Raw genomic sequence first — 46,326 nt, forward strand, 5'->3', positions numbered from 1 at the left:
TCATCTTCGAGAGACCTCGACCCCTATCCCGGCAACGACGCGCCGATGACCTCTACACCCTCAACTGCGAAGAGCCGGTTAACGGACTGCAAAAACTTGCCCTTGCGTTATCAACCAGTGGGCAACACCGGAATATGCGTGTATTGCTGGAGTCATTTGTCGTGGTAGCCGGCTATTGAATGCCCAGTTCGGCGAGTGTGATCTGGGTCATTGGTCCAGTAGTGAAATACAACCGACGGAGATTGGAAATCGCCGGTTTGTCTTGTGTTAACCAACTGGCCATGTACACGCCTGACCGTGAGAGGGTCGAACGCCGAGCGTCCGTCATTGCCGGGTGACTCATGTCCGGTGGACGCGGCAATCGCACCGAATGACTTGGAGGAAAACGGTGAAGTCTTCACGCACCTGGGTACGTCTGGTTGTCGCATCTGCTGCCGTCTTCGGCGCAGGGGCGATGTACCTGCCCACCGCTGCGGCCGACGATGAAGCCGGGCCGGTCGGCCCGATCGATGCCGGCGCCGGGGTGCAGTCGACGGGCGTGACGTCGTCGAACGCCGACCCGGCCGCGGTCGCCGCGTGCTCGCAGTTCGCGACCGCGCTCGACAGTGCGGCCTCGGGCTACGAGGGCTTCGCCGACAGCCTCGACGCCAACGACCCCTACGTCCACCAGAGCAATGTGGCCGGCCGGACCACTCTGCGGCAGTCCTCGGCGGTCGCGATGGATGCCGCGAACACCCCGGGCCTGAACCCGGCAATCGCCGACCCCATGCGGTCCTGGTCGTACGGCGCCGCCAAGCTGCTCGTGAAGATGGGCATCGGCATGACGGGCGGCAGCCTCGACGACACGGCAACCCAGGTCAACACCAACGCCGAGGCCGTCCAGCGCGAGTGCGCCGCGGCCGGTACCCACGCCTGAGCGCGCCGGTATATAAGGAATACGTGAAGCGACACGCCTTCGGCGTCGCCGTGCTGTGCCTGGCGCTGGCCGCCTGCGGTGGCAAGACCGGTACGCCGACACCCGCGACCCCGTCCGTCGTTGCCGAGTCCAGCATGGACAGCCTGCTGCTGACGCCGGACGAGATGAACAAGACGATGGGCACGACCGGGATGGTGGGCCGTCCGCCGAAAGACGGGATGGACGACCACCGCAACCTGCTGCCGAACCTGAACTGCCTCGGCGTCTGGCAGATCGACGAGTCCGTCATCTACTCCAAGGACGGCAAGGATCTCAAGAGCGGCCAGGACTGGAAGGCCGTGCGGCAGCAGACGTTGCAGGTCCCTGACAGTGACCAATGGGACTACCTGGCAGCGCAGTCGGTCGTCTACTACCCGACATCCGACGCGGCCCGAAACTTCTTCAACCTGTCGGCCGCGCGGTGGGCCAAGTGCACCAACCACCATGTCAACATCCGGCTCAACGACAAGCCGTTGCCGAAGTGGCTGTCGGGCGACCTGGAGCGCACCGACACCAAACTGGCGATGCCCATCACGCGTGGCACCGGGCCCGAAACCCGTTGGTGCCAACACGTTCTCCAGCGCGTCGAGAACCTGATCATCGATGTCGAAGCATGCACGCCCAAGGCGCCGGTGACGGCGGCCGCCGACATCGCCACGAAGATCCAGTCGAACATCCACTGACGGTCGTCCCGCTGGTTGCACCATCTGGTCACGGCGCGTGGTCCCGTGGTCTATGGTCGCGCCATGGCAGTCAGCGCGTCGCACGAAGTGACCATCGAGGCAACCCCTGAAGAGATCATGGATGTCATCGCAGATCTTGCGCAGACACCCGTGTGGTCGCCGCAGTACACCAAGGCCGAGGTCCTGGACACCTACGAGAACGGCCGGCCGAAGCAGGCCAAGATGACCATCAAGGCCGCCGGCATGGCCGACGACCAGATCCTCGAATACACCTGGACCGACCTGACGGGCAGCTGGGTGCTGATCAGGTCGTCGTCGCTGAAGAAGCAGGAAGCCAAGTACACGCTGACCCCGGCCGGCAACAAGACCAAGGTGAAGTTCGAGATCACCGTCGACCCGGTGGTGCCGATCCCCGGCTTCCTGCTCAAGCGCAGTGTCAGCGGTGGTGCCGAGACCGCCACCGAGGGGCTGAAAAAGTTCATGGCCAAGAACAAGAAGGGCTGACGCACACCGGGATTCAGCCGCGTCAACCCATGGGCTAACGTCGCGGGATGACGAATGCGGGGCCACTGGCCGGAGTCAAGGTGATCGAACTCGGCGGAATCGGCCCCGGGCCGCACACCGCCATGATGCTGGCGGACCTCGGCGCCGACGTGGTTCGGGTGCGTCGTCCCGGCGGGCTGACGATGCCCGCCGAGAACGTCGACCTGCTGCACCGCGGCAAGCGAATCGTCGACCTGGACGTCAAGTCCGACCCGGCAGCGCTGCTCGCGCTGGCCGCGAAAGCCGATGTGCTGCTTGACTGTTTCCGTCCCGGCACCTGCGAGCGCCTCGGCATCGGGCCGGCCGAGTGCGAGGCCGTCAACCCGCGGCTGATCTTCGCCCGGATCACCGGCTGGGGCCAGGACGGGCCGCTCGCCCAGACCGCGGGCCATGACATCAACTACCTGTCGCAGACCGGTGCGCTGTCGGCCATCGGCTACCGCGACCGGCCGCCGGTGGCGCCGCTGAACCTGGTCGCCGACTTCGGCGGCGGGTCGATGCTGACGCTCATCGGCATCGTCACCGCGCTGTACGAACGCGAACAGTCCGGCCGCGGCCAGGTGGTCGACGCGGCGATGGTCGACGGTGTCAGCATGCTCGCCCAGATGATGTGGACCATGAAGTCCACCGGCGTGATGAAGGACCAGCGCGAGTCGTTCCTCCTGGACGGCGGCGCCCCGTATTACCGCGTCTACGAGACCTCCGACGGCGGCTACATGGCGGTCGGCTCGATCGAACCGCAGTTCTTCGCTCAGCTACTTGTGGGCCTTGGCCTGGATCCTGCCGAGGTGCCCAACCAGTTCGACCTCGCGCGCTACGACGAGATGCGCGACATCTTTGCTGCCCGGTTCGCGAGCCGGACCCGTGCCGAGTGGACCGAGACGTTCGCCGGCACCGACGCCTGCGTCACTCCCGTGCTCACCTGGACCGAGGCCGCCGCGGGCGAACACCTCCGGGCCAGGTCGACGATCGTCACCGTCGACGGCGTCGACCAGGCGTCGCCCGCACCGCGCTTCTCACGGACCCCGTCGGGCCCCGTCGGCGCTCCGCCGCAGCAGACCACGCCGATCGAAGAAGTCGGTTGGTAGCGGGTTTTGAAAGTTAGCTGACGCATTCTCTACCCGAGGCCGGTAGAGAGGACTAAATTTGCCCTTATGGCAGTTATGGCGTCCCGAGAGCTGGTGATCGACGCCTCGCCCGAAGCCATCATGGATGCGCTGGCCGACATGGACGAGGCGTCGCAATGGCGCAGCTTGCACCGGGAATTACAGGTAGTGGATCGGTATCCCGACGGTCGTCCGCACCATGTCAAAGCGACCGTGAAGATCATGGGCATCACCGACAAGGAGCTCTTGGAGTACCACTGGGGTGATGACTGGATGGTGTGGGATGCGGCCGACACCTTCCAACAGCGTGGGCAACATGCCGAGTACAAACTGACTCGCGAGGGCGACCGGACCCGGGTGCGATTCGACATCATCGTGGACCTCGTCGCCCCCATTCCCGAGTTCCTGTTGCGCCGAGCCCGCAAACTGGTGCTCGATGCTGCGGTCGACCGGCTGCGGGCCCGGGTGACTCGTCTCTACGGCTAGTCCACACTCTGTCGATAGGGAGTTCGTATGACCGACCGCCCACCTTCTCCGCTGTTGGAGAAGCTGGTGGTGGTGCGGAACGGTGGGCCGCAGCAGACGGTGGTGACCGAGCTGCGCCGGGTGATCCTGCGCGGTGATGCGCCGCCCGGAACCCCGGTGCCGCTGACCGAGGTCGCCGAACTGTTCGGCGTGAGCCACATTCCCGTCCGCGAGGCACTCAAGACGCTCATCAGCGAGGGCTTGGTGACGCACCGGCCCAACTCCGGATACACCGTCGCCCGGATGACGAAGCAGGAACTGCACGAGATGTACCTCGTGCGCGCGGCGCTGGAGGGCGCGGCGCTCACGATCGCCGCGGAAAAGGCCACCGACTACGAGCGGGCCGTCGCGATCGAAGCCAATGAGCGGATGGCGCAGGCGATTCGGGACTCCGACGGTGCGGCGTTCCAGCGGGAGAGCCGTAATTTCCACATGGCGCTGGTGCGCCCGTCCGGCATGCATCGACTGCTGCACATCCTCGAAATGTCCTGGAACATGATCGAACCCGTGCAGGCCATGATGCACGTGACGCCGGACGACCGGGCCAAGCTCAACGGCGATCACGAGGAGATGCTCGAGGCCTTCCTGGCGCGGGATACCGAGCGGCTCAGTGCAATCGCGCAGCGCCACAACGACAGCGTCGACGTCGCGATCGGGACGCTGCCCACCGACACCGGGCTGCTCACGCAGGATTCCTAGGGATTTGTGCACGATTTTCCGCGGTGGGCGCGGAAAATCGTGCACAAATCACAGGGTGCGGAGCCGGCTGATCGCCTCGTCGAGGGTGTCGTCGCGCTTGCAGAAGGCGAACCGCACCAGGTGGTTCCAGCCGGCCGAGTCGGGGGAGTTCGGATCCAGGAACGCGGACATCGGGATGGCGGCGACGCCGACCCGCTCGGGCAGCCCGGCGCAGAACGCGGTGCTGTCGTCATATCCGAGCGGGCGGGGATCGGCGCACAGGAAGTAGGTGCCGAAGCTGTCGTGTACATCGAAGCCGATGTCGGTGAGGGCGCCGGCCAACCGGTCCCGCTTGCCGCGGTAGGACTTTCGCAGCGCCGCGACCCAGGCGTCCTCGTGGTCCAGCGCGTGGGCGACGGCCGGCTGGAACGGCGCGCCGCCGACGTACGTCAGGTACTGCTTGGCGGCGCGCACCCCGGCGATCAGGTCGGCCGGCCCACAGGCCCAGCCGATTTTCCAGCCGGTGCAGTTGAACATCTTCGCGGCGCTGGAGATGGTGACGGTGCGTTCGGCCATGCCGGGGTAACCGGCGAGCGGCCGGTGCTGGTGACCGTCGAACGTCAGCTGCTCGTAGACCTCGTCGGTGATGACCAGGAGGTCGTGCCCGACGGCGAGGGTGGCGATGGCCGTCAGCTCGTCGTGGCTGGCGACCATGCCGGTCGGGTTGTGCGGCGAGTTGAGGATCAGCGCACGGGTGGCCGGCGTGATCGCGGCACGGAGCCGGTCGATGTCGATGGCGAAACCGTGGTTGTCGGGTGCCAATGGGACGACGACGCGCCGGCAGCCGGCCATGGCGATCACCGGGGAGTAGGAGTCGTAGAACGGCGCGATGATCAGCACGTCACTGCCCGGCTCGACCAGCCCGATGACGGCCGCGGCGATGGCCTCGGTGCCGCCGACGGTGACGAGCACCTCGGTGTCCGGGTCGTAGTCGATGCCGTAGTGCCGCGTGCGCTGGGCCGCGATGGCCTGGCGCAGCGCGGGGATGCCCGGGCCGGGCGGGTACTGGTTCACGCCGTCCGCGATGGCCTGCTGCGCCACCGCCAGCATCGGTGCCGGGCCGTCCTCGTCGGGAAAGCCCTGGCCGAGGTTGACGGCGCCGACCCGTGCGGCCAGCGCCGACATCTCGGCGAAGATGGTGGAGGCGTAGGGCCGCAGGCGGGCGACCATCCCCGGTGGCGTCACCCCTGGATTGTCGCAGAACTCCTGCCGTGGTCGACGGCGCGCTCGTGCCGCTGCTGCCGCGCGACGACGGCGAAGTAGAACGCCAGCGCGAAGGCGCAGCTGGTGAACAGGCTGCTGACGAAGAACAGCCACGGGTGCCGGATGCCGCGTCGCAGCCCGTCGGCGATGCTGAACAGCGGCAGCAGGATGACGTTGATGATGGTGTAGTCCTGGCCGGCCGACGACGCCGCGGGGTTGACGAACATCAGGCGGATGTAGTCCGACCAGCTGCCCGGCCCGGTGATCGGGTTGCCGCCCGGCGGTTGGTAATCCATGACGAACTTGGTGTTGAAGTAGTAGCCCAGCGCTATCGAGGCGATGCCGATCACGTAGTACGCCGACTCGAGTGCCGAGAATGCGGGTCCGTCGGCCGGCTTGCGGAAGACGGCCGGATTGAGCTTGACGATGAACGCGATGGTGATCAGTCCAAGGAGCGCGTGGACGATGAGCGAGACCATGTCAGCGGAGTCTGCTCGCCGACGAATGTTTTGTCAATCATGACAAAACGTTCTGCGGTACCGTACTGGGATGCCCCGGCCGCCCCAGACTGTTCGAAGTGAGCGCACGCGTGAGGCGTTGCAACAGGCGGCGTTGGTCCGCTTTCTGGCACAGGGTGTCGAGGGCACAACGGCCGAGGAGATCGCCGCGGATGCCGGGGTTTCGCTGCGCACGTTCTACCGGCATTTCACGTCCAAGCACGAGCTGCTGTTCGCCGACTATGACGCCGGCCTGCACTGGTTTCGCACCGCGCTGGCCGGACGTCCGGCAGACGAACCGGTGCTGGCGGCGGTGCAGGCCGCGATCTTCGCCTTCCCGTACGACTTTGGCGCCGTCACCAAGATCGCCGCGTTGCGCGAACAGGAACTCGACGCCGACCGGATCGTCAGCCACATCCGGCAGGTGGAGGCTGATTTCGCCGAAGCCATCGCCGAACACCTGGCGCGGTGTGGCAGGTCCGATGACCGGCTGCGCATCGCGGTGAGCTCGCGGACCATCGCTGCCGCGGTGTTCGGCGCGATGGAGGTGTGGATGTCGGGCGCGGAACGGTCACTGGCTGATCTGGCGCGCATGTGCCACCAGGCACTCGACCAGCTGGCGGCCGGGCCGGTCTGACCATCGCCGACAAGTTTTGTCATTGTTGCCAAAACTTTGTACGAGTGCGACTCTGCGGACATGGCGCAATTCGACGCGATCGTGGTGGGAGCGGGGCACAACGGGCTGGCTTCGGCGGTGATGCTGCAGAAGGCGGGCCTGCGCACGCTGTGTCTGGAAGCCAAGCTCTACTCCGGCGGCATGGCCTCCACCGTCGAACTGTTCGACGGGTTCAAGTTCGAGATCGCCGGGTCCGAGCAGTTCCCGACGGCGCTCAAGGTGAGTCAGGAGCTGGGCCTCGACGAGGTGCCGAGCGTCGAGCAGGAAGTCATGTCGGTCAACATGCGGGGGATCGGCGACGAGCCGTTGCTCTTCTACTCGGACCCCATGAAGCTGCTCACCCACATGAACGAGGTGCACGGCGCCGAAGCCGTCAACGGCATGGCCGGGCTGATGGCCTGGAGCATGGCGCCGGCGCGGGCCCTCGGCCGGTTCGATGCCGGGCTGCCGCCCAAGACCTACGACGAGATGTATGCCTGCGCCACAAACGAATTCGAGCGGTCGGCCATCACCGACATGCTCTTCGGCTCGGTGACCGACGTCCTCGACCGCTACCTGCCGGACAAGGACAAGCACGGCGCCATCCGCGGCATGCTGTCGGTGCTGGCGTGCAACTCCACCTACCGCGGCCCCGCCACCCCGGGCAGCGCCGCCGCGCTGGCCTTCGGCCTCGCCGTCCCGACCGATGGGGCGTCGTTGATGCGAAAGCTCAAGGGCGGCATCGGCGCACTGGGCAAGCACCTCGAGGACACTTTCGTCGCTCATGGCGGTGAGGTCCGGTTGCGCAGTGCGGTCGCGGCCATCACGGTCGCCGACGGCCGGGTCACCGGCGTACGCCTGGACGACGGCACCGAAATCGCTGCACCCGTGGTGGTTTCGTCACTCGCACCGTCATTGACCGTGGACCGGCTGCTCGGCGCCGCCGTGCCCGACGACGTCCGGTCCCGCTACACCCGCGTCGACCACCGCGGCAGCTACCTGCAGATGCACTTCGCGCTCGACGGCACCCCGGAGTTCGCCGAACCCTACGAAATCCTGAACAACCCCGAATTACAGGGAACCATCGGTCTTTTCAGTACGCCCGAGGAATTGCAGCAGCAGTGGGAGGACAGCCGCCGGGGCATCGTGCCGGCCGATCCGTCCATCGCCTGGCAGATTCCGTCGGTGCTGGATCCCGAGCTGGCACCGCCCGGCAAGCACGCGTCGTCGGCGTTCGCGCTGTGGTTCCCGGTCGAAGGCGGCGGTGACTATGGCTCGATGAAACGCGAGATGGGACAACGCGTCATCGACAAGATCACCCGCGTGGCACCCAACTTCGAGAAGCTCATCCTGCGGCACACGACGTTCACGCCGCGGCACATGGACCGGATGTTCGGTGCTCCCGGCGGCGACTACTGCCACGGCCTGATCCACCCCGAGCAGATGGGGCCCAACCGGCCCGGCCCGCGCGGGTATCTCGACCAGGAGCTGCCGGTCGAAGGCGTCTACCTGGGCGGCGCCGGCTGCCACGGCGGCCCGGCCGTCAACTTCATCCCGGGCTACAACGCCGCCCACGCCGTGCTTAACACGTGATTCGCTAACCAGGCCGAAACGTCACCGAAACCGGTTCGGCAACAACGCCGACCTAGTGTGCGGATATGCGGCCCCACCGGCGTTCCGTCCTGCTCGGACAGCTGGTGGCGGATCGGGCCGCGCCGTCACAGCAAGGGGTGCTCAATGAACTGCGCCGTGCTGTCCTCGACGGCGGCGTGCCGCCCGGTACGCCGATCCCCTTGGCCGACGTGGCGGACGTGTTCGGCGTCAGCCAGATTCCGGTACGGGAGGCGCTGAAGACGCTCATCGGGGAGGGGCTGGTGGAGCACCGGCTCAACTTCGGTTACACCGTGGCCCTGCTGACGCCGCAGGAGCTCCGCGAAATGTACATCGTGCGTGAGGCTTTGGAGTCGGCGTCGCTGGGCGTCGCCGTGGCCAACGCCACCGATGCCGACCGCGCGGCCGCGGTCGCGGTCAATGTCAGGCTGCAGCAGGCGATTCGCGACGATGACGCGGGCGCTTACCACCGGCAGAGCCGGGAACTGCATGCCGCGCTCACCCGACCGTCGCGCATGTATCGGCTGCTGCACATGCTGGAGGCGGCGTGGAATGTCACCGAACCCGTGCAGTCGATGCTGCATGTCAGCCGTGACGACCGGGCGGACCTGCATGCGGATCATTGCGCGATGGTCGACGCGTTCGTCGCCGGTGACGCCGAGCGCCTGATCGCCGTCGCGGAAAACCATGCCGTCCGGCTCAACGCGGTGATCGCCAAACTGCCCACGGACACCGGGCTGCTGGCGTAGCGGCGAACATATATCTTTTCCGCAATTGCGGCATATCTCAGGGGAAACAGCAGGGAAACGTTGCTTTTTTAGCGTTTTCGAGCATGACTGACACCCTCGTTCCCAAGGACCTGACCCCACCGGGCGCGGTGATCGGCGCAGGTGACATCGTCGAGGCCGCCGGCCACCCCGTCGGCGGCGGCGTCATCAAACCGGATTACGACCCCAGACTGACCAATGAGGACCTGGCCCCGCTGGGCAAGCAGAGCTGGGGCTCGTACAACATCTTCGCGTTCTGGATGTCCGACGTGCACAGCGTCGGTGGCTATGTGACCGCGGGCAGCCTGTTCGCCCTCGGCCTGGCCAGTTGGCAGGTGCTTGTGGCACTGCTGATCGGCATCACCCTCGTCTACTTCCTGTGCAACCTGGTCGCCAAGCCCAGCCAGGTTGCCGGCGTGCCGTATCCGGTGATCTGTCGTACCGCATTCGGTGTGCTGGGGGCGAACATCCCGGCCGTCATCCGTGGACTGATCGCGGTGGCCTGGTACGGCATCCAGACCTACCTGGCGTCGGCCGCCCTGGATGTCGTGCTGCTCAAGCTGTTTCCGGGACTGGCCCCGTACGCCGACCTCGCCACCCACGGCTTCCTCGGTCTGCCGGTGCTGGGCTGGGCCAGCTTCCTGCTGCTGTGGGTGTTGCAGGCCTGCGTCTTCTGGCGCGGTATGGAGGCGATCCGCAGGTTCATCGACTTCTGCGGACCCGCCGTCTACGTCGTCATGTTCGTCCTGTGCGGTTACCTCATCTACAAAGCCGGCTGGGGCGCAATCGATCTCAACCTCGGCGAGGTCAAGTACACCGGCCTGGATTCGATTCCGGTGATGCTCGGCGCCATCGCGCTGGTGGTGTCCTACTTCTCCGGTCCGATGCTGAACTTCGGCGACTTCTCCCGCTACGGCAAGTCGTTCGCCGCGGTCAAGAAGGGCAACTTCCTCGGGCTGCCGGTCAACTTCCTGGTGTTCTCCGTGCTGGTGGTGGTCACCGCATCGCTGACGCTGCCGGTGTTCGGCGAACTGCTCACCGACCCCGTGCAGACCGTGGCCCGCATCGACAGCACCTTCGCAATAGTGCTGGGCGCGTTGACCTTCACCATCGCCACCATCGGCATCAACATCGTCGCCAACTTCATCAGCCCGGCGTTCGACTTCTCCAACGTCAGCCCGCAGCGCATCAGCTGGCGCGCCGGCGGCATGATCGCCGCGGTGGGCTCGGTTCTGATCACGCCGTGGAACCTCTACAACAACCCGGAGGTGATCCACTACACGCTGGAGACCCTGGGCGCCTTCATCGGACCGCTGTTCGGTGTGCTGCTCGCCGACTTCTACCTGGTGCGTAAGCAGAAGGTGGTCATCGACGACCTGTTCACCATGGCCGAGTCCGGAAAGTACTGGTACACCAAGGGCTACAACAAGGTCGCGGTCATCGCGACCGTGGCCGGCGCGGTGCTCGCGGCACTGCCGGTACTACTGGCGGGCAGTGTGTACGGCATGCACACCGCGGCCCAGTACAGCTGGTTCATCGGCTGTGGCGTCGCACTCGGTATCTACCGGTTACTGGCCGTCCGCGACCGGTTCGTCGCCGAGTCGGTGGCGTGACCGCACGGGAGTCCTTGGGATGAGCCAGATCTGGGTCATCAATCCCAACACCACAGAATCGATGACCGCTGGGATCGGCCGCTGCGCACAGGCAGTGGCCGGTCCCGGCGTCGATGTCGTCGCCGTGACGTCCGACTACGGCCCGCCCTCGATCGAAAGCCACTACGACGAGGCCATGAGCGTGCCGGGTCTGCTCGAGGCGATCCGGCGCGGCGAACAGGCCGGGGTCGACGGATATGTGATCGCGTGCTTCGGCGATCCGGGACTGGACGCGGCGCGGGAGGTCGCGGCCGGGCCCGTCATCGGCATCGCCGAGGCCGCCATGCAGACGGCCAGCCACCTCGGCCGGGGTTTCTCGGTGGTGACGACGTTGTCGCGCACCATGGGCCGCGCCGCCGATCTGGCGGAACGCTATGGGATGCAACGGTTCTGCCTGGGTATCCATGCCTGCGACATTCCGGTGCTCGACCTCGAGACAGACCCGACGGCACGCAAGGTGATCACCGAGGCATGCCGGGAGGCTTTGGAGTCCGACGGCTCCGATGCCATCGTCCTGGGGTGCGCGGGCATGGCCGAGATGTGCGCGGCGATCACCGCAGAACTCGGGGTGCCGGTGGTCGACGGGGTGAGCGCGGCGACGTTGACGGTGCAGGCGCTGGTGCAAATGGGTCTGCGCACCGGCAAACGCGGCGAGTTCGCGACGCCGCCCGCCAAGCAGTACACCGCGCGGCGCGACGGCTAACCGGCCGGGTGCACGGCGCGCCAATGCTCGGCGATGTCGATGCGCCGGGCCAGCCACACCCGGTCATGACGCTGCACGTGGTCGAGGAATCGTTCCAGCGCCGCACTGCGGGCGGGCCGGCCGACCAGGCGGCAGTGCAACCCGACCGAGAGCATCTTCGGGCTGCCGCCCAGACCCTCGGTGTAGAGCACGTCGAACGCGTCACGCAGATGGGCGAAGAACTCCTCGCCGTTGGAAAAGCCTGCGGGAGAAGCGAATCGCATGTCGTTGGTGTCGAGCGTGTACGGCACCACCAGATGGTCGGTGTCGGTCACCCGCACCCAGTACGGCAGATCGTCGGCGTAGGAGTCCGAGTCGTACACGAACCCGCCGTGCTCGACCACCAGCTCCCGCGTGTGCGGTGAGTCCCGGCCGGTGTACCAGCCCAGCGGCGGGGCGCCGGTGAGCTCGGTCAGGATGCGCACCGCCTCCGCCATGTGTGCACGTTCGGTGTCGCGGTCGATCAGCTGATAGGACTTCCACCGCAGCCCGTGACAGGCGATCTCGTGCCCGAGTTCACCGAACGCGGCCAGTGCCTCCGGGTTGCGCTGCAGTGCCCGCGCCACCGCGAAGATGGTCAGCGGGATACCTCGTCGCTCGAAAATCCGGAGTATCCGCCACAATCCGGCGCGCGAGCCGTACTCGTAGAGCGACTCCATGCTCATATGCCGGTTGGGGAACGCCTCGGCGGGCGTCATCTCGGACAGGAACGTCTCCGAGGCCGGATCCCCGTCGAGCACGTTGTTCTCACCGCCCTCTTCGTAATTGAGGACGAACTGCACGGCAATGGCTGCGCCGCCCGGCCACTGCGGGTCCGGCGGGGTGCGGCCATAACCCACCAGGTCGCGTGGGTAACTCACGCGAGGTCCCCGAACAGCCGCAGCCGGGCCAGCCCGCCGTCCGGGTAGATGTCCAGCCGCGCCTCGGACACCACGTCAGCGGAGTCGATGAGGAAACGGTGCCGCGTGTCGGGCAGCAGTTCGGTGCGGGGCAGCAGATCGATCCACTGCCCGTCGGCGCGCAATCCGGTCAGCGCCGCGGCCCCGGGGCTGTTGCCGATGAAGTACGACGTGTCGATCTCGGCGAGCCGCACCCGGCCCGGCCCGGCCAGCCGGATGCGTACCCAGTCGTTGGCGTCATCGCGACGGCGCGCGGTCTCCCAGCCATCGCCCATCACCTGCGCCTGCCCGGGGAAGATCAGATTCTGCGGCGAACTGTAGAACCGATTCGAGGCGTCGAGCACCAGACCGCCGTTCTCCAGCGCCGCCAGGTCGACGGGGCCGACGCCGAGGAATCGCTTGTCCGGGCGGCCTTCTCCGTGCACGCGGAGTCGCGCCACCCCGCCGTCGGGAAAGATGTTGAGCCGCACATGCGTCCAGCGCTGTTCCGAGGACACCTCGAAATTGTTGCGGGTGTCGCCATACACGCGCGAGCGCTCGATGAGTGGAACCCAGCCGGGGTCCGCGGCCAGTTGTTCGGCTGTGGGATAGCCGTCGACCTCGATGGCGTCGACCGAGACGGCCGGCGGGTAGTTGCCCTTGAACCATGCGGTGTCGACGACGACGCCGCGGATGACACCCGGCACCCCGAGCCGCAAGATGGCCGTGTCGTGGCCGGCGTCGCGGCGTCGCCGGGTCTCCCACCCGTCGTAGATCTGGCCCTTGTGTCCGAACGATGCCGGCCGATATTGCGAGGGGCCGGGGGAGATGAGGTTCTCCTTCTCGGCGAACACTTCGTCGTTCGCCCAGATGACCGCGCCGCCGAGGCTCCGCAGCGCGAGGTCCGGCAACCAGGTGAAATCGGGCAGTGATTCAGTCATGACAGCTTTCGGTTCTTGAGGTTTCGTAGTACGTCGATGGTGGCACCAGGCGCGCCGTCAAGGACGTCGTCGGCGCCGAACGCGCCGCAGTCCAGCCCACGCAGCACCACGGCTGCCAACGCCTCTGCGGTCGCGGGTTCGTCGACGATCGGACCGCCGGTGCGGTCGAGGTAGGCCTGCAGCCGTGGCGCCGCGGCGGCCATGGCGGCACGGAAGAAGGTGAATGTGGCCAGCCAGCGCGTCACGAGATGGCCGGGGTGCATGTCCCAACCCTGGTAGAAACCGCGCTCGAGGGACCGGGTGACGAGCCGGTGATGGCGCCGGATCGCCTGCACCACTTGATCTTCGGTGCCGACCGGCGCCACCTGCGTCGAGCCGTCGGCGATCCAGACGCCGGTCTGCGCGGCGGCTGCCTGCATCACCGACTTGGCGTGGTCGGCCACCGGGTGATCGAGTGCCTGGTGCTGCGGCACGATACCGCAGGCGGCGCTGTAATCGTAGGTGCCGTAATGCAATCCGCTGCATCGACCATCGGCCAGGTGGATCGCGCGGGCGAGGGTCGCGGTGCCGTCGGGGCCCAGGACCGCCTGCGGGCTCTCGATCTGCAGCTCGAAGCGCAGCGTGTGATCGGCCAGGCCGTGTGCGGCCTCCAACGCCTCACACAGCCAGACCGCCGCCGTGACCTGTTCTGCCGCACGCAGTTTGGGCACCGTGAAGACGAATCCGTCGATGGCGCCGGCGTCGAGTATCAGCTCGATGGTGCGCAGGGCGCGACGGCGCTCGGCGGTGGTCAGGCCCTTGATCCGAATCCCGCTGTGGCTCAACCCGAGTGCGGGCAGGGTCAGCGCCGCCCGCGCTGCGTCGCCGTCCTCCACGTCGTCGCCGCGGTGGCCGTAGCCGTCCTCGAAATCCAGTCGCAAGTCGGCAATGGGCGCGGCGGTGAGCTGGTCGCGCACCAACGCCACCGTGATCTCGTCGCCCAGTTCGGCGAAGACCTCCGGGTGCCGGTCCAGCAGTTCGAGCGCCGCTTGACCCCACTGCGCGGGAGTATCGGGCGTCGCGTCGGCCGCGCTGACATAGACGGTATGGATCGGCTGAGCGGCTGGGCCGTCCCCCGGAAACCGCGCCGCGAGGTCGGCGTCGACGCGGGACAACAGGGTGTCGATGCGCTGGAGCGCATCCGCCGGGATGCGATGGTGGGGGTCCGACACCTGCCTATCGTGCCGTGCCGGCGCGATCTCAGCATGTCGAGCCAGAGTCGGTGTCAGGGGAGCTGATCTAGTCTCGGCAGAGCGATGTCGCAAAAGGAGGCCCTATGACCAGCGCCGAACGGATCGACGATCCGGCCGAGAACGCGGTGCCGAAAACCGGCACGTACGCCGGCCCGGAGTGGATGGGCAAGGCCAACTGGCACTCGGTCGCCGAGTCCTACCTGCTGCGGGCCGTGAAGCCGCTGCTGTTCCTGCTGACCAAGCTCATGCTGGCCATCAACTGGCGCTTCCCGCAGGCCCTGCTGAACCGCGCGTACGACGGTTCCGAGCGGGTGACCAACTGGATGCCCGCGGTGCGCGGGTCGCGCACCGAAAAGGTCGAGCTGCCGAACTGCCCGGCCGAATGGGTCTGGAACGAGACCACCCCGCCGGTCGACGGCCGCGTCATCATCTACTTCCACGGCTCGGCGTTCATCGCGCTCGGCATCAACAGCCACCGGCCGCTGGTGAGCCACATCGCCCGGGACAGCCGCGCGCGGGCCCTGAGCGTGGGCTACCGGCTCTGCCCGCGCAACCTCGTCGAGGACGCGGTCGAGGACGGCGTCGACGCCTACCGCCACGTGCTGGCGCAGGGCGTGAAGCCCGAGAACATCGTCCTGGCCGGTGACTCGGCCGGCGGCTTCATCGCGGCCATGACGGCCGTGACGGTGCGCGACCTGGGCATGGCGCCGCCCGCCGGCTGCGTGCTCCTGTCCGCTGCCACCGACAGTGACATGACGCCGAAATACGAAGCAGCCGCGCGCGTTCCGGACGCCATGTTCCCGGTCGACTTCCTCCGGATGATCAACGAGGTCTTCCTCCTGCGTAACGGCGGGCGCGAAGCGACCCCGTCTCCGGTCGACGCCGACCTGCGCGGCCTCGGCCCGTTCCTGCTGCAGGTGGGTTCGGAAGAGGCGCTGCGCCCCGACTCGGAGCTGCTGGCCGAGCGGCTCGCAGCAGCAGGAGTGCCGGTACGGCTGCAGATCTTCGACCGCGCCGTCCACGTCTTTCAGGCTTTCGCGTTCTCCAACCCCGACGCCCGTCGTGCGGTCGGTGAGGTCGCCGAGTTCGTGAAGGCCGTCGCCTGACTCAGGCGTTGACTCCGGTGTTGACGTGTCGCCGGTGTCGACGTGTCGCGGGCGTTGACTCTGTGGCGAAGGCGCGGTGTTCTCGTACAAGTTCGCCGTGGTTTCAGGGTGAACGGGATTCGGGTCGTGGGTGGCGTTGAGCCTGTGGTGAGGGCGCTGTCCTCTCGCACAAATGCGCCCTGGTTTCAGGGTCAACGAGTTCCCGGTCGGCGCCGGCGTTGACTCTGCCCTGAGGGCGCTGTTCGGACGCTGGTTTGCGTCGACACCCGGCGACAGACCTGGCGTTGAACTGGCGCGGGCGTACCGGTCGACGCCGGCCGAAACGGAAGAAATAGCAGCTCAACGCACCTTCGCGGCCGGCGAGAGTGCGCGTTCTGCACGCCTCAGACGGCGTGTTGCCGTACAGACGCGGCCGCTCGCGAGTGATGGGCCGCACTCTCCCAACCGCCTGGTTGGGAGGGCCTGTTACGCTTCCGGGCAGGGGACCGTCTACCTGCCGGTGGATGCACCCACAACCCCATCTCAATAGGACCTGGAGCAAACACATGTCCGAAGAAGCCTTCATCTATGAGGCCATTCGCACGCCCCGTGGCAAGCAGCGCAACGGTGCACTGAACGAGGTCAAGCCGGTCAACCTGATCGTCGGCCTGATCGACGAAATGCGTCGTCGCAATCCCGATCTGGACGAGAACCTGATCAGCGACGTCATCATGGGCGTCGTCTCGCCCGTCGGTGACCAGGGCGGCGACATCGCCCGCACCGCCGCGCTCGTGGCCAAGCTGCCCGAGACCACCGGTGGTTTCCAGCTCAACCGTTTCTGCGCTTCCGGCCTGGAGGCCGTGAACCTGGCGGCCCAGAAGGTCCGTTCCGGCTGGGACGACCTGGTGTACGCCGGTGGTGTCGAGTCCATGAGCCGCGTCCCGATGGGTTCGGACGGCGGCGCGTGGGCCGGTGACCCCGAGACCAACTACCGCATCGGCTTCGTGCCGCAGGGCATCGGCGCCGACCTGATCGCCACCATCGAGGGCTTCTCGCGCGAGGACGTCGACGCCTACGCGGTGCGCTCGCAGGAGAAGGCCGCCGCAGCATGGTCGGGCGGCTACTTCGCCAAGTCGGTCATCCCGGTCAAGGACCAGAACGGCCTGACCATCCTGGACCACGACGAGCACATGCGTCCGGGCACCACCCTGGAGAGCCTGGCCAAGCTGAACTCCGCGTTCGCGGGCCTGGGCGCCATGGGCGGCTTCGACGACGTGGCGCTGCAGAAGTACCACTACGTCGAGAAGATCGACCACGTCCACCACGGTGGCAACAGCTCGGGCATCGTCGACGGCGCCGCCCTGGTGCTGATCGGTAGCGAGGCCGCCGGCAAGTCGCAGAACCTGACCCCGCGCGCCCGCATCGTGGCCACCGCCACCAGCGGTGCCGACCCGGTCATCATGCTGACCGGCCCCACCCCGGCCACCAAGAAGGTGCTGGACCGCGCCGGCCTGACGGTCGACGACATCGACCTGTTCGAAATCAACGAGGCCTTCGCCTCGGTCGTCCTGAAGTTCCAGAAGGACCTGAACATCCCGGACGAGAAGCTGAACGTCAACGGTGGCGCCATCGCGATGGGCCACCCGCTGGGCGCCACCGGCGCCATGATCACCGGAACCATGGTCGACGAGCTCGAGCGCCGCGGCGCCAAGCGTGCCCTCATCACGCTGTGTATCGGCGGCGGCATGGGCGTGGCCACCATCATCGAGCGCGTCTAGGGAGATTGAAAGAACATGGCTGAGAAGACAATTCAGTGGGACAAGGATGCCGACGGCATCGTCACCCTGACGATGGACGACCCCACGGGTTCGGCCAACGTGATGAACGAGCACTACAAGGAGTCGATGCACTACGCGGTGCAGAGCCTGCTCGCCGAGAAGGACTCCATCACCGGTGTCGTCATCACCAGCGCGAAGAAGACCTTCTTCGCCGGCGGTGACCTCAAGGGCATGATGCAGATCGGCCCCGACGACGCCGGCGAGGCGTTCGCCATGGTCGAGGACATCAAGGCCGACCTGCGCGCCCTGGAGACCCTGGGCAAGCCCGTCGTGGCCGCCATCAACGGCGCCGCCCTCGGTGGCGGCCTGGAGATCGCCCTCGCGTGCCACCACCGCATCGCCGCCGACGTCCGCGGCAGCCAGATCGGCCTGCCCGAGGTCACCCTGGGTCTGCTGCCCGGTGGCGGCGGCGTCGCCCGCACCGTGCGCATGTTTGGCATCCAGAAGGCCTTCATGGAGGTCCTGAGCCAGGGCACCCGCTTCACCCCGGCCAAGGCGCAGGCCACCGGCCTGGTCGACGAGCTCGTCGACACCGTCGAGGAACTGATCCCGGCCGCCAAGGCTTGGATCAAGGCCAACCCCGAGGGTGGCGTGCAGCCGTGGGACGTCAAGGGCTACAAGATGCCCGGTGGCACCCCGTCGAGCCCGGGCCTGGCCGGCATCCTGCCGTCGTTCCCGGCGCTGCTGAAGAAGCAGCTCAAGGGCGCCCCGATGCCCGCGCCGCGCGCCATCCTGGATGCCGCTGTCGAGGGTGCGCAGGTCGACTTCGACACCGCGTCGCGCATCGAGAGCCGCTACTTCACCAGCCTGGTCACCGGCCAGACCGCGAAGAACATGATCCAGGCGTTCTTCCTGGACCTGCAGGCCATCAACGGTGGCGCCTCGCGTCCCGAGGGCATCGCCAAGCAGGACATCAAGAAGATCGGTGTGCTGGGCGCGGGCATGATGGGCGCCGGTATCGCCTACGTCTCGGCCAAGGCCGGCTACGAGGTCGTCCTCAAGGACGTCACGCAGGAAGCCGCCGACAAGGGCAAGAACTACTCCGAGAAGATCGAGGCCAAGGCCCTCGAGCGTGGCAAGACCACGCAGGAGAAGTCCGACGCGCTGCTGGCCCGGATCACCCCGACGGCCGATCCGCAGGACCTCAAGGGCGTCGACTTCGTCATCGAGGCCGTGTTCGAGAACCAGGAACTCAAGCACAAGGTGTTCCAGGAGATCGAGGACATCGTCGAACCCAACGCGCTGCTCGGCTCGAACACCTCCACACTGCCGATCACCGGTCTGGCGACCGGCGTGAAGCGCCAGGAGGACTTCATCGGTATCCACTTCTTCTCGCCTGTCGACAAGATGCCGCTGGTGGAGATCATCAAGGGCGAGAAGACCTCTGACGAGGCGCTGGCCCGGGTGTTCGACTACACCCTGGCCATCAAGAAGACCCCGATCGTTGTCAACGACAGCCGTGGCTTCTTCACCTCGCGCGTGATCGGCACCTTCGTCAACGAGGCGCTGGCCATGCTGGGCGAGGGCGTTGCGCCCGCGTCCATCGAGCAGGCCGGTTCGCAGGCCGGTTACCCGGCTGCGCCGCTGCAGCTTTCGGATGAGCTCAACCTGGAGCTCATGCACAAGATCGCTGTCGCCACCAAGGAAGGCGTCGAGGCTGCCGGTGGCACCCACGTCGCGCACCCGGCCGAGGCTGTCGTCGAGAAGATGATCGAGCTCGGTCGCCCGTCGCGTCTGAAGGGCGCGGGCTTCTACGAGTACGTCGACGGCAAGCGCACCCAGCTGTGGCCGGGGCTGAAGGACGCCTTCAACTCGGGTACGACCGAACTGCCGCTGCAGGACATGATCGACCGCATGCTGTTCGCTGAGGCGCTCGAGACGCAGAAGTGCCTCGACGAGGGCGTGCTGACCTCGACCGCGGACGCGAACATCGGCTCGATCATGGGTATCGGCTTCCCGCCGTACACCGGTGGTTCGGCGCAGTTCATCGTTGGTTACCAGGGCGAGCTCGGCGTCGGCAAGGAGGCCTTCGTGGCCCGTGCCAAGGAACTGGCCGCCAAGTACGGCGACCGCTTCCTGCCGCCGGCCTCGCTGGAGAGCTAGCCTCTAGCACCACCAAAAACCCCCAAATCCGAAGGGATTTGGGGGTTTTTGCGTTGGTGGGTGACGCGCGTTCTTGACACCGTGCCTTCAGTCGGGGCATAGTTACGCCTGCCTGATAGTAAGGCAGACATACTAAAACTGATATGGAGTGACCCGATGGCTGTCCAGATCCGCGAACTGCACCACATCGGCCTCGGCATGGGTAGTGCCAAGGCCGACGAGGCCAAGGACTACTACCGCGATGTGCTCAACCTGACCCAGGACGGCGGCCGGTGGCACATCCCGGGCATCCACGGCTACTTCCTGGATATCCCGAGCGACGTCCAGATTCACCTGCTGGGGAGCGACGGCCCGTCGCCCTACAGCCAGGGGCCTGGCAAGGATCCCGTCGAGAACCACATCGCCCTCGCGGTGGACGACGTCGCCGAAGCCGAGACGGAGCTGAACCGTTTGGGCGTGGACTATTTCGTGCTCGACAACGTCGCCGCCCCTGAGCTCAAGCAGCTCTTCCCGCGCGACTCGGCGAACAACCTCGTGGAGATCCATCAGATCGGCCACTGCCGGTGCCGTAAGAGTCAGCGGTAGCAAGTCCGGTTGGGCGCCAAAGGATTACGAGACAGGTCAGGAGACCGACATGCTGTTCGACATCGACGCCATGGACGTGAAGCCGCGGTACAACCTACTGTCGTCGCTGATCGTCCCGCGTCCGATCGCCTGGGTCACCACTGTCGACGCCGCCGGCCGCGTCAACGCCGCGCCGTTCTCGTTCTTCAATCTCATGGCCGGAACGCCGCCGGTGGTGGTACTCGGCATCGGCAATCGGGACGGCGCACCGAAGGACACCGCCCGGAACATCGTCGACACAGGTGAATTCGTGATCAATCTCGTGACCGCGGGACTGCTCGATGCCATGAACGTCACCGCCGTCGACTTCGACGCCGACGTCGACGAAATCAGCGAGGCCGGTCTGGAAACGGTGGCGTCGCATGCTGTGGCGCCACCCCGGATCGCGGCGAGCCCGGTTGCGTTGGAGTGCACCTTCACTCAAACGGTGGCCCTGGGGCAGGGCCGAAATATGGTGGTCGGCGCCGTTTCCCACGCGCACGTCCGCGACGACATCGTCATCGACGAACGCCGCGGGCATGTCGACGCGAGCCGGCTGGACGTCGTCGCACGCATGCACGGCGGCGGCTGGTACACCACGGTCTCCCCGTTCCGCCTCGACCGGATCACCTTGGCGGACAGCAAGTCTCAGTCTTCGGATGCCGCGGGCGCCTTCACGTGAATCCAGAGTTTGTCGAGGATGCGCTGAAGGTCCCGGCGGTCACGCTCGCTGAGCACGTCGACCAGCTCGCCGCACGCCTGCTCGAAAACCGGGACCGCCTCGGCCACCAGCTTTTCGCCTTCGGGGGTGATCCGCACCGGCGTGCTGCGGCGGTCGGTGGCATGGCGGGTTCTGGTGACGAGCTTCCGGTTCTCCAGCCAGTCGATGAGACCGGTGGCGCTGGCCTTCGTGATGCCGAAGTACTCGGAAAGTCCGCTGGGAGTTTGACGGACACTCCATTCCTCTTCGGGCCGGCCGAGCTGCGCCGCGAAGATCATCAGGACATCGAGTTTGGCTTCCGAGATGTTGACGCGCTCGAGCTTGCGGTTCACCGCGGCGATGACGTCGTCGGCCAACCACAGCAGCGACAGTCCCAGGCGTGCCGCACTGACGTCCTTCGACGGATCGCCACCCTTCATGAGTCCGAGCACGGGCCGCATGGCCTCGGGCGCAGTGAGTTTGACGCGGGCCGCCGAGAGGGTGCGACGAACGTTGGACGTGCTGATCTGCGGCCGGCTCATGACGACAGTCTAGGAGCCTGACAGTAAGGCAGCCGAACCGAATCGCCGGACCGTCACCCCCGACTACCGACCAGAGGAATTCCACGCATGACGTACATCGCGCAGCGGCAACATGTTTGGCCGTCCGTGCCCAGCGGGACCGGAGCCGGCCCGTGCTGAGCGCGGACACGGTGGCGGCCGTGGCCGCGCAGCTCGAGGCCGCGCAGCGGAACCGCCGGCAGATGCCGCAGGTGTCGCGCGCCTACCCGCAGATGACCATCGACGACGCCTATGCGGTGCAACAAGAATGGGTGCGGCACCTGATCGCCGGCGGGCGCCGGGTGCGCGGGCACAAGATCGGTCTGACCTCGCGGGCCATGCAACGCGCGTCGAATATCGACGAGCCCGACTATGGTGTGCTGCTCGACGACATGTTCTTCGACGACGGTTCCGAGCTGCCGGCCGACCGCTTCATCGTTCCCCGCGTCGAGGTGGAACTCGCCTTCATCCTCGACCGCGCGCTCTCCGGGCCGCACTGCACCGTCGTCGACGTGCTGGACGCCACCCGCTACGTCGTGCCGGCGTTGGAGATCATCGACGCCCGCATCGAACAGGTCGACCGGGCAACCGGCGGCACCCGGACCGTCCTCGACACCATCTCAGACAACGCCGCCAATGCGGCCGTCGTCCTCGGTGGAAAGCCGCTGCGCCCCAACGCCATCGACCTGCGCTGGGTCAGCGCCCTGTGCTACCGCAACGCGGTCATCGAGGAGAGCGGTGTTGCGGCGGCCGTCCTGAACCACCCGGCCGTGGGGGTGGCGTGGCTGGCCAACCGGCTGGGTGCCCGCGGCGTCACGCTCCGGCCCGGCGATGTCATCCTGTCGGGTTCGTTCACCCGTCCGGTGCAGGCCCGTCCCGGCGACACCTTCCACGTCGACTATGGGCCGCTCGGATCGATCTCTTGCCGCTTCAGCGATGGCGAAAGTGCAAGCCATGCCTGCTGATTGGTTCACCGGCGGTGCCGACGGGGGCCCGGCCATCGGGTTGTGGCTGGGGCTGGCCAACGCGTACAGCGCCGAGCTGTGCGCAACCCTCGGTTTCGACTGGCTGCTCATCGACGCGGAGCACGCGCCCAACACCGTGCGGACCGTCCTGCACCAGTTGCAGGCGATCTCCGGTACCGCGAGCACCGCCGTGGTGCGTCCACCGACCACCGACGCCGACACCATCAAGCGCTACCTCGACATCGGCGCGCGGCACCTGCTGCTGCCGATGATCGACAATGCCGAGCAGGCGCGGGACGCCGTCGCCGCCTCGCGGTACCCGCCGCACGGAATACGTGGTGTCGGAAGCGCTCTCGCCCGTGCATCTGAATGGGGCGGGCAGACCGACTATCTCGCGACGGCGAACACTCGCATGCGCCTCATCGCGCAGATCGAGACGCCCGCCGCGGTCGCGGCCGTCGATGACATCGCCGGGACCGACGGCATCGACGCGGTCTTCGTCGGCCTGTCGGACCTCGCGGCCACCATGGGGCATCTCGGTCAGCCCGCGCATCCCGAGGTGGAGAGTGCGTTCGCCCACGTGGTGACGCGCGCTCGCAGTGCGGGCAAACCCGTTGGGACACTTGCCGCGAATCCGGCGCTCGCCCGGTCCGCCGAGGACTACGGTTGCCGTTTCATCGCCGTCGGTACCGATGTCGGACTTCTTGCCGGCGGTGGTCGGCGGCTGCTGGCCCAGGCGCGGGGCATGGCCGACGTGCCGCCGACGGCGGGTGGGTACTGAACGCCTCAGCGTGCGGGGTTCGAGTACGCCCGCGTCGGTGAGATCAGCACCGCGGCACGCCCCTCTTCCCGCCTGCCGCGGTCGTAGGTGTCCCAGTCGTCGTGAGTGCCGCCGGCGGCGGTGAAGACGTCGCGCAGCAACACCCGCAGCGTCTCGGGATCAGTGTCGTCCGGGCCGATGATCTCGGCTGCGCCCTCGATCGTCAGCCACTGCCAGCCCGCGTGCGCGACGACCGAGGTGCGCGGGTCCGCGCGTAGGTTGCGCAACTTGCGGGCGGAGCCGATGGCGACGAGCGCGACGACCGGGTCCCCGGTTGTCGGGTGCGGCATCACGCCGGCATTGACCACCGAGGACTGGATGCTGCCGTCACCGCGCAGGGTGTTCAGCACGACCAGCCCGTGATCGCGGGCGGACAACTCGGCGAATGCGGAAAGGTCGGTCATGGTGTCCTCACTCCGCCACATCAAATGCGGCAATGACTTTCGTCGGTTTCACCCGGACCACGAGTTCGCCGGGAACGCCGTTGCGGCGACCGTATTCCTCGGCGCGGTCGGCGCCCATGTAGCGGCCGCCGGTGCGGGTGGCGATGTCGAGCAGCTCGTCGGGATCCTCGCTGATGGCCGCGACACCCTGAACCTGGACGAACGCATAGGGCGGCGACGTGTCGTCGACGCACAACACCACCCGCGGGTCGCGGGCCAGCGCGCGGCCCTTGGCCGTGTCCTTGCCGGTGTTGAACACGAGCGCGCCGTCATCCACCACGAACCATATGGGTGCGGCGAGCGGTCGCCCATCGGTGGCGACCCAGCCCAGCACCGCGGTGCGCGTGCCCTCGGACAGAAACGCGATCACATCGTCGGAAAGTTCGGCCATGCGGCCACGCTACGCCCGGCGGCGTGGACCTTGCCCGCCATTGACCCTGCGCCTACACACACGTGTACTCGGGTTTTGTGTGCGTAGCCGCACGATCGATGTGCGGCCCTCGTTGACTGTGCAACCACGCACTTGTCTACTCGCACTTTGTGTGCGCAGACGCAATGTCAACGCGCGCAAGGTGATTGCTTGTCAAGTGCCCAGCAGATGACGGTCACTGACCGCGAAACTTCAGGTACGCCGCCGCGCGAACAGGTAGTACCGCGCCGGGTTCTTGCCATTGTGGTCGAGGCCCGGTTCGTCGCCGCTGTCGAGCAGCGTCCACCCGAGTGCGAAGCGACGTTCCACCTCGGCCGGGTCGATCCCGGGCACCCCGAACGACGCACCTGGCACGAACGCGACGATCAGCAGGCGCGCGTCCGCGGCCGCGACCGCCGTCACCTCGCCCACGTAGGCGTCGCGGTCGTCGGCGCTCATGCCGTGCAGGCACCCGTTGTCGACGATCAGCGCGAAATCAGCGCCGATGCCCTGGCCGGTGAGCCGGGTGGCATCGGCGTGGTCGAACCGCACCGAGCCCGGCGCCGCGGTGTCCCGCTTGGCGGCTTTGGCGCGCGCCTTCTCGACCGCCTTCGCGACGTAGTCGATGCCGGTGACGTCCCAGCCGAGCCCGGCCAGGTACAACGCGTTGTCGCCGGTGCCGCAACCGATGTCGAGCGCGGTGCCCGGGGGCAGGGCACCGTCACCCTCGACCAGCTCACGCAGGCTGGTGGCTAGCGGATGCCCGTCCCACGGTGTGAAGCCGAGCCGGTAGAAGACCCGGAACAGGCGTTGTCGGGACGACATGGCATCACAGCGCCCCGAGGTCGGCCGACAGCCAGTGCTTCGGGTCGACGGTGACGGTCACGCTGGGGCCGTGCTCGCGCCGGGCCATCTCGAGATAGGCCGGGGCCTTCTCTTTACCGAGGTACCGTTCGGCCATCTCGACCAGCTGCTCGTCGGTGCCCGTCTCGATGCTGAGCACCGGACCGTCGACCGCGACGTAGCGGACCGACGGCTCCAGCCGCTCGGCCATCAACGACAGGTGTCCGGCCGCCTCGATCAGCTTGTGTTTGCGGGAGCCGAGACCGGTCAGCAGCCACAGTTTGCCGCCGGGGGTGTACTGGTACCAGATCGGCACCGTCAGGGGACCTCGGTCCGCGCCGGCGTTGACGGACAGTGCCCCGATGTGTGGTTCGGCCAGAAATTGTTCGCGTTCATCCTTGGAAAGGGCCATGAATCCAACGTAGCGAAAAAGGGTGACGCCGCAGCGGCTTCGGCCACATGCGCAGACGTCAGTCGGGCAGCGGCATGGTGTCGTACAGCCGGACGCCCTTCGCGTTGAGCCGGGCCAGTCGCCCGGTCAGGGCATGCGGCAACACCGATATGGCCCGTCCGACACCGAGGAGTGTTCTTGCGCCCCAAGCAGACTCGGGCACGATGGTCTTGGCGTTGACCCGTGCCATGGTGCGGCTGCCGGCCACCGGCGCGGCCATGGTCCGCTCGTAGGCGGCGAACGCGGCAGTGTGATCGCCGCGGGCCGCCGCCAGGGAATGCGCCAGCACGTACGCGCCGTACACCGCCAAACTGGTGCTGCCGCAGACCCCCGGCCCCGGGCAGTACCCGGCATCGCCGACCAGCGTTACCCGGCCCCGGGACCAGGTGCTCATCTCCAACTGGGTGATGGCGTCGAAGTAGAACGCCGGGGTGGTGTCGAGCTCGCCCAGCCAGTGGTCGACCTCGTGGCTCACGCCCTCGAACGCCGCGCGCAGGTGCCGCTTTTGCGCGGCGATGTCGCGGTAGTGGTAGTCGAGGGGCTCATCGGTCCGGAACATGAACACCGCCCGTGCATCGTCGAGGTGGTCGGCGCTGTACACCATGGCGATCTTCCGCGGCGCCAGGTATCCGCTCATCTCACCTTTGGGCGCAAGCATTTTCGGCACCGACACCACCGCCAGATAGCCACCGAGAAACACCTCCCGGGCCTGGTCGCCGAAGGTCAGCTGCCGGACCCCGGAGTGCAGACCGTCGGCGCCGATCACCAGGTCGTAGCGCTCTGGCGCGCCGTTCTCGAACGTCACCTCCCCGGCGTCGGTGATCGACGTGAGCTGGTCCCCGAAGCGGAACTCGGCGTCGTCGCGGACGGCGTCGTAGTACGCCTGGCAGAGGTCGTCACGCATGATCTCGACGTGCCGGTCGGACATGGCCCCGATGAGCTTGACGTAATCGATGTGGGTCCACCGGGTGCGGGGTGGACGGTTGAGCGTGAGGGCGGTCGTCCCGGTGGCCCGCGCCTCGATGCGGTCCAACACGCCCATGCGTTCGGAGATTTCCATCGCCGGGCGGAACAGGTCGACGGCATGGCCGCCGGTCTTGCGCAGGGCCGGTGCGCGTTCGACCACCGTCACGTCGAATCGGTTGCGGGACAGCCAGTAGGCCAGGACCGGGCCGGCGATGCTGGCGCCGGAGATGAGCACCTTCATGGAGTCCTCCGCATTTACTTAACGGTCGGTAAGTGATGTGCGGTCAGCTTACCGCCCGTTAAGTAAGTTAGGGTGGCTACGTGGCGAGAACCCCGTCCGAGACTCGGTCGCGCATCCAGAATGTGGCGCGCGAGCTATTCAGTCAGAAGGGCGTGCAGCGCACCAGCCTGCAGGACATCGCCGACCGGCTGGGCATCAGTAAACCCGCGCTGTACTACCACTTCACCTCGCGTGAGGACCTCGTGCGCAGCATCCTGCAGCCGTTGATCGACGAGGGCGAGGAATTCGTCGCTGCCCGCGAACGCCTGCGCGGCTCGGCCCGCGCCACCCCGCGCCAGCTGCTGCAGGGCTATTTCGACTTCCACTACCGGCACCGGGCCGATCTGCTGCTGATCGTCACCGACCTGACCACGCTCGCCGATCTGGGGCTCATCGACAGCATGCTGGCCTGGCGCGAGCGGCTGGGCAAGCTGGTCTTCGGTCGTCGGCCCACCCTGGAACAGTCGACTCGCGCCGTCATCGCGTTCGGCGGTCTCCAGGACTGCTGCCTGCAGTTCCCGGACGTGCCGGTCGACCAGTTGAGACGCGCGACGGTCGACGGCGCCATGGCCGCGCTCGGGCTGCCGGAGTGACGGGCTGTTCGAGTCCGGAACCAGCCGCATCCGGTGCCGCACTCGTCCGCGTCGGTACGATTGCCCCATATCGGTCTGAGCGATCGACGCCGAACGCAACGGAGAGTGCCTGTTGGAGATCCCCTTTATCGGGCCACTGACGCTGTCCGGGTTCTCGAGCGGTTGGTTCTTCCTGTACCTGATCGCCGTCGTCGGCGCCGTCGCGATCTATCTGCTGCTGCGCAAGGCCCGTCGCAAGCGGGTGCTGCGGTTCGCCAACACCGAGCTCCTGGAGCAGGTCGTCGCGGCACGGCCGAAGACCCGGTCGCGGTGGCGGCACCTGCCGGCGGTGCTGCTGGTGGTCTCGCTGGTCTTTCTCACCACCGCCATGGCCGGACCGACCCACGACATCCGGATTCCGCGTAACCGCGCCGTCGTCATGCTCGTCATCGACGTCTCCGAATCGATGATCGCCACCGACGTCAAGCCCAGCCGCATCGAGGCGGCGAAAAGCGCCGGCAAGACGTTCGTCAAGGGCCTGACGACCGGGATCAGCGTCGGCCTCGTCCAATTCTCGTCCAGCGCAACGATGCTGGTCGCGCCGACCAGCGATCACGACGTCGTGGCGCGCACCATCGACACCCTGGAGCCGTCGCCGCGCACCGCGACCGGCGAGGGCATCTTCACGGCCTTGCAGGCCATCGCCACGCTCGACGCGGTCATGGGCGGCGGTGACGGTCCGCCGCCCGCGCACATCGTGCTGATGTCGGACGGTAAGGAAACCGTGCCGGCGGACCCGAACGACCCGCGCGGCGCACTGACGGCGGCCCGCGCGGCCAAGGACCAGGACGTCGTGATCTCGACCATCTCGTTCGGTACACCGTCGGGTGTCATCACCTACGAGGGGCAGGAAGTGCCGGTCCCGACCGATGACCTGTCGCTGCAGAAGATCGCGAAGGTCACCGGCGGCGAGTCGTTCCGCGCCGAGACCCTCGATCAGTTGACCCGTGTGTATGCCAATCTGCAGGAGCAGATCGGCTACCAGACCATCCGCGGCGACGCCAGCGGCAGTTGGACGCGCGTCGGGTTCTTCGTGCTGGTGCTCGCGCTGTTCGCGGGCCTGCGGATCAACAACCGCCTGCCGGGCTGATCAGCGTCCCGGCATCGTCGTGCCGATGGCGTTGCCCGCCGCGGCGTCGGTGCTCTGGTAGTTGGCGGCCGCGGTGCGCAGCGAGTCGGCGAAGCCGGTGACGGCCTTGCCGAGGTTCTCGCAATCGGTGTTCAGCACCGGGCCGACACGCTGACAGGCGGCGCCGGAGGCGAGCCCGGACATGCCGGCCGCGGCCGAATTCAGCGATTCTCCCGGCTTGGCTCCGCCGACCGCGGAGCCGCACGACGCCATGGTGCTCGCCGCGGCCGTCAGAACCTGCGGATCGACGCGCAATTCGGGTGCCATGGTCTTCAGCCTAAGCCCGGGCCGTGAGGGTTCCCGACGCCGTTTCGTGGAGCGGCCCGCACGTATTGCATAAAGTCGGGACCATGCGCTTCGGATTGTTCATCCCGCAAGGTTGGCGACTCGATCTGGTGGGGATCGCGCCACAGGACCAATGGCAGGTGATGCGTGACCTCGCCACCTACGCCGACGCCGGACCCTGGGATTCGCTGTGGGTCTACGACCATTTCCACACCGTGCCGATGCCGACGGCAGAGGCCACGCACGAGGCGTGGACGCTGATGGCGGCATACGCCGCCACGACCTCGCGGATCAAGCTGGGCCAGATGTGTACGGCGATCAGCTACCGCAACCCGGCGTATCTGGCGAAGGTGGCGGCGACCACCGACATCATCTCCGGCGGCCGGGTGCAGATGGGCATCGGTGGCGGCTGGTACGAACACGAATGGCGCGCTTACGGTTACGGCTTCCCGTCGGCCGGTGTGCGACTCGCCCGGCTCGGCGAAGGCGTGCAGATCATGCGCACCGCCTGGCGTGACGGCGTCGTGAGCTTCGACGGCAGGCATTACCAGGTCGACGGCGCCATCGTGCAGCCCAAGCCGTTGCAGGACAAGGGCATTCCGCTGTGGATTGCGGGCGGCGGTGAGAAGGTGACACTCAAGATCGCCGCGAAGTACGCGCAGTACACCAACTTCACCTCCGAGCCCGATGGCTTCGCGCACAAATCCGAAGTCCTGCAACAGCATTGCCGTGAGGTCGGCACCGACTACGACGGCATCGTCCGCTCGGCCAACTTCAACGTGGTGATCGGGGAGTCCGAGGCCGACGTCGCCGCGCGCATCGCCCGGATCCGGGACCGCCAGGTCACCGTCGCGCACGAAGCAGCCGTCGACGCGATGGTCAAGAACCTGACCTCGCCCGACTCCGCTTGCGGCACAACCGAACAGGTCATCGAGACGCTGCGGAAGATCAAGGATCTCGGCAGCGAGTACGCCATCGTGTACTTCCCGGAGGCCGCCTACGACAGGTCGAGCATCGAGGCGTTCGAGCGCGACGTCATCCCCGCACTCAGTGATTAGCGAGCATGGACGGGTTTCTGGTCGACGCACCGCCGCTGCGGCCGCCGGTGTGGGTCGAACAGTTCTGGGGTGACCTCACGTTCCTGCACTGGCCCGTCGATCCGGCGAGCGTCGCGCACCTGTACCCGCCCGGCACCGCGCCGGACATCTTCTCCGACGGGCTGACATACGTCGGCTTGGTGCCGTTCGTCATGCACCGGTCGGCGGTGGCCGGCGGTGTGCCGCTGCCGTACTTCGGGACCTTCGCCGAAACGAACGTGCGGCTCTATTCGGTGGACGCCGCCGGCCGGCACGGGGTGCTGTTCCGGTCGCTGGAGACGACGCGGCTCGCGGTCGTCGGGGCGACGCGGCTCGGCATGGGAGTGCCGTACACCTGGGCCAAATTGCGCGTCACCCGCACCGCTGATCGGATCACCTACGCCGGCACGCGTCGGTGGCCGGAGCGCGGTCTGCGGACCCTGGCGGAGCTGGCCATCGGCGCGCCCGTCGACCCCACGCCGTTGGAGGTGTGGTTGACCGCGCGGTGGGGTGCGCACACCCGCAAGGCCGGCCGGACCTGGTGGGTGCCCAACGAACACCCCACCTGGCCGCTGCGCCAGGCCGAGGTGGTCGAGCTGACCGACGATCTGGTGCCCGCCAGCGGTGTGGTGCCGGTGGGGCCGCCGTTGCGCGCGTTGTTCTCACCGGGCGTGCCGGCCCGCTTCGGGCGGCCCACCGCGCTCCGTTGAGCCTTTCCTCGAAGGTGTCCGATTGCGGTCCGGAAGATGAACGGCTGGTAGCGCAAAGGTGCAGTCTCGGTGATCATTGCGCCATGTTGCCGACGATGCGCGAAACCGGACGCCGAGCCGCCCCGGTGCCGATCCCTTCCAATGCCACGGCCACCCGGCGCACGGTGCGCACCGGCGCCGTGGGTGGGCGGTCGCGGTTCGATGCCGAGGCCCGGCCCGCCCACCGCGCGGACCTGGCTCAATCGCGCCTGTTCGCGGCACTGCTGCTCGACGAGATCGCTGATCTGGAAGACCAGATGACGGTGTTGGAGCGGCGATCGCGGCGCGCGCAAGCCACCGCGCAGCCGGCGGTGGAGTCCCCGACGGACGCTCTGCTGGCCCTGCGCCGGAGGGTGCTGGAGGTGCAGCGGATGCTCGATGCACTGCGTCGTCGCTTCCCCGGCGAGGGGGATTCGCTGCGCGTGATTTAAACCGTCAAACGGTTCCGGCGGGCATTGCTGAAGCGGATATTTGAGGCATGGAGAAAATCTCGCTGACTGCGCTGGCCCGCCAGCATCTGGACATCGCGCGCGATGGAAATGGCGGGCGCAGCGCTCACACGGTCTTCGGCGGCCACGAGCATGCATTGCGGCAGACGCTGATCGCTCTCGCCGACGGCAACGAGTTGGGCGAGCACGAGAGCCCCGGCGAGGCCACGCTTCAGGTGCTGCAGGGCCGCGTGCGCCTCGTCGCCGAACAGGCCAGTTGGGACGGCATGGCCGGCGACCATCTCATCATCCCGTCCACCCGGCACAGCCTCAAGGCGCTCGCCGACTCGGTGGTGCTGCTGACCGTCGTCAAACAGCCGGCGCGTTAGCCGGGATGAACGTCATCGCGCGCTCGGCGAGCGCGGTGATCGTCAGGCTCGGATTGGCGCCTACATTCGCCGGAACGGCCGCACCATCGGTGACCAGAAGGTTCTCGTAGCCGAAGACGTGGTTGCGGCTGTCGACGACACCGGTCTCGGGGGACTCGCCGATCACCGCGCCGCCGAGGATGTGCGCTGTCGACGGGATCGCGAAAATGCCTTCTGTCACACCGGAATAGGCGACGCCGCCCATGCGGCGGGCAAACCACTTTGCCGCGTCGTAGGCGGCCGGCACGAAGTCGGGATTGGGGTTGTCGGGGTCCTGCTCGGTGGTCAGGGCGACGTTGCCGTTGGGGAGGCGCATCTTCACCTTGAGGCGCATCGCGTTGTCGATGGACTGCATGACCAGCAGGATGATCACGCGCCGCGACGTGTCCTTGATCTTCCAGGCCGCCAGCGCCGCTTTCGGGTTCTTCGCGGCGGCGGCCAGGAAGTGCAGCGGCCGGGTGCCCCGCTTGCCCGCCTCGATCATCAGATTGAACAGCAGCGACTGGGTGTCCCCGCCCTTGCCGTAGGTGACGACCTCGATGTGCGTGGACGGGTCGGTGTAGATGCTCGAGGTGATCGCGATCGAGTGTGTGAAGTCGTCGGGGTAGTCCTTGGGCGCCATCACCGCCATGATCGATTCGCTGTTGGTACGCACCACATAGCCGAGCCGATCGGAGATGTTGGGCAGTGAACCGCTGAGCTTGCAGCGCTGCAGGAGGCGGTTGGTGCCCAGCGCGCCGGCTGCGACGACGACGCCACGGGCGCGCAGCTTCTCGGCAGTGCGCTTGCCCCACGCGCCGCTCTTCTGGTGTGTCACTTCGTATCCCGCCGAACCGTCGGCGTCGAGCGGCTTGATGTCGGTCACCGCGCGCTCGCTGAAAATCTGCACGCCGAGTTTCTCGGCGAACCACAGATAGTTCTTCCGCAAGGTGTTCTTGGCGCCGTGGCGGCAGCCGACCATGCACGAACCACACTTGATGCACCCCGTGCGGTCGGGGCCGTCGCCACCGAAGTACGGGTCCGGCACCGTCTTTCCCGGCTGCCCCAGGAACACCCCGACATGTGCCCGCCGGTACGTGTCGCCGACGCCGATCGCCTCGCCGTACTCCTTCAACAGCAGGTCCGCCGGTCCGTCATCGTCGTACTCGACGACACCGAGCATGCGCTCCGCCTCGTCGTAGTGCGGCGCGAGTTCGGCCTCCCAGTCGGCCAGCCCTTTCCACTGCGGGCTCTCGTAGAAATTCGGGAATGCCCGGTAGAGCGTGTTCGCGTACCCCAGGCTGCCGCCGCCGACACCGCAGCCCGAGCCGATGAAGATGTCCTTGAACAGTGTCAGCCGGAGGATGCCGCGCATCCCGACCTGCGGCGCCCAGTAGTAGTTCTTGGCGTCCTTGGTCTCGTCCGCGAAGTCGGCATCCTCGAAGCGGCGGCCGCATTCGAGAACCGCTACGCGATAACCCTTTTCGGCCAGCCGCAGCGCCGAGACGCTGCCGCCGAAACCGGATCCGATGACCAGCCAGTCGTAGTCGTACGTCATCCGTGACCTCCGCGGGTGGGGCGAACTGCGACGAGCGTAGTCCCCAGCGGTCACGGCCGCACCTGATTGCTGGGACTGGCTAGATAGCCGGTCCCAGCAGGTCGTCGGCGTCCTTGATGACGTAGCCGTAGCCCTGTTCGGCGAGGAAGCGCTGACGGTGTGCGGCGTACTCGGCGTCGAGGCTGTCGCGCGAGACCACCGAGTAGAACACCGCGCCGCCGCCGTCAGCCTTGGGGCGCAGCAGCCGGCCGAGGCGCTGGGCCTCCTCCTGCCGTGACCCGAACGTGCCCGAAACCTGAACGGCCACAGACGCTTCCGGCAGGTCGATGGAGAAGTTGGCGACCTTCGACACCACCAGCGTGCGGATCTCGCCCGACCGGAACTGGTCGAACAGGGCCTCACGTTCGGCGTTCTTGGTCGAGCCCTGGATCACCGGGGCGTCCAGCTCCTGTCCGAGTTCCTCCAGCTGGTCCAGGTAGGCGCCGATCACAAGGGTCGGCTCGTCGGGATGCCGGGCCAGGATCGACTTCACCACCGCGATCTTGGTGTGCGCCGTCGAGCACAGCTTGTAGCGCTCCTCGGGCTCGGCCGTCGCGTACGTCATGCGCTCGTTCTCGGTCATGGTGACCCGGACCTCGACGCACTCGGCCGGCGCGATCCAGCCCTGCGCCTCGATGTCCTTCCACGGCGCGTCGTACCGCTTCGGGCCGATCAGCGAGAACACATCGCCCTCACGGCCGTCCTCGCGAATCAGGGTGGCAGTCAAGCCGAGTCGGCGCCGGGACTGCAGATCTGCCGTCATCCGGAACACCGGCGCGGGCAGCAGGTGCACCTCGTCGTAGATGATCAGGCCCCAGTCGCGGCTGTCGAACAGCTCGAGGTGCTTGTACTCGCCCTTGGTGCGGCGCGTGATCACCTGGTACGTCGCGATGGTGACGGGCCGAATCTCCTTGCGCTCACCGGAGTACTCGCCGATCTCTTCCTCGGTCAGCGAGGTCCGCGCGATGAGCTCGCGCTTCCACTGCCGGCCCGCGACGGTGTTGGTGACCAGGATCAGCGTCGTCGCGCCGGCCTTGGCCATGGCGGCCGCACCGACCATCGTCTTGCCCGCGCCACACGGCAGGACCACGACGCCGGAGCCGCCCGACCAGAACGAATCCGCGGCCAGTTCCTGGTAGTCACGCAGTTTCCAGCCGTCCTGCTCCAGCGCGATCGGGTGCGCCTCGCCGTTGACGTAGCCCGCCAAATCCTCTGCGGGCCAGCCGATCTTGAGCAGCATCTGCTTGACCCGGCCGCGCTCGGACGGGTGGACGATGACGGTGTCGTCGTCGATCTGGGCCCCCAGCATCGGGGTGATCTTCTTGTTGCGCAGCACCTCGGCGAGCACCGCGCGGTCCAGGCTCACGAGCGTCAGTCCGTGTGCCGGGTGCTTCACCAGCTGCAGGCGCCCGTAGCGGCCCATGGTGTCGACGATGTCGACCAGCAGCGGCTGCGGCACCGCATACCGCGAGTGCGAGACCAACGCGTCGACGACCTGCTCGGCATCGTGGCCCGCGGCGCGCGCGTTCCACAGCGCCAGCGGCGTGATCCGGTAGGTGTGCACGTGCTCGGGCGCACGCTCCAGCTCGGCGAACGGCGCGATCGCCGCCCGCGCCGCCCCGGCCTGCTCGTGGTCGACCTCGAGCAGCACGGTCTTGTCCGACTGGACGATCAGGGGTCCGTCAGTCATGCGCCATCCACTCCATCAATTGCTCGCAAGCCATCCGATCCATTATCCAGACGCGCGCGAGTTGTCCATTTCCCCGCGAGCCGGGCCTCCCACCCGCGAGAGCAACGGGACCACGGCACGCGTTATTCCGGCGCAACCACCGAGGTCACCCGGTGGATCGCGAATTCGCGGACCCGCCCGGCGGCCGGGTCGTAGGCCGTCAGCTGGCCGCCGCGGACGTTGACCGGCGCCACCACCCGCTGCGTGGCCACTCCCGCGGCGTCGACATACCCGATGACCACCGACGACTGCGTCAGCGCGGCGTCGGTCAGCAGCGAGATGGCGGCCGCCGGGTCGAGTCGCTCGCCGTTGCCGCCACGGCCGGTCTGCCGCAGGACGGCGACGATGGCGCCGAGCGTCTTCTCGTTGGGCGCCTGCGGGTGCCGGAACGTGCGCCGATGGATGGGCGTGGAGACGCGGGCACCGAGTGGGCGCAGGTCGACGATGGTGCCCGACCAGTCCTCGGCGGCCGGGGCGAAGCCCGCAGTGCGCAGGCCGGCCAGCACATCGGCGATCGGGGCGGGGGACACCGCGACAGTGGGGGCCAGGGCCCGCAGGCTCAGCTGCTCGAGCGTGGGCGAGGCCAGCGCCTGCGCCAGCAACGCCGGGTCCTCACAGCGGATGAACGACGACGCCATGCCGACCCGCAGCTGCCCGTGCCGGCGGGCCACGTCGTCGATCAGGTAGGTGAGGCCCTGCGGCACCGGCGTTTTGGAGTGCCGGGCGAACAGGGTGTGGATCTCGCTGGCGGTCCGGCCGGTGTCGAGGGCGCGGCGGATGGACTGCTCGCTGATGCGGTAAACCGTTGCCGCGCCGGCAGATTCGATGTCGGCGACGGTCGCCAGCTGGTCGGCGAGGTCACGTTCCAGCGGCCCCGGGACGACGACCGTCAGATCGGCCTGCAGCAGGAAGTGGTCGATCGGGTCGGGCAGTGCCGCCGCCATCGCGGCGACGACCTCTTCCTCGGGTGCACCGGCCAGGAGCAGCCGGATGGGCCCGGCGATGGCGCCGCGGCCGACCATGCCCAAAGCGTGTGCCTCGGTGAGCAGTTCGTCGGTGGGCTCGGGTTGCAGCCGGGCGGTCCAGCGCGGCCGGCGCCACAGCATCGCCGCCGAGGCGGTGGCGGTGTCCATGGTGCCGCCCGGCGGCAGCTCGGCGAGCACCGTCAGCAGCAGCCGGCGGTCCAGCGGCGCGGCCGACGAATACAGCGCATTGGTCAGGGCGGCATAGGGTTTGCCGTCGGGGCCGCGCTTGCCCACCAGGCCGGGACGGCACGGCAGGTCCAGCCAGGTGGTGGCCAGCAGGTGCCAACGCGTCGCGGCGCTCGATTCGATGAACCGGTCCGCGGCAACGGTCGGCGCCCAGTAGGGGCCGTCGTCGTAGTCATCGGAGTCGGGGATGCCCGACGCGATCAGCGTCGCTGCTGCGCACAGCTCCAGGATCAGTGACAGCCGGCCTTCGTCGATGCCGGTGACCTTCGTCAGCCGCTTGGCGTCGCGGACCCCGAGGCCCCCGCTGCGCAGCTCGGGAACCGGTGTCGCCGAAAGGGTTTCGAGGACCAGTTCCACCTCACGGAGCAGGTCGATGGCCGAACCGGCCGCAGCCGCGTCGACGTCCTGCTCCGCGAGTACGGGTGTCGACGGTGCCGGTGGTGTCAGCGTCGTCGGCCCCGGTGCCTGGCCCCGCAGCACCTGCCCGACGAGCCGCGGCAGGATCACCGTCTCGTCGTCGATGCGGCGCAGCAGCCCGGCCGCGATCAGTTGCGGCACCGGACGGTCGGGTGCGGTCCCGGGGGCCGCGTCCTTCGTCCGGCCGATCGGGGATCCGTCGGCCAGCCGCTCCAGCAGTTCCCGCTGTGGTGTGTCGATCGCGGCCAGCTTCGCGGCGATGCCGTCGGCGTCGGGGTCCTCGACGGTGACCTGTCCGGGATACCAGGGCAGCACCGACGCCGCCTCCGAGACCACCCGCACCGTGTCGCCGCCCCACACCAGCCCGCGGGTGCGCAGCTCGTCGAGCGCCGAGGTGACGACCTTCTTGTTGGCGCGCCCGGCCAGCAGTTTGAACAGCGCCCCGGTCGGCACGGCGATGGTGGTGGCCTGCAACGTCAGCAGCGCATCCAGTACGGCCAGCTGAAGAAAATCGAGATCGTCGGTCGCGGCCTTGACCGATTGCCGCGACTGGGCGCGGGCCGCCAGCGCCGACAGGGTTGCCGGCGGCGGTTGGGTGAGGTCGGGCCGGACGCTGAGCAGCTGCACCAGCTGCGCGTCCGACATGTCGGCCAGCCAGGAGCCCAGCGGCACACCCGGGGATTCGTCGATCATTGCTGACCAGCGTAAAGCAGGTGACTTTGTCCTCCGCGCGTCCTCCGGCGCCCGGCCTCGCCAGCGGGCGCAGCGCCTGCCACAATGTCTCCGTGGCTGACAAGAAGAAGAACCAGTACGTCGACAATGGCTGGCCCGAGGTGTCCGGCGACGACCACGCCGTGAGCGAGCTGGCAACCGACCGTACCGGCGCGCTCTCGCCGTTCGGCGACCTGGAGTTCCCGCTGCCGGCCGAGAAGCTGCCGTACATGCACCCGGTCACCGTCGTCAACAAGTAGCCGTGGAGCTCTCGCACCTGGACGAAACGGGTGCGGCCCACATGGTCGACGTGTCCGCCAAGGACGCCACCCGGCGTACCGCGGTCGCGGCGGGCGTCCTGCACACCCACACCGACGTCGTCGACCTCATCACCAGCGGTGGACTGCCCAAAGGTGACGCGCTCGCGACCGCCCGCGTCGCCGGCATCATGGCCGCCAAGCGCACCAGCGACCTGATCCCGCTGTGCCACCAGCTGGCGCTCACCAAGGTCGAGGTGGCCTTCGAGACCAGTGCGAGCGGTGACGCCATCGGCATCACCGCCACCGTGCGCACCACGGACCGCACCGGCGTCGAGATGGAAGCCCTCACCGCCGTCAGCGTCGCGGCGCTGACGCTGTACGACATGATCAAGGCCGTCGACCCGGCCGCGCGCATCGACGACATTCGGGTGCTGCGCAAGGAGGGCGGCAAGACCGGTCTCTGGGAACGGGCATGACCCGCTCCGCCCGCGTCGTCATCGCCTCCACCCGCGCCGCCGCCGGGGTCTACGCGGACCGCACCGGCCCGCTCATCGTCGCCTGGCTCACTGAGCGCGGGTTCGACGTGCCCGCGCCCGTCGTCGTCACCGACGGCGCCCCGGTGGGCGCCGAACTGCGCCGCGCGATCGCCGACGACGTGGACGTCGTCCTCACCTCCGGCGGCACGGGAATCTCGCCGACCGACGCCACCCCGCAGGCCACGCTCGAGGTCCTCGACTACCAAATCCCCGGGCTGGCCGACGCGATCCGGCAGTCGGGGCTGCCGCACGTCCCGACCTCGGTGCTGTCGCGTGGTGTGTGCGGCGTCGCCGGCCGGACGCTGATCGTGAACCTGCCGGGCTCGTCCGGGGGAGTGAAGGACGGGCTGGGCGTGCTGGCCGGAGTGCTGGACCACGCGCTCGACCAGCTCAGCGGAAAGGACCATGCCGGGTGATCGTGCTCCGCGCCGACCTCAGTGAATCGCCGATCGATGTCGCGTCCCACGAGGCGCTGGTCGACCACAGCTCCGCCGGTGCCGTCGTGAGCTTCGCCGGTGTCGTGCGCAACCATGACGGCGGTCGCGGGGTGACGCGGCTGGAGTACTCGGCGCACCCGTCGGCCGCCGACGTCCTGGCTGAGGTCGCCGCCGACGTCGCCGCCGCCTCCGAAGGCGTGCGGGCCATCGCGGTCAGCCACCGGATCGGCGTGCTCAACATCGGCGACGCCGCTCTCGTCGCGGCGGTATCGGCCGATCACCGCGCGGCGGCATTCCGCACCTGTGCGCTCCTGGTCGACACCGTCAAGGAGCGGCTGCCGGTCTGGAAGCACCAGTTCTTCACCGATGGCACCGACGAATGGGTCGGCTCGGCCTGAGATCGTGTTCCCGCTCGGCTCGCCCGAAGACGGGCACGGAAGTACATAGCGTCAATCACCGCCGCGCGCAGCCGCCGTGATTGACGCCAGGTACGTATTTCGGGCGTCGGCAGTCCCTGAGTGCAATATCCGCCCGCTGGTCGCCCACTGATTGAACTCACGTACTTCTCCGGCGTCACACGCTGACCAACGAAAAGAAATCGCCCCGGTCGATGACCGGGGCGATTCTCTTTGTCTGTATTACGGAGCCGGCGGGGCGTCGACGATCGGGGCCGGGCCGGGCGCCGGAGCGTTCGGCGGGGCCGGGATGCTGCCGCCGGGGGCGCCGGTGCGCGTCGAGGCGACGGCGAGCAGGGCGTCACGACCCGAGATGTCGTTGTTCTGGACCGCGTGCCACAGCTGCTTGAGGTAGCTCATGTTGGCGCTGTCGCCCGTCTCGGGCGCGTCCATGGTCGAGCCCGGGGGCAGGTTGGTCGGGCTGGCGAGGTGCGGCGTGCCGTTCGGCGGGGTCTGCAGCGCGGCCGGGGCGGCCGGCGCGGGAGCCGCGGCGTCGGCAACAGGGGCCGGAGCCGGGGCCGGGGCGTCGACGACCGGGGCCGGCTCGACCGGCAGGTCCTGCTTGGCGTGCAGGGCCCAGACGCCGGGCTCGGCGGGCGCGTCGGTGGTGTCCCAGTTGGCGGCCTGGATCACGGGCGCCGGGGCCTCGACGGGGGCTTCCGGGGCAGGTGCTTCGACGACGGGCGCCTCGGGGGCCGGGGCCGGAGCCTCGGGGGCGGGAGCGGGAGCCTCGGGCACGTCCAGGGCGGGGGCCTCAGGGGCGGGGATTTCGTTCGCGACGTTGACGATCGCCGGACCCTCGGGGGCCTCAGGGGCGGGCGCGTCCAGCGGAGCGGCGGCCTCCTGCACCGGGGCCGGGTCGGCCGCGGCGTTGAGCTCGGGGTTGTCCAGCGGGGCGGCGGCCGGGGCCGGCGCCGGGTTGTTCTTCACGACGTTGCGCGGGGTGGCACCGGACAGGCCCGTGCCGCAGACCGGCCACGCACCGCGGCCCTGGCTGGCCAGGACGCGCTCGGCGACGGCGATCTGCTGGTCCTTGCTGGCCATGTTGGCGGCGGGCGCGTACTCGCCACCGCCGTGGGCGCTCCAGGTGCTGGGCGAGAACTGCAGCCCGCCCTGGTAGCCGTTGCCGGTGTTGATGGCCCAGTTCCCGCCGGATTCGCAGCGGGCTACCTTGTCCCATTCGCCGTCGGTCGCGGCGGAAGCCTGTGCGGCGAGGGCGATGGTGCCGCCACCAAGAACCGCGCCGGTGAAGGCGATCTTGGCGACAGAGACACTGGACGTGGTCGGTTTACGGTGGCGTCCACTCATGAAAAAAGCAGTCCTCTCGTCAACGCCTGCGAGGTCAGCTGTCGGGTTCGGGCTGGAGAGGTTGCCCGGCCTGCAGAGCAGGCTTCACCCCAAGGAGCCGAAGCTCCTGGTCCTGATTTCCTCGGTGGACCGGTTGGGTCCCCCGCCTCCATCCACGGGTTGTCGTCGGCCGCACCTGATGGATGGAGCTAGGCGTTTCAAGTGCGGGTGCCAAAGGGTCGCTCTGGCTTGAGAGACGACGGTATCGGGTCAGTTGGGTTCCGTCACCTCGACGGATTTTGGGCGTTTCGGGCCCGAGCAAATTATGAGAGGACTTTAAAGCCGCTGGCTGATTCGGCGTTTTCGCAGGTGTTGTTGCGGGTCAGAGGCGCCACAGCCAGGTCGTTACCGATTCGTTATGTGAGGCATTTCACAATTAGCCGCCGGCGAAGGGGGGTAGGACATCGAGCGTCTCGGCCGTCGCCAGCGCGGTGTCCAGATCGCGGACGGCGACGCCGTCGCGCAGGAATGAGCAGCGTGAGAGCACTTTTGCCACATCTGCCCCACGGGTACCAATGGAGTTCACCAGATCACGGACGGTTACACCCTCATTGAGCTGCAACGTTTCGGTCTCGATTCCGGTTGCGGCCTTCGCGGCGGCGAAATAGCGCACCGTCACCACCAATTCAGCCACCCTCAGCCGCCGATCGCACTCATCGGGCGGTCCGGCTGGACAAAACCCGGATCGTTTATTCCATGACCCGCCGGCTTGGCCCACATCGCGGCCCGCCAGGCGGCCTCGAGCGCATCGTCGTCAGCGCCGCCTCGCAGCAACGCCCGTAGATCCGTCTCCTGCTGTGAGAACAGGCAGCTGCGCACCTGACCGTCGGCCGTCAGCCGGGTGCGGTCGCAGGTGCCGCAGAACGCGGCGGAGACGGACGCGATGACGCCGACGGTGCCCAGCACCGTGCCGTCGTCGTGGACCTGCCAGAGCTCGGCGGGTGCCGAGCCCCGCGGCGCCGGGTCCGGGCGCAAGCTGAATTCGCGGCGCAGTGCCCCGAGAATCTGGTCGGCCTGCAGGACCGAACCGCGCTGCCAGTGGTGCCCGGCATCGAGCGGCATCTGCTCGATGATCCGCAGCTGGTAGCCGTGCTCGAGACAGAAGCGCAACAGCGCCGGGGCATCGTCGAGCCCCGTTGCCGGATCGAGCACCGCGTTGACCTTGACGGGACTCAGGCCGGCGGCCTTGGCGGCGGCCAGGCCGTCGAGGACGTCGGAGAGCCGCCGGCGCCGGGTGATGGCGGCGAATCGGTCCGGGTCCAGGGTGTCGAGGGAGACGTTGACGCGATTGAGGCCGGCTTTCTTGAGCGCTGCCGCGCGCTTGGCCAATCCGATGCCGTTGGTCGTCACGGCGATGGCCGGACGTGGTTGCAACGCGGCCGCCGCCGCGACGACGTCCTCGAGATAGGGAACCAGGAGTGGCTCACCGCCGGTGAACCGCACGCCCGTGATGCCCAGGCGCGTCACGGCCACCCGGATCAGCCGGGTGAGCTCGTCGAGAGTGAGCAGGTCGGCGCCGGGCAGCCAGTCGAGGCCCTCGGCCGGCATGCAGTAGGTACAGCGCAGATTGCAGCGGTCGGTGACGGACACGCGCAGATCGGCGGCGACACGGCCGTACGTGTCGATCAGCGGCCCGGTTGCGGGGGCCGGACCGACAGGCCGCGCGACGGTGGGGAGGCCGAGGGGTGTGAGTGTCATCGTTCGGGGCGAGCGAAGCGACGGGATGATGTGGGCCAGGTGGGTTCGGCATGAATCTGGTCGACGGGGACGATCTGCTTGCCGAGCGGCAGCAGCGACACCGGGATCAGTTTGAGGTTGGCCAGCGCCAGCGGGATACCCACGATCGTCAGGGCCTGCGCGATGGCGGTCGCGATGTGGCCGAGCACCAGCCACCAGCCGCACAACACCAGCCAGATCACATTGCCGACCAGGGCGCCTGGGCGCGGGCCGGGCTTGTCGACGACCGTCTGACCGAACGGCCACAGCGCGTACACGCCGATGCGGGCCGCGGCGACGCCGAACGGGATGGTGACGATGAGAATGAAGCAGATCAGTGCGGCGAGGAAGTAGCCGAGCGCCAGCCAGAAGCCACCGAAAACCAGCCAGATGATGTTCAGGACCAGGCGCATGTCACCTCCCGCAAGTAGAACTCTCAGTCTACTGAGTAATGGGGATGCTGCGATCAGAGGTGGCCGAGTAGAATCAACGACAACGCGTCCTGCGGAGGTGGGGCGCTTTCGTTATGTAACCGTATGTTGAGAACGAGCAGGTGAGACCAGTGCCAAGCGGCCGGGTTAAGTGGTACGACACGGAGAAGGGCTTCGGCTTCCTCTCTCAGGAAGAGGGCGAGGACGTCTACGTCCGGTCTTCGGCGCTGCCCGCCGGGGTTGAAGGTCTCAAGGCCGGCCAGCGCGTCGAGTTCGGCGTCGCTGCCGGACGCCGCGGTCCGCAGGCGCTGAGCCTCAAGCTGATCGACCCGCCGCCGAGCCTGTCGCGCACCCGTCGCGAGGCGGCCGCCCCCGAGCACAAGCACACGCCCGACGAGTTGCACGGCATGGTGTCGGACATGATCACCCTCCTCGAGGATGTCGTGCAGTCCGAGCTGCGCCGGGGCCGTTACCCCGATCGCAAGACGGCCCGCAAGGTGTCCGAGGTGGTCAAGGCCGTCGCGCGCGAACTCGACGCCTGACCCACGCGCCGAACATTGGCTTGTGTTCGAGAGTCGGCTGATTTCTCGTACACAAGCCAACTGTTCGCGGGCAGACTGGGGACGTGACCTACGTCAAGCCAGGTTCTGAGTACACCCGCGACACCAACTACATCAGCACCCGGATCACAGCCGACGGTCGTGACGGGTACCCCGTGGAACCCGGCCGGTACCGGTTGATCGTCGCCCGGGCCTGTCACTGGGCCAACCGGGCGATCATCGTCCGCCGGCTGCTGGGGCTGGAAGACGTACTGTCCATTGGCTTTTGCGGTCCGACGCACGATCAGCGCAGCTGGACGTTCGACCTCGACCCCGGCGGCGTCGACCCGGTGCTGAAAATCCCGCGGCTGCAGGACGCGTACTTCAAGCGCGACCCGAACTATCCCAAGGGCATCACGGTGCCGGCGATCGTCGACGTACCCACCGGCGCGGTCGCGACCAACGACTTCCCGCAACTGACGCTGGACCTGTCCACCGAATGGACGGCGTATCACCGCGAAGGTGCGCCGCAGCTGTACCCGGAGCACCTGCGCGACGAAATCGACACCGTCCCCAAGCGCGTCTACACCGAGGTCAACAACGGTGTCTACCGCCACAAAAGGCACACCCAACTTTTGGCGGCGTGACCGGTGGCCGCGTTTGCCGACTTTGCGACCGAATTCCAAAGGCGTCGTGCGCATCTCGAACAGTTGCCCGGCAAGGTCTACCACGAATGGGCTGAGTCGCTGAACCGCGCGGCGAAGCTATTCAGCCGAAACACTGAGGAGCTTTGTGCGCACCTCGGCCAGTTCGTTGGTCAGCCAACGGTTGCGACCGAACTGCCGGAAGAGTTTGACGAGGAGGCGGCCCGCCTTCTGCTCAACTATCTGGCTGCGCTGGCTGGACTGCGTGATGCACAGCGCGTGGTGCATCGCAGGCTGTGGCCAGACCCGGTCGAAGAGGCCGGCTCATGTGAAAAGTGCGGCCGGAGTGATCCGAAGCGGACCAAATGGGAGACCACGGTTTGGGATCCGAAGCGTCTGGAGCTGCTTGGCGATGCGCGGATTGTCTTTCTTACCAAGCTGCGTGATTACTCGCTGCACTACGCCACACCCGTCATGACGGTGGCTACTCAATTCAGATCACTCGGCGGCAGCGGGGGTCCGATGCAGATGGCGAACTCCGTGGGAATAGCGCGAGACAAGCTGCTCGAATGGAGTGGCTGGAATGCGACCTCGCGTGCCTTCATCACCGAACATGACGGCGACATCATTGACTTGCTGCCACTAGTTGCGTTCTTCTCGCAAAGGGTGCGCGAGTTCATTACGTGGTTCGGTGCTCAGATTGACGGTGCGGTCGGACAAGAAGCACGTGAGTATGTCGAGAAGCACAACGATCTCCGAGCCTGGTACAAGGTCCACGAAGCCTCTGCCCAGTATCGCGCGGTCCGGAATTCAGAGCATCACCGACGCCGCGTCAATGCCCGACTCGAACGAGCCGCGTACACGCCGGTCAGTTGGCGCGTCATCGCAGTTGCCGAGAACGGCGAGTGTATCGTCGGCGAGTCTGATTGGCCACCTTTCCATTCCCCCGCCTGACGCTAGATAAACGCGATGGCGTCCAAGTCGCTGAGCAGGAACAACACGCCGTTGCTCCTGCCGGACACGCCCTGCCTCGGGTGCTTAGCGTGCCTTGCAGTGGGACGCGCTGGATCTTTACGGACTCAAAGCCAACCCGACCCCTCTGAGTGGCAATACCCGGGATGGCGGCGCCGCAGACGGCGAGCGCCGCTCAGATAGCGGTTGCTCTTGTAGCGGATTCACACCACTCCGTGGCGACTCCCGATGGTTTCGGCCGACCCCCAACAAAACACGCTCCGTGGTCGCACCGCTGCCCTCCCCGCCGAGTCCAGGACGGCAAGAGACCGCCGGACGACCCCGCGCTGTACGAATCCCGCGGTCAACTAGCCGAGGTGCGGCGACCTTCTCCTGGTGGAACCGGCGCTGATTCGAGGGGTCACCTGCTAACAGGCGTCGCGGTGCATTTGGAACCCTAATGGCGGTGCGCCGTGACCCGCACTTCTCGCCAGTTGCCACCGGTGCCGGTCGGCTGGCCGGTAGAAGGTGCGGCTAAACATCGGGGCCTAACAGACGATCCACTTAAATGTCTGCCTTCGGCGAGTAATGTATGCGTCCTCAAAGACACTCAGCATAGAGAAGAGTATCGGGTTGAGGTTGAAATCTTGGAGGCTGTGGTCACCGGGAGCGAAGGTGACCCTGGGCGTTATTCTTCTCCTCGCCGCAGGCTGCGCTGCCATGTACTACGCCGACTTGAATAAGGAATCGGTCTTTCCAGCTGCCGCTGCAACAATTGCAGTCGGAGCCCTATTCGTCACCGCTTACAGTGCTTTCAACTCCAGCTCCCGAATGAGGAAAAAGGACAGTCTCGAAGCTTGGACAGAGTGGTCGGACTCTACTCGCGCAGCGCGTCGCCGCGTGACTGACGTTCTTGGCGAGAAGAACCTCACCATGAAGCAGGGGAAAGCGCTGTTAGGTGATGGCACACTCGTGGACAAAGACGGCAACGACTTGACCGAAGAACAGTGTCTTGCGGTCGACCGTGACATCACGGACATCCTGAACGGTCTTGAGAGACTGGGAGCGGGAGCCGTACTTGGCGTCTATAGCGACGCAGTCTTTCGCATCAGGGGTGGGACGATCATCGAACGGACGTACCAGCGGTTCCTGCCTTACATAATCGCTACAAGAGAGGCGGAGGATGTCGAGAAGCGCCAGACCCGAGCGTTTACTGAGCTCTCTGTCCTCTATCAAATGATCGAGCCATCTTTACTGTCGCAGTTACTGCGAGGCAGTAGAGCGTCGTCCGACCAAGCACGGCTCGACGCGTATAGACGCGCATAAGCCCAGATAGTTGATCACATAAAAAGAGGCCGCAGCCAAGTTCGGCTGCGGCCTCTCGCGAAGTACGCGCGTGGACTCTAGAACTCGTCCTTCTCTTCCCATGTGGTCATGTCGATACTCTCCCTCATTTGCTCGCACTTTTCAACGACGAACACGCCCGTTGTGTTCCAGTTTCCTAACAACCCCGGTTGTGACGCTCCCCACTGCGAAATGCCGTCTGACCTGGTCCGTTCTCTGTGGATACCCCTCTTGGGCTCACCGCAATCACTGAAGGCTACAGCAGTTAGCAACACTTGGCTCAGAACTCGGCCGCGCGGACCCGAGGCTCTGGCTGGGCATGAGCTGGCCGATTGGGTTGGCGAACGCGGCGTCGGATTCCTCGACCGGGGAGCGCAGTAGGTCAACGGCGTCTTCTCGGCTAAGCCGTGCCACAACCGTCTCCAGAGGAATTGTCAATACCTGTGGATCGGCTTGTTTCAGGCGACCTCCGTTCCAGTTGATTCGGTCGGTGCCGAGTCC

The 46,326-nt window shown here is 67.3% G+C and carries 51 protein-coding genes, 1 pseudogene and 1 riboswitch; of the genes and pseudogenes, 32 read left to right on the forward strand and 20 right to left on the reverse strand.

Features of this window, described 5'->3' with window-relative positions:
- Positions 1–388: 388 nt before the first annotated feature.
- From ACJH6H_RS24930 to ACJH6H_RS24955, 6 genes are all read left to right on the forward strand, one after another.
- Positions 389–916, forward strand: a complete 528-nt coding sequence (locus tag ACJH6H_RS24930) for a hypothetical protein (protein ID WP_244872674.1) — start codon at positions 389–391, stop codon at positions 914–916.
- 23 nt (positions 917–939) lie between these two features.
- A complete protein-coding gene (locus ACJH6H_RS24935; protein WP_244872673.1) occupies positions 940–1,638 on the forward strand; it encodes a sensor domain-containing protein in 699 nt (232 codons plus the stop codon).
- Between the two features lie 63 nt (positions 1,639–1,701).
- On the forward strand, positions 1,702–2,142 hold the full coding sequence (locus ACJH6H_RS24940; protein WP_133426512.1) for an SRPBCC family protein: 441 nt from the start codon (positions 1,702–1,704) through the stop codon (positions 2,140–2,142).
- A 47-nt stretch (positions 2,143–2,189) separates the two neighbouring features.
- On the forward strand, positions 2,190–3,269 hold the full coding sequence (locus ACJH6H_RS24945) for a CaiB/BaiF CoA-transferase family protein (RefSeq protein ID WP_318986794.1): 1,080 nt from the start codon (positions 2,190–2,192) through the stop codon (positions 3,267–3,269).
- A 66-nt stretch (positions 3,270–3,335) separates the two neighbouring features.
- Positions 3,336–3,773, forward strand: a complete 438-nt coding sequence (locus ACJH6H_RS24950) for an SRPBCC family protein (RefSeq protein WP_318986793.1) — start codon at positions 3,336–3,338, stop codon at positions 3,771–3,773.
- A gap of 27 nt (positions 3,774–3,800) precedes the next feature.
- Positions 3,801–4,511: a GntR family transcriptional regulator gene (locus ACJH6H_RS24955; RefSeq protein ID WP_406776040.1), complete on the forward strand. Its 711-nt coding sequence runs from the start codon at positions 3,801–3,803 to the stop codon at positions 4,509–4,511.
- A gap of 48 nt (positions 4,512–4,559) precedes the next feature.
- Here the strand turns inward: ACJH6H_RS24955 and ACJH6H_RS24960 are convergent, their stop codons facing one another.
- Positions 4,560–5,720 carry a pyridoxal phosphate-dependent aminotransferase gene (locus ACJH6H_RS24960; RefSeq protein WP_406776061.1) on the reverse strand — a complete coding sequence of 387 codons (1,161 nt, stop codon included), beginning with the start codon at positions 5,718–5,720 and terminating at the stop codon, positions 4,560–4,562.
- 11 nt (positions 5,721–5,731) lie between these two features.
- The gene (locus ACJH6H_RS24965) at positions 5,732–6,232 is read right to left on the reverse strand and encodes a DUF2834 domain-containing protein (RefSeq protein ID WP_267324671.1); all 501 of its coding nucleotides are present in this window, start codon (positions 6,230–6,232) and stop codon (positions 5,732–5,734) included.
- Between the two features lie 70 nt (positions 6,233–6,302).
- Here ACJH6H_RS24965 and ACJH6H_RS24970 point away from each other — a divergent pair, with 70 nt between their 5' ends.
- From ACJH6H_RS24970 to ACJH6H_RS24990, 5 genes are all read left to right on the forward strand, one after another.
- Positions 6,303–6,887 carry a TetR/AcrR family transcriptional regulator gene (locus ACJH6H_RS24970; RefSeq protein WP_073697788.1) on the forward strand — a complete coding sequence of 195 codons (585 nt, stop codon included), beginning with the start codon at positions 6,303–6,305 and terminating at the stop codon, positions 6,885–6,887.
- Between the two features lie 60 nt (positions 6,888–6,947).
- Positions 6,948–8,498: an NAD(P)/FAD-dependent oxidoreductase gene (locus tag ACJH6H_RS24975; RefSeq protein ID WP_071286735.1), complete on the forward strand. Its 1,551-nt coding sequence runs from the start codon at positions 6,948–6,950 to the stop codon at positions 8,496–8,498.
- A gap of 65 nt (positions 8,499–8,563) precedes the next feature.
- Positions 8,564–9,265 (forward strand): GntR family transcriptional regulator, encoded by a 702-nt coding sequence (locus ACJH6H_RS24980; protein WP_071286734.1) that lies wholly within the window; start codon positions 8,564–8,566, stop codon positions 9,263–9,265.
- Between the two features lie 83 nt (positions 9,266–9,348).
- Positions 9,349–10,896, forward strand: a complete 1,548-nt coding sequence (locus ACJH6H_RS24985; protein ID WP_406776041.1) for an NCS1 family nucleobase:cation symporter-1 — start codon at positions 9,349–9,351, stop codon at positions 10,894–10,896.
- Between the two features lie 19 nt (positions 10,897–10,915).
- Entirely contained in the window at positions 10,916–11,638 is a 723-nt protein-coding gene (locus ACJH6H_RS24990) for an aspartate/glutamate racemase family protein (RefSeq protein ID WP_406776042.1), read from the forward strand.
- On the opposite strand, the gene puuE is transcribed toward ACJH6H_RS24990, so the two are convergent.
- From puuE to ACJH6H_RS25005, 3 genes are read right to left on the reverse strand one after another with little or no spacing between them, the layout of a single operon-like run.
- Positions 11,635–12,537 carry an allantoinase PuuE gene (puuE, locus tag ACJH6H_RS24995; RefSeq protein ID WP_406776043.1) on the reverse strand — a complete coding sequence of 301 codons (903 nt, stop codon included), beginning with the start codon at positions 12,535–12,537 and terminating at the stop codon, positions 11,635–11,637. The genes ACJH6H_RS24990 and puuE overlap by 4 nt on opposite strands.
- The gene (gene alc / locus ACJH6H_RS25000) at positions 12,534–13,496 is read right to left on the reverse strand and encodes an allantoicase (protein WP_406776044.1); all 963 of its coding nucleotides are present in this window, start codon (positions 13,494–13,496) and stop codon (positions 12,534–12,536) included. Before alc ends, puuE begins: the two co-directional genes overlap by 4 nt.
- Positions 13,493–14,707 (reverse strand): DUF6986 family protein, encoded by a 1,215-nt coding sequence (locus ACJH6H_RS25005; RefSeq protein ID WP_406776045.1) that lies wholly within the window; start codon positions 14,705–14,707, stop codon positions 13,493–13,495. Before ACJH6H_RS25005 ends, alc begins: the two co-directional genes overlap by 4 nt.
- A gap of 104 nt (positions 14,708–14,811) precedes the next feature.
- Between ACJH6H_RS25005 and ACJH6H_RS25010 the strand changes: the two genes are divergently transcribed.
- From ACJH6H_RS25010 to ACJH6H_RS25030, 5 genes are all read left to right on the forward strand, one after another.
- Positions 14,812–15,834 carry an alpha/beta hydrolase gene (locus tag ACJH6H_RS25010; protein ID WP_406776046.1) on the forward strand — a complete coding sequence of 341 codons (1,023 nt, stop codon included), beginning with the start codon at positions 14,812–14,814 and terminating at the stop codon, positions 15,832–15,834.
- A gap of 545 nt (positions 15,835–16,379) precedes the next feature.
- Entirely contained in the window at positions 16,380–17,591 is a 1,212-nt protein-coding gene (locus tag ACJH6H_RS25015; protein WP_020098862.1) for an acetyl-CoA C-acetyltransferase, read from the forward strand.
- 15 nt (positions 17,592–17,606) lie between these two features.
- Positions 17,607–19,754 (forward strand): 3-hydroxyacyl-CoA dehydrogenase NAD-binding domain-containing protein, encoded by a 2,148-nt coding sequence (locus tag ACJH6H_RS25020; protein ID WP_061004846.1) that lies wholly within the window; start codon positions 17,607–17,609, stop codon positions 19,752–19,754.
- A gap of 156 nt (positions 19,755–19,910) precedes the next feature.
- Complete coding sequence (locus ACJH6H_RS25025; protein WP_406776047.1) at positions 19,911–20,339, forward strand: VOC family protein; 429 nt, start codon at positions 19,911–19,913, stop codon at positions 20,337–20,339.
- Positions 20,340–20,388: 49 nt separating this feature from the next.
- On the forward strand, positions 20,389–21,039 hold the full coding sequence (locus ACJH6H_RS25030; RefSeq protein ID WP_406776048.1) for a flavin reductase family protein: 651 nt from the start codon (positions 20,389–20,391) through the stop codon (positions 21,037–21,039).
- Here ACJH6H_RS25030 and ACJH6H_RS25035 read toward each other — a convergent pair.
- Complete coding sequence (locus ACJH6H_RS25035; RefSeq protein WP_267324680.1) at positions 21,006–21,599, reverse strand: MarR family winged helix-turn-helix transcriptional regulator; 594 nt, start codon at positions 21,597–21,599, stop codon at positions 21,006–21,008. The genes ACJH6H_RS25030 and ACJH6H_RS25035 overlap by 34 nt on opposite strands.
- A gap of 152 nt (positions 21,600–21,751) precedes the next feature.
- Here ACJH6H_RS25035 and hpaH point away from each other — a divergent pair, with 152 nt between their 5' ends.
- On the forward strand, positions 21,752–22,582 hold the full coding sequence (gene hpaH / locus ACJH6H_RS25040; protein ID WP_071286723.1) for a 2-oxo-hept-4-ene-1,7-dioate hydratase: 831 nt from the start codon (positions 21,752–21,754) through the stop codon (positions 22,580–22,582).
- Positions 22,572–23,363: an aldolase/citrate lyase family protein gene (locus ACJH6H_RS25045; protein ID WP_406776049.1), complete on the forward strand. Its 792-nt coding sequence runs from the start codon at positions 22,572–22,574 to the stop codon at positions 23,361–23,363. Before hpaH ends, ACJH6H_RS25045 begins: the two co-directional genes overlap by 11 nt.
- 5 nt (positions 23,364–23,368) lie before the next feature.
- Here the strand turns inward: ACJH6H_RS25045 and ACJH6H_RS25050 are convergent, their stop codons facing one another.
- The 5 genes from ACJH6H_RS25050 to ACJH6H_RS25070 all read right to left on the reverse strand — a co-directional run bounded on the left by ACJH6H_RS25050 (position 23,369) and on the right by ACJH6H_RS25070 (position 26,755).
- Positions 23,369–23,806, reverse strand: coding sequence for a TIGR03618 family F420-dependent PPOX class oxidoreductase (locus tag ACJH6H_RS25050; RefSeq protein ID WP_406776050.1), 438 nt, complete (start codon positions 23,804–23,806; stop codon positions 23,369–23,371).
- Between the two features lie 7 nt (positions 23,807–23,813).
- Positions 23,814–24,236 carry a PPOX class F420-dependent oxidoreductase gene (locus ACJH6H_RS25055; RefSeq protein WP_064859742.1) on the reverse strand — a complete coding sequence of 141 codons (423 nt, stop codon included), beginning with the start codon at positions 24,234–24,236 and terminating at the stop codon, positions 23,814–23,816.
- A gap of 231 nt (positions 24,237–24,467) precedes the next feature.
- A complete protein-coding gene (locus ACJH6H_RS25060; protein ID WP_064859741.1) occupies positions 24,468–25,079 on the reverse strand; it encodes a bifunctional 2-polyprenyl-6-hydroxyphenol methylase/3-demethylubiquinol 3-O-methyltransferase UbiG in 612 nt (203 codons plus the stop codon).
- Positions 25,080–25,083: 4 nt separating this feature from the next.
- Positions 25,084–25,509, reverse strand: coding sequence for a pyridoxamine 5'-phosphate oxidase family protein (locus tag ACJH6H_RS25065; protein WP_064859740.1), 426 nt, complete (start codon positions 25,507–25,509; stop codon positions 25,084–25,086).
- 58 nt (positions 25,510–25,567) lie between these two features.
- Positions 25,568–26,755 carry an FAD-dependent monooxygenase gene (locus ACJH6H_RS25070; RefSeq protein WP_406776051.1) on the reverse strand — a complete coding sequence of 396 codons (1,188 nt, stop codon included), beginning with the start codon at positions 26,753–26,755 and terminating at the stop codon, positions 25,568–25,570.
- An 80-nt stretch (positions 26,756–26,835) separates the two neighbouring features.
- Between ACJH6H_RS25070 and ACJH6H_RS25075 the strand changes: the two genes are divergently transcribed.
- Positions 26,836–27,387 carry a TetR/AcrR family transcriptional regulator gene (locus tag ACJH6H_RS25075; RefSeq protein ID WP_406776052.1) on the forward strand — a complete coding sequence of 184 codons (552 nt, stop codon included), beginning with the start codon at positions 26,836–26,838 and terminating at the stop codon, positions 27,385–27,387.
- A 112-nt stretch (positions 27,388–27,499) separates the two neighbouring features.
- Complete coding sequence (locus ACJH6H_RS25080) at positions 27,500–28,516, forward strand: VWA domain-containing protein (RefSeq protein ID WP_406776053.1); 1,017 nt, start codon at positions 27,500–27,502, stop codon at positions 28,514–28,516.
- Here ACJH6H_RS25080 and ACJH6H_RS25085 read toward each other — a convergent pair whose 3' ends face one another.
- The gene (locus tag ACJH6H_RS25085) at positions 28,517–28,822 is read right to left on the reverse strand and encodes a type VII secretion target (protein WP_406776054.1); all 306 of its coding nucleotides are present in this window, start codon (positions 28,820–28,822) and stop codon (positions 28,517–28,519) included.
- Between the two features lie 83 nt (positions 28,823–28,905).
- Here ACJH6H_RS25085 and ACJH6H_RS25090 point away from each other — a divergent pair, with 83 nt between their 5' ends.
- From ACJH6H_RS25090 to ACJH6H_RS25105, 4 genes are all read left to right on the forward strand, one after another.
- Positions 28,906–29,898 carry an LLM class F420-dependent oxidoreductase gene (locus ACJH6H_RS25090; RefSeq protein ID WP_406776055.1) on the forward strand — a complete coding sequence of 331 codons (993 nt, stop codon included), beginning with the start codon at positions 28,906–28,908 and terminating at the stop codon, positions 29,896–29,898.
- Positions 29,899–29,903: 5 nt separating this feature from the next.
- A complete protein-coding gene (locus ACJH6H_RS25095) occupies positions 29,904–30,626 on the forward strand; it encodes a DUF2071 domain-containing protein (protein WP_346416332.1) in 723 nt (240 codons plus the stop codon).
- 83 nt (positions 30,627–30,709) lie between these two features.
- Positions 30,710–31,096 carry a hypothetical protein gene (locus ACJH6H_RS25100; protein ID WP_406776056.1) on the forward strand — a complete coding sequence of 129 codons (387 nt, stop codon included), beginning with the start codon at positions 30,710–30,712 and terminating at the stop codon, positions 31,094–31,096.
- 47 nt (positions 31,097–31,143) lie between these two features.
- Positions 31,144–31,482 (forward strand): cupin domain-containing protein, encoded by a 339-nt coding sequence (locus ACJH6H_RS25105; protein WP_020098876.1) that lies wholly within the window; start codon positions 31,144–31,146, stop codon positions 31,480–31,482.
- On the opposite strand, the gene ACJH6H_RS25110 is transcribed toward ACJH6H_RS25105, so the two are convergent.
- From ACJH6H_RS25110 to ACJH6H_RS25120, 3 genes are all read right to left on the reverse strand, one after another.
- Positions 31,463–33,058, reverse strand: a complete 1,596-nt coding sequence (locus ACJH6H_RS25110; protein WP_406776057.1) for an FAD-dependent oxidoreductase — start codon at positions 33,056–33,058, stop codon at positions 31,463–31,465. The genes ACJH6H_RS25105 and ACJH6H_RS25110 overlap by 20 nt on opposite strands.
- Positions 33,059–33,137: 79 nt before the next feature.
- On the reverse strand, positions 33,138–34,787 hold the full coding sequence (locus ACJH6H_RS25115; protein WP_064986642.1) for a DNA repair helicase XPB: 1,650 nt from the start codon (positions 34,785–34,787) through the stop codon (positions 33,138–33,140).
- A 122-nt stretch (positions 34,788–34,909) separates the two neighbouring features.
- Positions 34,910–37,147, reverse strand: a complete 2,238-nt coding sequence (locus ACJH6H_RS25120) for a helicase-associated domain-containing protein (RefSeq protein WP_406776058.1) — start codon at positions 37,145–37,147, stop codon at positions 34,910–34,912.
- Between the two features lie 92 nt (positions 37,148–37,239).
- On the opposite strand from ACJH6H_RS25120, the gene ACJH6H_RS25125 reads away from it, so the two are divergent.
- From ACJH6H_RS25125 to ACJH6H_RS25140, 4 genes are read left to right on the forward strand one after another with little or no spacing between them, the layout of a single operon-like run.
- Positions 37,240–37,425 carry a hypothetical protein gene (locus ACJH6H_RS25125; RefSeq protein WP_110811866.1) on the forward strand — a complete coding sequence of 62 codons (186 nt, stop codon included), beginning with the start codon at positions 37,240–37,242 and terminating at the stop codon, positions 37,423–37,425.
- Positions 37,426–37,466: 41 nt separating this feature from the next.
- Positions 37,467–37,901 carry a cyclic pyranopterin monophosphate synthase MoaC gene (gene moaC / locus ACJH6H_RS25130; RefSeq protein WP_346416344.1) on the forward strand — a complete coding sequence of 145 codons (435 nt, stop codon included), beginning with the start codon at positions 37,467–37,469 and terminating at the stop codon, positions 37,899–37,901.
- Positions 37,898–38,377: a MogA/MoaB family molybdenum cofactor biosynthesis protein gene (locus ACJH6H_RS25135; protein WP_346416337.1), complete on the forward strand. Its 480-nt coding sequence runs from the start codon at positions 37,898–37,900 to the stop codon at positions 38,375–38,377. The genes moaC and ACJH6H_RS25135 overlap by 4 nt, the downstream gene beginning before the upstream one ends.
- Entirely contained in the window at positions 38,374–38,796 is a 423-nt protein-coding gene (locus ACJH6H_RS25140) for a molybdenum cofactor biosynthesis protein MoaE (protein WP_346416338.1), read from the forward strand. Before ACJH6H_RS25135 ends, ACJH6H_RS25140 begins: the two co-directional genes overlap by 4 nt.
- 240 nt (positions 38,797–39,036) lie before the next feature.
- Here ACJH6H_RS25140 and ACJH6H_RS25145 read toward each other — a convergent pair whose 3' ends face one another.
- The 4 genes from ACJH6H_RS25145 to ACJH6H_RS25160 all read right to left on the reverse strand — a co-directional run bounded on the left by ACJH6H_RS25145 (position 39,037) and on the right by ACJH6H_RS25160 (position 42,329).
- On the reverse strand, positions 39,037–40,161 hold the full coding sequence (locus ACJH6H_RS25145) for a transglycosylase family protein (RefSeq protein WP_346416339.1): 1,125 nt from the start codon (positions 40,159–40,161) through the stop codon (positions 39,037–39,039).
- 8 nt (positions 40,162–40,169) lie between these two features.
- Positions 40,170–40,366: riboswitch (cyclic di-AMP (ydaO/yuaA leader) on the reverse strand.
- Positions 40,367–40,576: 210 nt separating this feature from the next.
- Positions 40,577–40,834 carry a MoaD/ThiS family protein gene (locus tag ACJH6H_RS25150; protein WP_020098885.1) on the reverse strand — a complete coding sequence of 86 codons (258 nt, stop codon included), beginning with the start codon at positions 40,832–40,834 and terminating at the stop codon, positions 40,577–40,579.
- Between the two features lie 2 nt (positions 40,835–40,836).
- A complete protein-coding gene (gene moaA / locus ACJH6H_RS25155) occupies positions 40,837–41,898 on the reverse strand; it encodes a GTP 3',8-cyclase MoaA (RefSeq protein ID WP_406776059.1) in 1,062 nt (353 codons plus the stop codon).
- Entirely contained in the window at positions 41,895–42,329 is a 435-nt protein-coding gene (locus ACJH6H_RS25160) for a YccF domain-containing protein (protein ID WP_212813210.1), read from the reverse strand. The genes moaA and ACJH6H_RS25160 overlap by 4 nt, the downstream gene beginning before the upstream one ends.
- 149 nt (positions 42,330–42,478) lie before the next feature.
- Between ACJH6H_RS25160 and ACJH6H_RS25165 the strand changes: the two genes are divergently transcribed.
- The 4 genes and pseudogenes from ACJH6H_RS25165 to ACJH6H_RS25180 all read left to right on the forward strand — a co-directional run bounded on the left by ACJH6H_RS25165 (position 42,479) and on the right by ACJH6H_RS25180 (position 45,807).
- Positions 42,479–42,889, forward strand: coding sequence for a cold-shock protein (locus tag ACJH6H_RS25165; protein WP_053854517.1), 411 nt, complete (start codon positions 42,479–42,481; stop codon positions 42,887–42,889).
- A gap of 83 nt (positions 42,890–42,972) precedes the next feature.
- Positions 42,973–43,500, forward strand: a pseudogene (locus tag ACJH6H_RS25170) (glutathione S-transferase family protein); the annotation flags it as partial.
- A 36-nt stretch (positions 43,501–43,536) separates the two neighbouring features.
- Positions 43,537–44,484, forward strand: coding sequence for a hypothetical protein (locus tag ACJH6H_RS25175; protein WP_346416342.1), 948 nt, complete (start codon positions 43,537–43,539; stop codon positions 44,482–44,484).
- A 672-nt stretch (positions 44,485–45,156) separates the two neighbouring features.
- Positions 45,157–45,807 (forward strand): hypothetical protein, encoded by a 651-nt coding sequence (locus ACJH6H_RS25180; protein WP_346414773.1) that lies wholly within the window; start codon positions 45,157–45,159, stop codon positions 45,805–45,807.
- 264 nt (positions 45,808–46,071) lie between these two features.
- Here ACJH6H_RS25180 and ACJH6H_RS25185 read toward each other — a convergent pair.
- Positions 46,072–46,326 (reverse strand): hypothetical protein (locus tag ACJH6H_RS25185; protein WP_406776060.1); only part of this gene is annotated, 255 nt, incomplete at its 5' end.

The organism is Mycobacterium sp. SMC-21 (genome assembly GCF_045310825.1).
Classification (GTDB): domain Bacteria; phylum Actinomycetota; class Actinomycetes; order Mycobacteriales; family Mycobacteriaceae; genus Mycobacterium.

Coding starts and splice junctions, on each gene's coding strand:
- ACJH6H_RS24940 (WP_133426512.1), top strand. CDS start 1,702: ATGGCAGTCAGCGCGTCGCACGAAGTGACCATCGAGGCAACCCCTGAA.
- ACJH6H_RS24945 (WP_318986794.1), top strand. CDS start 2,190: ATGACGAATGCGGGGCCACTGGCCGGAGTCAAGGTGATCGAACTCGGC.
- ACJH6H_RS24950 (WP_318986793.1), top strand. CDS start 3,336: ATGGCAGTTATGGCGTCCCGAGAGCTGGTGATCGACGCCTCGCCCGAA.
- ACJH6H_RS24955 (WP_406776040.1), top strand. CDS start 3,801: ATGACCGACCGCCCACCTTCTCCGCTGTTGGAGAAGCTGGTGGTGGTG.
- ACJH6H_RS24960 (WP_406776061.1), bottom strand. CDS start 5,720: ATGGTCGCCCGCCTGCGGCCCTACGCCTCCACCATCTTCGCCGAGATG.
- ACJH6H_RS24965 (WP_267324671.1), bottom strand. CDS start 6,232: ATGGTCTCGCTCATCGTCCACGCGCTCCTTGGACTGATCACCATCGCG.
- ACJH6H_RS24970 (WP_073697788.1), top strand. CDS start 6,303: ATGCCCCGGCCGCCCCAGACTGTTCGAAGTGAGCGCACGCGTGAGGCG.
- ACJH6H_RS24975 (WP_071286735.1), top strand. CDS start 6,948: ATGGCGCAATTCGACGCGATCGTGGTGGGAGCGGGGCACAACGGGCTG.
- ACJH6H_RS24980 (WP_071286734.1), top strand. CDS start 8,564: ATGCGGCCCCACCGGCGTTCCGTCCTGCTCGGACAGCTGGTGGCGGAT.
- ACJH6H_RS24985 (WP_406776041.1), top strand. CDS start 9,349: ATGACTGACACCCTCGTTCCCAAGGACCTGACCCCACCGGGCGCGGTG.
- ACJH6H_RS24990 (WP_406776042.1), top strand. CDS start 10,916: ATGAGCCAGATCTGGGTCATCAATCCCAACACCACAGAATCGATGACC.
- alc (WP_406776044.1), bottom strand. CDS start 13,496: ATGACTGAATCACTGCCCGATTTCACCTGGTTGCCGGACCTCGCGCTG.
- ACJH6H_RS25010 (WP_406776046.1), top strand. CDS start 14,812: ATGACCAGCGCCGAACGGATCGACGATCCGGCCGAGAACGCGGTGCCG.
- ACJH6H_RS25015 (WP_020098862.1), top strand. CDS start 16,380: ATGTCCGAAGAAGCCTTCATCTATGAGGCCATTCGCACGCCCCGTGGC.
- ACJH6H_RS25020 (WP_061004846.1), top strand. CDS start 17,607: ATGGCTGAGAAGACAATTCAGTGGGACAAGGATGCCGACGGCATCGTC.
- ACJH6H_RS25025 (WP_406776047.1), top strand. CDS start 19,911: ATGGCTGTCCAGATCCGCGAACTGCACCACATCGGCCTCGGCATGGGT.
- ACJH6H_RS25030 (WP_406776048.1), top strand. CDS start 20,389: ATGCTGTTCGACATCGACGCCATGGACGTGAAGCCGCGGTACAACCTA.
- ACJH6H_RS25035 (WP_267324680.1), bottom strand. CDS start 21,599: ATGAGCCGGCCGCAGATCAGCACGTCCAACGTTCGTCGCACCCTCTCG.
- ACJH6H_RS25045 (WP_406776049.1), top strand. CDS start 22,572: ATGCCTGCTGATTGGTTCACCGGCGGTGCCGACGGGGGCCCGGCCATC.
- ACJH6H_RS25050 (WP_406776050.1), bottom strand. CDS start 23,806: ATGACCGACCTTTCCGCATTCGCCGAGTTGTCCGCCCGCGATCACGGG.
- ACJH6H_RS25055 (WP_064859742.1), bottom strand. CDS start 24,236: ATGGCCGAACTTTCCGACGATGTGATCGCGTTTCTGTCCGAGGGCACG.
- ACJH6H_RS25060 (WP_064859741.1), bottom strand. CDS start 25,079: ATGTCGTCCCGACAACGCCTGTTCCGGGTCTTCTACCGGCTCGGCTTC.
- ACJH6H_RS25065 (WP_064859740.1), bottom strand. CDS start 25,509: ATGGCCCTTTCCAAGGATGAACGCGAACAATTTCTGGCCGAACCACAC.
- ACJH6H_RS25070 (WP_406776051.1), bottom strand. CDS start 26,755: ATGAAGGTGCTCATCTCCGGCGCCAGCATCGCCGGCCCGGTCCTGGCC.
- ACJH6H_RS25085 (WP_406776054.1), bottom strand. CDS start 28,822: ATGGCACCCGAATTGCGCGTCGATCCGCAGGTTCTGACGGCCGCGGCG.
- ACJH6H_RS25090 (WP_406776055.1), top strand. CDS start 28,906: ATGCGCTTCGGATTGTTCATCCCGCAAGGTTGGCGACTCGATCTGGTG.
- ACJH6H_RS25095 (WP_346416332.1), top strand. CDS start 29,904: ATGGACGGGTTTCTGGTCGACGCACCGCCGCTGCGGCCGCCGGTGTGG.
- ACJH6H_RS25100 (WP_406776056.1), top strand. CDS start 30,710: ATGTTGCCGACGATGCGCGAAACCGGACGCCGAGCCGCCCCGGTGCCG.
- ACJH6H_RS25105 (WP_020098876.1), top strand. CDS start 31,144: ATGGAGAAAATCTCGCTGACTGCGCTGGCCCGCCAGCATCTGGACATC.
- ACJH6H_RS25110 (WP_406776057.1), bottom strand. CDS start 33,058: ATGACGTACGACTACGACTGGCTGGTCATCGGATCCGGTTTCGGCGGC.
- ACJH6H_RS25115 (WP_064986642.1), bottom strand. CDS start 34,787: ATGACTGACGGACCCCTGATCGTCCAGTCGGACAAGACCGTGCTGCTC.
- ACJH6H_RS25120 (WP_406776058.1), bottom strand. CDS start 37,147: ATGATCGACGAATCCCCGGGTGTGCCGCTGGGCTCCTGGCTGGCCGAC.
- moaC (WP_346416344.1), top strand. CDS start 37,467: ATGGTCGACGTGTCCGCCAAGGACGCCACCCGGCGTACCGCGGTCGCG.
- ACJH6H_RS25135 (WP_346416337.1), top strand. CDS start 37,898: ATGACCCGCTCCGCCCGCGTCGTCATCGCCTCCACCCGCGCCGCCGCC.
- ACJH6H_RS25145 (WP_346416339.1), bottom strand. CDS start 40,161: ATGAGTGGACGCCACCGTAAACCGACCACGTCCAGTGTCTCTGTCGCC.
- moaA (WP_406776059.1), bottom strand. CDS start 41,898: ATGACACTCACACCCCTCGGCCTCCCCACCGTCGCGCGGCCTGTCGGT.
- ACJH6H_RS25160 (WP_212813210.1), bottom strand. CDS start 42,329: ATGCGCCTGGTCCTGAACATCATCTGGCTGGTTTTCGGTGGCTTCTGG.